Source organism: Mesorhizobium album (genome assembly GCF_033977205.1).
In the GTDB taxonomy this organism is placed as follows: Bacteria; Pseudomonadota; Alphaproteobacteria; order Rhizobiales; family Rhizobiaceae; genus Mesorhizobium; species Mesorhizobium album.
Map to the genome: position 1 here is coordinate 115,344 of NZ_JAVIIW010000003.1, position 57,476 is coordinate 172,819.

At 64.4% G+C, this 57,476-nt stretch carries 54 protein-coding genes and 1 pseudogene (2 of these 55 cut by a window edge); 32 read left to right on the forward strand and 23 right to left on the reverse strand.

Features of this window, described 5'->3' with window-relative positions; all coding sequences use genetic code 11:
* From RFN28_RS03675 to RFN28_RS03695, 5 genes are all read right to left on the reverse strand, one after another.
* Positions 1–64: the 5' end (the start) of a YciI family protein gene (locus tag RFN28_RS03675; RefSeq protein ID WP_320286011.1), read on the reverse strand. The gene continues 311 nt to the left of window position 1, outside the view; 64 of the gene's 375 nt are visible here — the first part of the coding sequence; the start codon lies at positions 62–64; the stop codon falls past the left edge of the window.
* A gap of 112 nt (positions 65–176) precedes the next feature.
* Positions 177–1,268, reverse strand: coding sequence for a DNA topoisomerase IB (locus RFN28_RS03680; protein WP_320286012.1), 1,092 nt, complete (start codon positions 1,266–1,268; stop codon positions 177–179).
* A gap of 79 nt (positions 1,269–1,347) precedes the next feature.
* Positions 1,348–2,085: a glycosyltransferase family protein gene (locus tag RFN28_RS03685; protein ID WP_320286013.1), complete on the reverse strand. Its 738-nt coding sequence runs from the start codon at positions 2,083–2,085 to the stop codon at positions 1,348–1,350.
* Complete coding sequence (locus tag RFN28_RS03690) at positions 2,082–2,954, reverse strand: glycosyltransferase family 2 protein (protein ID WP_320286014.1); 873 nt, start codon at positions 2,952–2,954, stop codon at positions 2,082–2,084. The genes RFN28_RS03685 and RFN28_RS03690 overlap by 4 nt, the downstream gene beginning before the upstream one ends.
* Entirely contained in the window at positions 2,954–3,718 is a 765-nt protein-coding gene (locus RFN28_RS03695; protein ID WP_320286015.1) for a glycosyltransferase, read from the reverse strand. The genes RFN28_RS03690 and RFN28_RS03695 overlap by 1 nt, the downstream gene beginning before the upstream one ends.
* Here RFN28_RS03695 and RFN28_RS03700 point away from each other — a divergent pair.
* Positions 3,702–3,932: a hypothetical protein gene (locus RFN28_RS03700; RefSeq protein WP_320286016.1), complete on the forward strand. Its 231-nt coding sequence runs from the start codon at positions 3,702–3,704 to the stop codon at positions 3,930–3,932. The two genes, RFN28_RS03695 and RFN28_RS03700, sit on opposite strands and share 17 nt — an antisense overlap.
* A gap of 123 nt (positions 3,933–4,055) precedes the next feature.
* Here the strand turns inward: RFN28_RS03700 and RFN28_RS03705 are convergent, their stop codons facing one another.
* The 4 genes from RFN28_RS03705 to RFN28_RS03720 form a co-directional block, all read right to left on the reverse strand.
* Positions 4,056–4,931: a transglutaminase family protein gene (locus RFN28_RS03705; RefSeq protein ID WP_320286017.1), complete on the reverse strand. Its 876-nt coding sequence runs from the start codon at positions 4,929–4,931 to the stop codon at positions 4,056–4,058.
* Between the two features lie 6 nt (positions 4,932–4,937).
* A complete protein-coding gene (locus RFN28_RS03710; RefSeq protein WP_320286018.1) occupies positions 4,938–7,349 on the reverse strand; it encodes a circularly permuted type 2 ATP-grasp protein in 2,412 nt (803 codons plus the stop codon).
* 6 nt (positions 7,350–7,355) lie between these two features.
* Positions 7,356–10,715, reverse strand: a complete 3,360-nt coding sequence (locus RFN28_RS03715) for a transglutaminase family protein (protein ID WP_320286019.1) — start codon at positions 10,713–10,715, stop codon at positions 7,356–7,358.
* A 248-nt stretch (positions 10,716–10,963) separates the two neighbouring features.
* Complete coding sequence (locus RFN28_RS03720; protein ID WP_320286020.1) at positions 10,964–12,154, reverse strand: acyl-CoA dehydrogenase; 1,191 nt, start codon at positions 12,152–12,154, stop codon at positions 10,964–10,966.
* Positions 12,155–12,260: 106 nt separating this feature from the next.
* On the opposite strand from RFN28_RS03720, the gene RFN28_RS03725 reads away from it, so the two are divergent.
* Positions 12,261–13,172, forward strand: coding sequence for a LysR family transcriptional regulator (locus RFN28_RS03725; protein ID WP_320286021.1), 912 nt, complete (start codon positions 12,261–12,263; stop codon positions 13,170–13,172).
* Here the strand turns inward: RFN28_RS03725 and RFN28_RS03730 are convergent, their stop codons facing one another.
* From RFN28_RS03730 to RFN28_RS03765, 8 genes are all read right to left on the reverse strand, one after another.
* A complete protein-coding gene (locus tag RFN28_RS03730; RefSeq protein ID WP_320286022.1) occupies positions 13,173–15,488 on the reverse strand; it encodes a Tex family protein in 2,316 nt (771 codons plus the stop codon).
* 156 nt (positions 15,489–15,644) lie between these two features.
* Positions 15,645–16,823: a serine hydrolase domain-containing protein gene (locus RFN28_RS03735; RefSeq protein ID WP_320286023.1), complete on the reverse strand. Its 1,179-nt coding sequence runs from the start codon at positions 16,821–16,823 to the stop codon at positions 15,645–15,647.
* Between the two features lie 26 nt (positions 16,824–16,849).
* Positions 16,850–18,046: a serine hydrolase domain-containing protein gene (locus RFN28_RS03740; protein ID WP_320286024.1), complete on the reverse strand. Its 1,197-nt coding sequence runs from the start codon at positions 18,044–18,046 to the stop codon at positions 16,850–16,852.
* Positions 18,047–18,198: 152 nt separating this feature from the next.
* On the reverse strand, positions 18,199–19,227 hold the full coding sequence (locus tag RFN28_RS03745; RefSeq protein ID WP_320286025.1) for an extracellular solute-binding protein: 1,029 nt from the start codon (positions 19,225–19,227) through the stop codon (positions 18,199–18,201).
* A 43-nt stretch (positions 19,228–19,270) separates the two neighbouring features.
* Positions 19,271–20,083: an ABC transporter permease gene (locus tag RFN28_RS03750; protein ID WP_320286026.1), complete on the reverse strand. Its 813-nt coding sequence runs from the start codon at positions 20,081–20,083 to the stop codon at positions 19,271–19,273.
* Positions 20,076–21,023, reverse strand: coding sequence for an ABC transporter permease (locus RFN28_RS03755; RefSeq protein ID WP_320286027.1), 948 nt, complete (start codon positions 21,021–21,023; stop codon positions 20,076–20,078). Before RFN28_RS03755 ends, RFN28_RS03750 begins: the two co-directional genes overlap by 8 nt.
* Positions 21,023–22,123 (reverse strand): ABC transporter ATP-binding protein, encoded by a 1,101-nt coding sequence (locus tag RFN28_RS03760; RefSeq protein WP_320286028.1) that lies wholly within the window; start codon positions 22,121–22,123, stop codon positions 21,023–21,025. The genes RFN28_RS03755 and RFN28_RS03760 overlap by 1 nt, the downstream gene beginning before the upstream one ends.
* A gap of 145 nt (positions 22,124–22,268) precedes the next feature.
* Complete coding sequence (locus RFN28_RS03765) at positions 22,269–23,936, reverse strand: amidohydrolase (protein WP_320286029.1); 1,668 nt, start codon at positions 23,934–23,936, stop codon at positions 22,269–22,271.
* Positions 23,937–24,189: 253 nt separating this feature from the next.
* Between RFN28_RS03765 and RFN28_RS03770 the strand changes: the two genes are divergently transcribed.
* The 4 genes from RFN28_RS03770 to RFN28_RS03785 all read left to right on the forward strand — a co-directional run bounded on the left by RFN28_RS03770 (position 24,190) and on the right by RFN28_RS03785 (position 27,828).
* Entirely contained in the window at positions 24,190–24,843 is a 654-nt protein-coding gene (locus tag RFN28_RS03770) for a TetR/AcrR family transcriptional regulator (RefSeq protein ID WP_320286030.1), read from the forward strand.
* Between the two features lie 41 nt (positions 24,844–24,884).
* Positions 24,885–25,916, forward strand: a complete 1,032-nt coding sequence (locus tag RFN28_RS03775) for a histone deacetylase family protein (RefSeq protein ID WP_320286031.1) — start codon at positions 24,885–24,887, stop codon at positions 25,914–25,916.
* A gap of 389 nt (positions 25,917–26,305) precedes the next feature.
* Entirely contained in the window at positions 26,306–27,061 is a 756-nt protein-coding gene (locus tag RFN28_RS03780; protein ID WP_502572784.1) for a helix-turn-helix transcriptional regulator, read from the forward strand.
* Entirely contained in the window at positions 27,058–27,828 is a 771-nt protein-coding gene (locus tag RFN28_RS03785) for a helix-turn-helix transcriptional regulator (protein ID WP_320286032.1), read from the forward strand. The genes RFN28_RS03780 and RFN28_RS03785 overlap by 4 nt, the downstream gene beginning before the upstream one ends.
* Positions 27,829–27,865: 37 nt before the next feature.
* Here the strand turns inward: RFN28_RS03785 and RFN28_RS03790 are convergent.
* The 6 genes and pseudogenes from RFN28_RS03790 to motA all read right to left on the reverse strand — a co-directional run.
* Positions 27,866–28,297 (reverse strand): annotated as a pseudogene (locus RFN28_RS03790) (BspJ family T4SS effector nucleomodulin); the annotation flags it as partial.
* A 20-nt stretch (positions 28,298–28,317) separates the two neighbouring features.
* On the reverse strand, positions 28,318–29,400 hold the full coding sequence (gene flhB / locus RFN28_RS03795; protein ID WP_320286034.1) for a flagellar biosynthesis protein FlhB: 1,083 nt from the start codon (positions 29,398–29,400) through the stop codon (positions 28,318–28,320).
* Between the two features lie 24 nt (positions 29,401–29,424).
* Positions 29,425–30,441: a flagellar motor switch protein FliG gene (locus RFN28_RS03800; RefSeq protein WP_320286035.1), complete on the reverse strand. Its 1,017-nt coding sequence runs from the start codon at positions 30,439–30,441 to the stop codon at positions 29,425–29,427.
* A gap of 43 nt (positions 30,442–30,484) precedes the next feature.
* Positions 30,485–30,865 carry a flagellar motor switch protein FliN gene (gene fliN / locus RFN28_RS03805; protein ID WP_320286036.1) on the reverse strand — a complete coding sequence of 127 codons (381 nt, stop codon included), beginning with the start codon at positions 30,863–30,865 and terminating at the stop codon, positions 30,485–30,487.
* 30 nt (positions 30,866–30,895) lie between these two features.
* Positions 30,896–31,831 carry a FliM/FliN family flagellar motor switch protein gene (locus RFN28_RS03810; RefSeq protein WP_320286037.1) on the reverse strand — a complete coding sequence of 312 codons (936 nt, stop codon included), beginning with the start codon at positions 31,829–31,831 and terminating at the stop codon, positions 30,896–30,898.
* A 34-nt stretch (positions 31,832–31,865) separates the two neighbouring features.
* Complete coding sequence (motA, locus tag RFN28_RS03815; protein ID WP_320286038.1) at positions 31,866–32,741, reverse strand: flagellar motor stator protein MotA; 876 nt, start codon at positions 32,739–32,741, stop codon at positions 31,866–31,868.
* 148 nt (positions 32,742–32,889) lie between these two features.
* Between motA and RFN28_RS03820 the strand changes: the two genes are divergently transcribed.
* The 26 genes from RFN28_RS03820 to RFN28_RS03945 form a co-directional block, all read left to right on the forward strand.
* Entirely contained in the window at positions 32,890–34,011 is a 1,122-nt protein-coding gene (locus RFN28_RS03820; RefSeq protein ID WP_320286039.1) for a DUF1217 domain-containing protein, read from the forward strand.
* Between the two features lie 7 nt (positions 34,012–34,018).
* A complete protein-coding gene (gene flgF, locus RFN28_RS03825; RefSeq protein WP_320286040.1) occupies positions 34,019–34,741 on the forward strand; it encodes a flagellar basal-body rod protein FlgF in 723 nt (240 codons plus the stop codon).
* Between the two features lie 4 nt (positions 34,742–34,745).
* The gene (gene fliI, locus RFN28_RS03830; protein WP_320286041.1) at positions 34,746–36,152 is read left to right on the forward strand and encodes a flagellar protein export ATPase FliI; all 1,407 of its coding nucleotides are present in this window, start codon (positions 34,746–34,748) and stop codon (positions 36,150–36,152) included.
* A complete protein-coding gene (locus RFN28_RS03835; RefSeq protein WP_320286042.1) occupies positions 36,133–36,792 on the forward strand; it encodes a hypothetical protein in 660 nt (219 codons plus the stop codon). The genes fliI and RFN28_RS03835 overlap by 20 nt, the downstream gene beginning before the upstream one ends.
* A gap of 90 nt (positions 36,793–36,882) precedes the next feature.
* Positions 36,883–37,263 carry a flagellar basal body rod protein FlgB gene (gene flgB, locus RFN28_RS03840; protein ID WP_320286043.1) on the forward strand — a complete coding sequence of 127 codons (381 nt, stop codon included), beginning with the start codon at positions 36,883–36,885 and terminating at the stop codon, positions 37,261–37,263.
* Positions 37,264–37,265: 2 nt separating this feature from the next.
* On the forward strand, positions 37,266–37,682 hold the full coding sequence (gene flgC, locus RFN28_RS03845) for a flagellar basal body rod protein FlgC (protein ID WP_320286044.1): 417 nt from the start codon (positions 37,266–37,268) through the stop codon (positions 37,680–37,682).
* Positions 37,682–38,011, forward strand: a complete 330-nt coding sequence (fliE, locus tag RFN28_RS03850; RefSeq protein WP_320286045.1) for a flagellar hook-basal body complex protein FliE — start codon at positions 37,682–37,684, stop codon at positions 38,009–38,011. Before flgC ends, fliE begins: the two co-directional genes overlap by 1 nt.
* A 9-nt stretch (positions 38,012–38,020) precedes the next feature.
* Positions 38,021–38,809 (forward strand): flagellar basal-body rod protein FlgG, encoded by a 789-nt coding sequence (flgG, locus tag RFN28_RS03855; protein WP_320286046.1) that lies wholly within the window; start codon positions 38,021–38,023, stop codon positions 38,807–38,809.
* Between the two features lie 6 nt (positions 38,810–38,815).
* Positions 38,816–39,340, forward strand: a complete 525-nt coding sequence (flgA, locus tag RFN28_RS03860) for a flagellar basal body P-ring formation chaperone FlgA (protein WP_430677235.1) — start codon at positions 38,816–38,818, stop codon at positions 39,338–39,340.
* Complete coding sequence (locus RFN28_RS03865) at positions 39,337–40,578, forward strand: flagellar basal body P-ring protein FlgI (protein ID WP_320286048.1); 1,242 nt, start codon at positions 39,337–39,339, stop codon at positions 40,576–40,578. Before flgA ends, RFN28_RS03865 begins: the two co-directional genes overlap by 4 nt.
* Positions 40,579–40,622: 44 nt before the next feature.
* Positions 40,623–41,153 (forward strand): MotE family protein, encoded by a 531-nt coding sequence (locus RFN28_RS03870; protein ID WP_320286049.1) that lies wholly within the window; start codon positions 40,623–40,625, stop codon positions 41,151–41,153.
* The gene (flgH, locus tag RFN28_RS03875; protein ID WP_320286050.1) at positions 41,150–41,854 is read left to right on the forward strand and encodes a flagellar basal body L-ring protein FlgH; all 705 of its coding nucleotides are present in this window, start codon (positions 41,150–41,152) and stop codon (positions 41,852–41,854) included. Before RFN28_RS03870 ends, flgH begins: the two co-directional genes overlap by 4 nt.
* A gap of 19 nt (positions 41,855–41,873) precedes the next feature.
* Positions 41,874–42,371: a flagellar basal body-associated FliL family protein gene (locus RFN28_RS03880; protein ID WP_320286051.1), complete on the forward strand. Its 498-nt coding sequence runs from the start codon at positions 41,874–41,876 to the stop codon at positions 42,369–42,371.
* Entirely contained in the window at positions 42,368–43,099 is a 732-nt protein-coding gene (gene fliP, locus RFN28_RS03885; RefSeq protein WP_320286052.1) for a flagellar type III secretion system pore protein FliP, read from the forward strand. Before RFN28_RS03880 ends, fliP begins: the two co-directional genes overlap by 4 nt.
* 265 nt (positions 43,100–43,364) lie before the next feature.
* The gene (locus RFN28_RS03890) at positions 43,365–44,366 is read left to right on the forward strand and encodes a flagellin N-terminal helical domain-containing protein (protein WP_320286053.1); all 1,002 of its coding nucleotides are present in this window, start codon (positions 43,365–43,367) and stop codon (positions 44,364–44,366) included.
* A 364-nt stretch (positions 44,367–44,730) separates the two neighbouring features.
* The gene (locus RFN28_RS03895) at positions 44,731–45,801 is read left to right on the forward strand and encodes a flagellin N-terminal helical domain-containing protein (RefSeq protein WP_320286054.1); all 1,071 of its coding nucleotides are present in this window, start codon (positions 44,731–44,733) and stop codon (positions 45,799–45,801) included.
* Between the two features lie 193 nt (positions 45,802–45,994).
* Entirely contained in the window at positions 45,995–47,656 is a 1,662-nt protein-coding gene (gene fliF, locus RFN28_RS03900) for a flagellar basal-body MS-ring/collar protein FliF (RefSeq protein ID WP_320286055.1), read from the forward strand.
* 3 nt (positions 47,657–47,659) lie between these two features.
* Positions 47,660–48,286: a hypothetical protein gene (locus RFN28_RS03905; protein ID WP_320286056.1), complete on the forward strand. Its 627-nt coding sequence runs from the start codon at positions 47,660–47,662 to the stop codon at positions 48,284–48,286.
* Positions 48,283–49,677 (forward strand): MotB family protein, encoded by a 1,395-nt coding sequence (locus RFN28_RS03910; protein ID WP_320286057.1) that lies wholly within the window; start codon positions 48,283–48,285, stop codon positions 49,675–49,677. The genes RFN28_RS03905 and RFN28_RS03910 overlap by 4 nt, the downstream gene beginning before the upstream one ends.
* Positions 49,674–51,074 (forward strand): MotC family chemotaxis protein, encoded by a 1,401-nt coding sequence (locus RFN28_RS03915; RefSeq protein ID WP_320286058.1) that lies wholly within the window; start codon positions 49,674–49,676, stop codon positions 51,072–51,074. Before RFN28_RS03910 ends, RFN28_RS03915 begins: the two co-directional genes overlap by 4 nt.
* Positions 51,071–52,447 (forward strand): flagellar hook-length control protein FliK, encoded by a 1,377-nt coding sequence (fliK, locus tag RFN28_RS03920; RefSeq protein ID WP_320286059.1) that lies wholly within the window; start codon positions 51,071–51,073, stop codon positions 52,445–52,447. The genes RFN28_RS03915 and fliK overlap by 4 nt, the downstream gene beginning before the upstream one ends.
* Entirely contained in the window at positions 52,377–52,967 is a 591-nt protein-coding gene (locus RFN28_RS03925) for a lytic transglycosylase domain-containing protein (RefSeq protein ID WP_320286060.1), read from the forward strand. The genes fliK and RFN28_RS03925 overlap by 71 nt, the downstream gene beginning before the upstream one ends.
* A 223-nt stretch (positions 52,968–53,190) precedes the next feature.
* Positions 53,191–53,859 carry a response regulator transcription factor gene (locus RFN28_RS03930; RefSeq protein ID WP_320286061.1) on the forward strand — a complete coding sequence of 223 codons (669 nt, stop codon included), beginning with the start codon at positions 53,191–53,193 and terminating at the stop codon, positions 53,857–53,859.
* Between the two features lie 190 nt (positions 53,860–54,049).
* Entirely contained in the window at positions 54,050–55,306 is a 1,257-nt protein-coding gene (locus RFN28_RS03935) for a flagellar hook protein FlgE (RefSeq protein ID WP_320286062.1), read from the forward strand.
* A gap of 33 nt (positions 55,307–55,339) precedes the next feature.
* Positions 55,340–56,782: a flagellar hook-associated protein FlgK gene (gene flgK, locus RFN28_RS03940; protein ID WP_320286063.1), complete on the forward strand. Its 1,443-nt coding sequence runs from the start codon at positions 55,340–55,342 to the stop codon at positions 56,780–56,782.
* Positions 56,783–56,785: 3 nt separating this feature from the next.
* Positions 56,786–57,476: the 5' portion of a flagellar hook-associated family protein gene (locus RFN28_RS03945; RefSeq protein ID WP_320286064.1), read on the forward strand. It continues 359 nt past the right edge of the window; only the first 691 of its 1,050 coding nucleotides appear in the window; its start codon is at positions 56,786–56,788; its stop codon lies beyond the right edge, outside the window.

Below are 57,476 nucleotides of genomic sequence, written 5' to 3' on the forward strand. Positions count from 1 at the left end.
CCTGTTCCTTGCTCCAGGAGCTGACGACGTCTTCGGAAGCGTAGCAGAGGATGGCGTAGAGCATGATCTCGGTCCTTTCCGTATCAAAGGACGCGACAGTAGGACCCTTCCCGACACAACGTCGATAAAAAAATAAATAGGTCGATCACGGGCTTATCCCGTGCCCTTGCGGTGCGTCAGGCGCCGCGCGCCTTGAGCCATCTGAGCACCTGCGTCTCCCGCTCGTCGAGGCCGGATATGAGACGCTTTCGCTTGTTGGCTGTCGCCATCTCGCGGAGCAACCTCCCTTCGGACCACGCCTCGAAGACCAGCGGGTGGATGTAGCATTTGCGGCAAACGACCCGCGTGTTACCCAGTCGTTCGGCGACCTCGTCTACGATACCGTTCGTCACCCTCTTTTGTTGGGTCATACTCTCTGGGAGCTCTGCCTGGGCAAACAGGGATGCGGCATGGATGGTGCCGCCCCATGTCCGAAAATGCTTGGAACTGAATTCCGCGCCGGACGCTTCGCGAATGTAGCGGTTGATGTCCTCTGAGCGCACCGGCTGGCGATTGCCGTCCTCATCGAGATACTGGAACAGCTTCTGACCCGGCAGATCCTGCGCTCCGCGCACAACTCTGGCGATGCGACGGTCGACGAGCTTCAGCTTCCATTCCTTGCCGGACTTGCCCTTGAAGGCGAAGCGCAACCTCGAACCCTCGATATCGACGTGTCGGTCGCGCAACGTGGTCAGCCCGAAACTCTTGTTGTCGCGGGCGTAAGCGGCATTGCCGACACGGATCATGGTGTTGTCGAGCAGCCAGACGACGGAGGCGACCACACGGTCCAGCGGCAGGCCGTGCCGGCGCAGGTCGGCATGGACCTGGCGCCTTAGAGCTGGAAGGCGTTCCGCGAAAGCGACCAGGCTGGAGTATTTCGCGCCATCCCGCTCCTCGATCCACTGCAGGTGATAGCGGTACTGCTTGCGTCCGCGCTGGTCCCGGCCGGTCGCCTGGACATGGCCGTTCGGGCCGGGCGAGATCCACACATCCGTCCAGGCAGGCGGAATGACGATCGCCTTAATGCGGTCGAGCGTCACCGCGCTCACCGGATTCCCGTTCGGTCCAACGTATGAAAATCCCTTGCCTTTTCTCAATCGGCGGATGCCGGGATCGGCATCGCTGACATAGTTGAGCGACGCGCGCTCGGCCGAATTTTGCACGTTGTTCCTGCGGGTTTCGTCCTCGCCCGCCGAGCGGTCGAGGGACGATCGCGATCGTTGCAGCATGATGGCTCCACGGAACTTGTCCGTAGATAAGCTGCTCAGCCGGCGGCTGGTTCCCTCCTCTCGTAGAGCCCCTTCAACCTTACCGATCGGCGGACACATCAGCCATCCAGAGCTCGCCGTCGTCTATGTGAACGGGAAAATAGTCGCGCCCGGTCGGTATCGTCTCGAGGACCGTTCCGGCCTCATCGGCCAGATAATCATAGCCGATGTCCTGGTGCCGGCGATCGGGATCGAGATGATTGTAGAGGTCGCGGCGCGCCACGCGCCGTTTCGGCTCGATCATCTTCAAATGATAAAGATTGAGGCCGCTGTCCCTGAGCTTCAGACCGAGGTCTTCGGGAAACCAGATGCCATGCAGATCCTTCGACCGGTACCGGTCCGGATGGTAGGCGCCGAAAAGCCTGTGCTGCATCTTCTGGCCCCAGGTTCCGTCGACGCGATAACTGGCCGGCGTGTACATCTCCCGGCAGCGGAATCCCCAGGCGATGCGCCTGGATCCGCGGGTCAGTTGGCCTATACGATCGGCGACCGCGATTTCCAACCTTTCGTCGGGGTCCATGGCCAGGATCCAATCGGCGCCCGCCTCATAGGCTGCGGCGACAAGCGCGCGCCGCCTCTGCGGTTCGTTGCTGAAAATCTCATTCGCGGCCCGATCGTCATAAGCGATCCAGCCATCGACGATTGCGTCGAGATTGGCGAGGAGGTCGGGCACCAGATGCGCGTCGTAGCGATAGCTGAAGACGGCGACGATCCTTTGCCGCGACCAAAGCCATCGACCGCGGCGCCGGCGCGGCGGCTTCATCTCGACGGTGATCATGGGCGCCGGCCCTCCTTGTCGCCATGCCTGGCGCCGACGGCAGCCCCCAGCGACTTGGCGAACAACGCCAGCCATACAATCGGCAGCGACAGCAGGGCGAAAGTCCTCTCTTTTCCGGAAAGCCCCGCTTTCGCCAGCTTGCCGACAATGCGCCGGTCCCGAAATACTTTCCGGAAAGGACGCGCGGGGTTTTCGCCCCCGACAGACCCAAGATAGGCGCCGTAGCGGCGGCCGCGCCGATACTGGTCGGCGAGCATTTCGAGCAGGCGTGTCTCGTTGCGATGGACGGTGAGGATTTGCGGTTCCCAGACCGGCTGCATTGCCTCAGGCAACCTGGCCATGAATTCAGTGTCTTCTCCCGACGCCAGTTGCTCGTCGAAGAGCCCATATCGATCGAACAGCTTGCGGTCGAAGGAAACGCCGTAGCGTTGCGCCTTCTCGGCGGGAAGACCCGGCAGGCGTCGCATGTACGTGATGAGATGCGCCGCGCATGCGACCGGATTGCGCGGATGGCTGTTGACGATGGCGCTCGCCACCGCCGCGGCGCCTTCCCGGTGCCGCCGCAGCCGGACTTCAGCCCACCCGGGACACGCCAGGCAATCATCCGCGAGAAAAGCGATGAAAGGCGCCTTCGTCGCCGCAATGCCGCGATTTCTCGCGGCGCCGGCAAACAGCCTGTGTTCGAATTCGATGACAGGCACGTCGAGTCCGGCGTCGGCTAGAAGCGTCCCCGCATTTCCCCCGCCGGAATTCACGACCACGATTTCGAACGGGATGTTCTGGTCGAGCACCGACCTTACGGCCGCGACCAGATTAGTCGGAGCCCGGAAACCTATCACCACGACTGCGAGTTCCGGCCCGTCGGCCATCAGACGCTTTGCAGCTGGATTCGATGGACCGGGAACCGGCGCCGCGCGGCGATTTTCAGCCGGTAGCGCATGCAGCGCCAGATGTCGGCGGGAACCCTGGGGGCGGCTTCGGCGACCGTCAGGAATTTTGCGGCCGTCTCCAAGTCGCCTCGTGCGTAGTGAACGCGCGCGATCTTGAGCGCAACCAGCCCTTCCCTCACCTTCAGCGACGATTTCGGAATGCCGCAGTCGGTCAGTTCCCGCAGCGCCAGCCGCCATTGGAGAAACCGTGACACCGGCTTGACCGTGAACCGATCGTCTGAGCGCTCCGATGAAACGAAGTAGATCATGATGGGCCGACTTGCCACCGCGAGCGAGGCTCTGCTCATCACGCGAGCCCAGAACAGCGTATCCTCGTCATAGGGCAGCCCTGTCGGGAAGCGCGTCTCACCGATGGCGCGCCGCGCAATCAGCGCGCTGCCGACGGCGATCGACCGGATCCGCCCTTCCAGATAGGCGGAAGCGTTGGTGAGCCCTGCGGCGGTGTAACCGCTCGGCATTTTGAACTGCCGATCCACACCATCGGTCCGCCGGCGATAGGCGCCAACCACCATATCGGGCATTGGCTGTATGTTGGTCTCGGCCAACAAGGCCCGCAGGCCGCCTTCGAGATGCAGATCGTCTGCATCGATCATGTAGATCCACGGAAACCGGGCCTGTTCCAGTGCCAGGTTCCTGGATCCGCCCGCGTCGCGGCAACTCGACCTGATGACGCGCAGCGGCAATCCCAGCCGCGCGGCCGCCTGCAGCGCGACAGCCGCCGTGTCGTCGGACGACGAAATCGTCGACCAGCAGAACTTCGCCGATCGCGTCGGCTTGCGACGCGATCGCAGTCAAGGTCCTGCCGACGGTCGCTGCCGCGTTGTGCGCCGGGATGACGACGCTGACTGTCATGAAAGCTCCCTGCCGCAGGAATTTAACGGAAGCACTCACCCCTGATGCTCAGGATATCGGCCGTATCGCAAGAAGCAATGCTTGCCGAAAGCGCTATCGAAACTGTGACCGCTTTAGCTCTTTGTTTTGAGGCATATCGTTCTGCCAAAGCCGCTGCGGCGACGCGCTTTAGGCAGCCACCGGAATGACGTCGACCGCCTGCTCGCCGACCTGACCGCCGGTGGTCTTGAGGACGCCGACGATCGGCGCCACGTCGGAATAGTCGCGGCCGTAGCCGACCGTGATGTGGTCGTTGCTCGCCCGCATGCCGTTGGTCGGATCGAATTCCTGCCAGCCGGCATCGCGCCCGCACCAGGCCTTGACCCAGGCATGCATGGCGTCCGCTCCCTCGAGCCGCGGCTTGCCTTTGGGCGGGATGGTGCGCAGGAAGCCGCTGACATAGCCGGCGGGAATGCCGAGGCCGCGCAGCCCGGCGATCATGATATGCGAAAAATCCTGGCAGACCCCTCGCTTCAGGGCGAAGGCGTCTCCGGCCCGCGTCTGCACGGTGGTCGCCTTGCCGTCATAGGTGAAATCGCGATGGATGCGGTTGCAGAGATCGACCGCCGTGGCGACGGTCGAGCCGGCAAGGCTTTCTCGCGCATAATCCGTTATCGCCGCATCGATGCCGGCATAGTCGCTGGCGGCCAGGAAATGATGCGGCGCGGAAGCCGACAGCGAATGCACCGCGTCGAGTTCCGCCCTCAAGCCGTGAATGTCGGGCGAGACGTCGAGGCCGGGTTCCGGTCGCGACACGGACACGCGCGCACTCATCCCGATGTCGAGTTCCTCATGCGCGTCGCGAAAGGCGATCGAGGTGACGTTGTTGCCGAAAAAATCGGAAAAATCCGCCCGCTCGGCCGGTGTCGGCTGGAAGGACAGCGAGGCCGCGATCACCCGCTGCACGCCGGCGATCGTCTGCGGCAGCACGCGCACCTGATGCCGGCCGCCGCCGGCGGCAGCAGCATAATCGTAATGCAGATGAAGCCTGATGTCGTAGAGCATCGCCGCCTATCCGAAATAGGCCTTGGCGAGGCTGTTGTAGAGATCGCCGATCTGGTTGGCGAGCTCGTCGAGCACCTTGACGGTCATATCCTGGGGTTCCATCACCGCAATTGCCGTGTTGAGCTGCAAGATTTCCTTCGCCGCCGGCGACATATGGCCCTCACCGCCAACGGAAGGCAGCATGCCGATCTCCGCCTTCAGCCGTTCGAGCTGGAACAGGATGGAACGCGGGTTGAGCGGATCGAGCGCCAGAAGGTCGATCACCGTGCGCCGCCCGGCCTGCACCGGATACTGTCGGCGGTGGGTCATGACGCTGTCGCCGATCTCTAGCATCATGTCGAGCGCGCCGTCGGGCGCGCCTGCCTTTGTCAGCCTGGCGAGCGTGCGGGCGATCTGGATGCCGCGCTCCAGCCTTCGGCCGATCTCCAGGAAACGCCAGCCGGTGAAGCGGTACATGTTCTCGTGAAGCAGGCCCGAGAACCCAGCAAGCTTGCGCAACATCACGGTCATCGCTCGCGTCGCATCGTCGCCCGGCGCCACCGTTCTGGCGAATTTATGAATGGTCTTCGACAGGTCTTTCAGCGCCAGCCATCCGTCGGGAGAGAAGCGGTCGCGGATCTGGCCGGCGCTGTAGACGGCGCTGTCCAATGTGCTGATCAATCCCATCGGGATCGCCGACTCGACCTCGATGCCGAACGGCTCAAGATAGTCCCTGATGTCGGCGAGCAGCGGCATTTCGGGATCAGAGGTCTCCGCCAGCCTGACGTGATAGGCGCGCAGCACGCGCACCGCGTCTTCCGAGCGCTCGATGTAGCGGCCGAGCCAGGTCAGGTTCTCCGCCGCGCGGCTTGGCAGGCTGCCGGGCATGGTGCGGGTGAAGCTGTCGCTCTCCTGCGGCAACAGCGTCTCGCGCTCGACTGGCCTGTCGCTCACCACCCAGACATCCGCCGCTTGGCCGCCGCGCTGCATGGCGATCGCCGTCGGGTCGAGCGAGAAGCCGACGCGGGCAAAGCCGCCGGGCATCACCGTCCAGCCTTCCGGCGTGCGTGCCAGGTAGACGCGCAGGCTTGCGGGTCTTGGCTCCAGCCGGCCGCCGACAAAGACCGGCGTCGTCGACAGCGTCACCGCTTCCTGGCCGACAAAAGCGGCGCCATCCTGTTCGATCCGCGCGACGAACTCCGCCCGTTCCCCTGCCGAAAGCGCCGAGCCGAGCCGCGTTGCGCCATCGTCCTCGAAGGCGAGGCGCGTCGACAGCGCCGAGCCGACCACCATACGGTCGATATTGGCAAGCACGTGGTTGCGCTCGGCCTCCTGCCCGCACCACCATGTCGCGACATTCGGCAGCCTCAGCTCCTCGCCGCGCAGTTCCCGCGCGATCCTTGGCAGGAAGGACAGCAGCGCCCGCGTTTGCATCAGGCCCGAGCCCAGCGCGTTGACGGCCGACACGGAGCCGCGCCGGATCGCTTCGACCAGCCCGGGCGTGCCGATCTGCGAATCCGGCCTGAGCTCGAGCGGGTCGGCAAAGGCGGCATCGAGCCGCCGCCACAAAACGCCGATCGGCATCAGCCCTGAAACGGTGCGCACCATCAGCCGGCCGTCGGAGACGGTCAGGTCCTCGCCCTCGAGCAGCATGATGCCGAGATAGCGCGCGATATAGGCGTGCTCGTAATAGGTCTCGTTCAGCGGCCCGGGCGTCAGGATGGCGACGCGGCCGCCGGACTCCCTTGCCATGCCATTGAGCGCATCGCGGAAGCGGCGGAAGAAGCCGGCCAGGCGATGCACATGCATCTCGCCATAGATGTCGGACAGCGCGCGCGTGGTGGCGACGCGGTTCTCCAGCGCGAAACCGGCGCCCGACGGTGCCTGGGTGCGATCGCCCAGCACCCACCAGTGGCCATCCGGGCCGCGGCCGAGCTCGAAGGCGACCATGTGCAGGAAATGACCGCTGGCGGGCCGGACGCCGACGACCGGGCGCAGATATTCGGGGCTGGCCGCAATCAGTCCGGCAGGCAGGATGCCCTTCTCGACCAGACGGTTCGGCCCGTAGATGTCGGCCAGGATCGCCTCGAACAGGTCGGCGCGCTGGATGAGGCCAGCGCTGATCTCGGCCCATTCCTTTTCGTCGATCAGCAGCGGGACATGCGCCAGCGGCCATTCGCGTTCGTTGGCGCCGGCCCTGTCATAGACGCGGTAGTAGACGCCGGCGTCGCGCAGATACTGGTCGGCGCGGGCAAAGCGCTGTCCGAGCGTCTCAGACCCCAACTCGTCCAGAGCTTCGATGAAGGACCGCCAGGCCGGGCGCGGACTGCCTGATGCGTCGACCATCTCGTCGACGACGCCATCGATCGGCCGGTAATGCTCCAGCAGGCTCTGCGCCCGCAGCCTTCCGCCCGCCCGTTTCTGATTCCCCTTGGCCATCGTCGATCAGAATCTCGCCGGCCGCCTGAGGTCAAGGGTCATGGGAAACTCTTCAGAGGCTTCTTCGGCGTGGGGCACATAGGTTCCCGGCGTGTGGCCGCGCGGTTCGAAGCGGGCAAGCCGGCGCGCCTCGGCCTCGTTGCCGTTGACGGGGAAGGTGTCGTAATTGCGGCCGCCCGGATGCGCGACATGGTACACGCAGCCGCCGATCGAGCGGCCTGACCAGCGGTCGTAAATATCGAAGACCAGCGGCGTGTTGACCGGCAGGGCCGGATGCAGGCCGGATGCAGGCTGCCAGGCCTTGAAGCGCACGCCCGCCACGGCGACCTCTCTGCTGTCGGTCGCCTTCATCGGCACGATCCGGCCGTTGCAGACAATGGCGTGGCGCTCTGGGTTGAGGCCTTCAGTCCTCGCCTGCAGCCGCTCGACGGAGGAATCGACGAAGCGGACCGTGCCGCCGATGGCGCCCTGCTCGCCCATTACATGCCAGGGTTCCAGCGCCTGCCTCAACTCCAGCTTGACGCCACCATGCTGCACCTCGCCGCAGAAAGGGAAGCGGAATTCGAGCTGCGCGGCGAACCATTCCGGACGGAAGTCGAAGCCGTTGAGCTTCAGATCCTCCAGCACGTCGAGGAAATCCGCCCAGACATAATGCGGCAGCATGAAGCGATCATGCAGCGAGGTGCCCCAGCGCACGAAGCGTCCGTCGAGCGGATCCTTCCAGGCCCTGGCGATGATGGCGCGGACCAGCAATTGCTGTGCGAGCGACATGCGCGCATTGGGGGGCATCTCGAAACCGCGGAACTCGACCAGCCCGAGCCTGCCGGTCGGACCGTCCGGCGAGAACAATTTGTCGATGCAGATTTCAGAGCGATGGGTATTACCGGTGACATCGGTCAACAGATTGCGAAACAGCCGGTCGACCAGCCACGGCAAGGGCGCCTCGCCCTTGTCGGGATGCGGCACCTGCGCCAACGCGATCTCGAGCTCATAGAGCGAATCGTGGCGCGCCTCGTCGATGCGCGGCGCCTGGCTGGTCGGGCCGATGAACAAGCCGGAAAACAGATAGGACAGCGACGGGTGCCGCTGCCACTGCAGCACCAGGCTCTTCAACAGGTCCGGCCGGCGCAGGAACGGGCTGTCGTTGGGCGTCGCGCCGCCGACCACGACATGGTTGCCGCCGCCGGTGCCGGTATGGCGCCCGTCGATCATGAATTTGTCGGTGCCGAGGCGCGACTGCCTGGCCTCCTCGTAGATCGCTGTGGTCGTGGCGACGCATTCCTGCCAGTTGGCGGCCGGATGGATGTTCACCTCGATGACGCCGGGATCGGGCGCGACGCGGATGACGTTGAGGCGCGGATCGTGCGGCGGAGCATAGCCTTCGAGATGCACCGGCAGGCCGATCACCTTGGCCGCGTTCTCAGCCGCCGCCACCAGTTCGAGATAATCTTCCAGTGCCTCGACCGGTGGCATGAACACGCAGAGCCGGCCGTCGCGCGGCTCGACGGTGAGCGCCGTGCGCACGGCGCCGCCGATCTCGGTGATCTCCTGTTCGACGCGGTCCTGCTGGCCGGTCGCAGCCGTGAACGAGACCGCTTGCTGGCGGCGCGCCATTTCGTCGGCGCCTTCAAGCTCTGCCGGGGCGGCTCCAGGCAAGATAGCTTCGCGCACCGGCAACGGACCGCGCGGTACCGACGGATCGACCGGCACTATGTAAGGGAATTGCGCCGGCGGCACGTAAGGCAGCGTGCCCAGCGGCAAGCGGTAGCCGACCGGAGAGTCGCCCGGGACAAGGAACAGCCGGCCGCGCCGCGTCTTCCACTTCTCAGAGCGCCAGCGCTGCCCGGCCGCCTGGCTGTTCCAGCGCTGCACCGGCAGCACATAGCCGGACGGCTTGGTCAGGCCGCGCTCGAAGACGCGCGCCATGCGGCTGCGCTCTTCCGGGTCCTCGAGCTTCGAATTGGACGGATCGACATTGTCCGGCAGCTTGCCTTCCTTGAGCAGCCATTCAGCCGGATCCTCATAGGCCTCGCTGACCATCGACTTCTCGATGCCGAGCTCGCCGGCAATCGCCTTGAGCAGCTTTTCGGCCTGTTCGGGCCCGACATCGACGTTGCCCTTCTCCCGCGCGATCAGCGACGGGTCGCGCCAGACCGGCTCGCCGTCGGTGCGCCAGTAGAGCGAGAAGGTCCAACGCGGCAGGCTCTCGCCCGGATACCATTTGCCCTGGCCGTAATGCAGGAAGCCGCCCGGCGCGAAGCGTTCGCGCAGCCGGCGGATCAGCTGATCTGCCTTATCGCGCTTGGTCGGGCCGACGGCGGCCGTGTTCCATTCTGCGGATTCGAAATCGTCGATCGACACAAAAGTCGGCTCGCCGCCCATGGTGAGCCGCACATCCTGCTCGTGCAAAATGGCGTCGACCTTGTTGCCCAGCGCATCGAGCGCCTCCCAGCTCTCATCCGAGAACGGTTTGGTGATGCGCGGGTGCTCGGCGATGCGGTCGACCCGCATGTCGAAGTTGAAATCGACATTGGCGAAGCTTGCCATGCCGGAGATCGGCGCGGCATTGCGGAAATGCGGCGTCGCCGCCAGCGGCACATGGCTCTCGCCGGTTAGCAAACCGGAAGTCGGGTCGAAGCCGATCCAGCCGGCGCCCGGAATATAGACTTCGCACCAGGCATGCAGATCGGTGAAATCGACCGAAGTTCCAGGCGGTCCGTCGAGCGAGACGAGGTCGGGTTTGAGCTGAATCAGGTAGCCGGAAACGAAGCGCGCGGCGATGCCGAGGTTGCGCAGGATCTGCACCAGCAGCCAGCTTGAATCCCGGCAGGAGCCCTTGGCCGCGGCCAGCGTCTCCTCCGGCGAGTAGACGCCTGTCTCCATGCGCACGATATAGGCGATCTCGCGCTGCAGCCGCGCATTGAGGCCGACGAGAAAATTGACCGTGTTCCCCGGGCTGCGATCAATGCTTTCGAGGAATTTGGACAGGAGCGGCCCGGCCGGCTCCGGCGTGCGGTAGATGGCGAGGTCTTGCCTGATCTCTTCCGGATAGTCGAACGGGAAGTTTTCCGCTGTCTCCTCGACGAAGAAGTCGAACGGATTGTAGACCGTCATGTCGGCGACGAGGTCGACCTCGATCTTCAGTTCCGTAACCGGCTCGGGAAAGACGAAGCGGGCGAGGAAGTTGCCGTAAGGGTCCTGCTGCAAGTTGACGAAATGGTTCTTCGGCTCGACCTTCAGCGAGTGGCTGAGCACCTTGGTGCGCGAATGCGGCGCCGGCTGCAGCCTGATCACCTGGGGGCCGAGGACCACCGGCCGATCGTATTTATAATGGGTCAGGTGGTGGACGGCTGCCAGTATTGCCATGGTGCCCCGGGTTTCGGCGTTTCAGTCGCCAAACCCTGACACAAGTAATGGTCATTCTCCAAGCAGAGATGTTGCGCTGCACCTAATTTAAGCACCGTTGCCGGCTTAAGGTGTGTCGGGATTCAGGTCAGGCCGAGCCGAAAATGGCGGCTTCTGAGAACCGGAGCGGAGCGTACTAAAGTACGTGAGCACCGGAAGCGCAGGAAGCCGCCGTTTGCAGGCCGGCCTCACCTGAATATCGATACACCTCAGAAAAACGCTTGAATGCCCGTCTGCGCCCGCCCGAGGATCAGGGCATGCACGTCATGCGTGCCTTCATAGGTGTTGACCGTCTCCAGGTTCTGGGCGTGGCGCATCACGTGGTAGCCGATCTGGATGCCGTTGCCGCCATGCATGTCGCGGGCCTGGCGGGCGATGTCGAGCGCCTTGCCGCAATTGTTGCGCTTGACGATGGAGATCATCTCCGGCGCCATCTTGCCTTCGTCCATCAACCGGCCGACACGCAGCGAGCCCTGCAGGCCGAGCGCGATCTCGGTCTGCATGTCGGCGAGCTTCTTCTGGAAGAGCTGCATGCCGGCGAGCGGTTTGCCGAACTGCTTGCGGTCGAGGCCGTACTGCCGCGCCCGGTGCCAACAATCCTCGGCCGCGCCCATGGCGCCCCAGGAGATGCCGTAGCGCGCCCGGTTGAGGCAGCCGAACGGGCCCTTCAGGCCCGAGACATTGGGCAACAGCGCCTCCTCGCTGACTTCGACGCCTTCCATCACCACCTCGCCGGTGATCGACGCGCGCAGCGACAGCTTGCCGCCGATCTTCGGCGCCGAAAGCCCCTTCATGCCTTTTTCCAGCACGAAACCGCGGATCTGGTTGTCGTGTGCCGCAGACTTCGCCCAGACGACGAAGACGTCGGCGATCGGCGCGTTGGAGATCCACATCTTGGAGCCGGAAAGCCTGTAGCCGTTCGCCGTCTTTTCGGCGCGCGTCTTCATGCCGCCCGGATCGGAGCCGGCATCCGGCTCGGTGAGGCCGAAGCAGCCGATCCATTCGCCGGAGGCGAGCTTCGGCAGGTACTTCTTGCGCTGCTCTTCCGAGCCATAGGCATGGATCGGATACATGACCAGCGACGACTGCACGCTCATCATCGAGCGGTAGCCGGAATCGATGCGCTCCACTTCGCGCGCCACCAGACCATAGGTCACATAGTTGGCGCCGAGCCCGCCATATTGCTCCGGAATGGTGATGCCGAGCAGGCCAGCCTCGCCCATCTCGCGGAAGATCGTCGGATCGGTCTTTTCCTCGACATAGGCTTCCTCGATGCGGGGCGCGAGCTTGTCGGCGGCGAACGCAGCCGCGCCGTCGCGCACCATGCGCTCGTCCTCGGAAAGCTGGTCCTCGATCAGGAAAGGATCGTTCCAGACGAAAGCGTTCTTCTCGGCGGCCATGGCCTCACTCTCCCGGCAATATTTTGAGGTGCCCGGCTTATCCGCCTCCGCTCGGAAAAAATCAAACAAAATTGCATCGCGGATCAATGAGCGTTAGTAATAGATCATGAACGCCCAGCGCCGCCTTTTGCCGAACACCGCCACGCTTGCCGCCTTCGAGGCGGTGGCACGTCTTGGCTCCTTCACCGCCGCCGCCCGCGAGCTCGATCTGACGCAGGGCGCCGTGAGTCGACAGGTCAATCTTTTGGAAGAGCAGTTCGGCCGTCGCCTGTTTGAGCGCGACAGCCGCAATGTCAGGCTGTCGACGGCGGGCGAGATCTATGCCGAAGCAGTGCGTTCAGCGCTCGGCCAATTGCGCGATGCCGCCCTCGGATTGATGAGCAATCGGCATAGTGGCGTTCTCAACCTCGCCATCCTGCCGACCTTCGGCACACGCTGGCTGATGCCGCTGATCCCGGATTTCGTCGCCCGCCATCCCGACATCACCATCAACTTCGCCACCCGCATCGGCCGCTTCGACTTTGCTCGCGAGCGCCTCGACGCCGCGATCCACCACGGCATGCCTGACTGGCCCGGCGCTGACTGCACGCTTTTGATGCGCGAGACGGTGATGCCCGTCGTTTCGCCCGAATTCATGGCCAGCCGCGACATCGCCACGCCGGCCGATATCGGCCGCCTGCCGCTGCTGCACATGGCGACGCGCCCCGGCGCCTGGAGCGAATGGTTCGAAGAGCAGGGTCTCAGCGCACCGATCGGGCCAGGCATGCAGTTCGAGCAGTTCGGCACCGTTGCCCAGGCCTGCATGGCCGGCCTCGGCGTGGCGCTGCTGCCGGAAATCCTGATTGCCGGAGAATTGCAGCGCGGCCAACTGGTGCCGGCCCCCGGCCTGCCGATGCAAAGCCGCAGTGCCTATTACCTCGTCGTGCCGCAGGACAAGCGAGGTCATCCGCCGGTCGCCAGTTTTCGCGATTGGCTGCTGGGCCAGGTCGAGAAGGAACCGGCTGTTCTGGCCTGGTAGCTATTTCCGCTTCATCGCCTCAGCGAGCGCCGCGCCAAACGCGCCCTGCGCCGGCCGCTCCTGTTGCCGATGCGGAGCCGGAGAGCGCGGCGCAGGCTTGCCCCCCTGATCTCGCTGGCCGCCGCGGGGAGCGCCTTCACCGCCATCCTTGCGCATCGAAAGCCCAATGCGGTTGCGCTTGATGTCGACATCGACGACCCGCACCTTCACCACATCGCCCGCCTTCACTACCTCATGCGCGTCCTTGATGAAGCGGTCGGCCAATTGCGAGACATGCACCAGCCCGTCCTGATGGACGCCGATGTCGACGAAGGCGCCGAAGGCCGCGACATTGGTCACCGTGCCTTCGAGCAGCATGCCGGGCTTCAGGTCCTTGATGTCGTCGACGCCCTCGGCAAAGGTCGCCGTCTTGAAACCGGGACGCGGATCGCGGCCCGGCTTTTCCAGCTCGGCGATGATGTCGCGCACCGTCGGCAGGCCAAAACGCTCGTCGACGAAGACACGCGGATCGAGCGCCTTCAGCGCAGCACTGTCGCCCATCAGCGAGCGGACGTCGCGCCCGCAGCCTGCGACGATTTTCTTCGCCACCCCATAGGCTTCCGGGTGGACGGCTGAAGCGTCGAGCGGTTCCGTGCCGTTCGGGATGCGCAGGAAGCCGGCGCATTGCTCGAACGCGCGAGGTCCAAGCCGCGCCACGTTCAACAGGTCGCGACGGGTGGCAAATGGACCACCGGCATCGCGATGCGCGACGATCGCCTCGGCAAGCGATGGCCCCAGCCCCGAAACGCGCGCCAGCAGCGGCGCCGACGCCGTGTTGAGGTCGACGCCGACGGCATTCACCGCATCCTCCACCACCGCTTCCAGCGAGCGGCCGAGCCGGTACTGGTCGACATCGTGCTGGTACTGGCCGACGCCGATCGACTTCGGCTCGATCTTGACCAGCTCGGCAAGCGGATCCTGGAGGCGCCTAGCGATGGACACAGCACCGCGCAGCGACACGTCGAGTTCGGGAAACTCCGCCGCCGCTGTCGCCGAGGCCGAATAGACCGAGGCGCCGGCTTCGCTGACGATCACCTTGATCGGCTTCGGTCCGCCATCCGAAGGCAGGCTGGCGAGCATATCGGCCACCAGCTTCTCCGTCTCGCGGCTGCCGGTGCCGTTGCCGATCGAGATCAGCTCGACCTTGTGCTGGCGGATGAGTTTCGCAAGTTCCGCCTGGGTGCCGCGCACATCGTTCTTCGGCGGAAAAGGATAGACCGTCGTCGTCGCTACCAGCTTGCCGGTGCCGTCGACCACTGCCACCTTGACGCCGGTGCGGATGCCCGGATCGAGCCCCATGGTCGGTCGCGAGCCGGCAGGAGCGGCAAGCAAAAGGTCCTTCAGGTTGCGGGCAAAGACGTGGATCGCCTCTTCCTCCGCCCGCTCGCGCAGGTCGCGCATCAGGTCGAGGCTCAGGTGCAGCGACAGCTTGATCCGCCAGGTCCAGCCGGCCACCTCCATCAGCCAGCGGTCGCCCGGCAGGCTGGCGCCGATCGCATAGGCACTGGCGATCAAGCGTTCGACCGGCTTCACCGGCGATTGATCGTCAGCATCGACCTCGATGTCGAGCGACAGCACCTCCTCGTTGCGGCCGCGCAGCATGGCCAAGGCGCGGTGGCTGGGCACGCCGGCCCAGCGCTCGACATGGTCGAAATAGTCGGAGAATTTGGCGCCCGCTTCCTGCTTGCCGTCGACCACCCTGGCGCGCAGGAAGGCGCGTTCCTTCATACAGGCGCGCAACTTGCCGACCAGATCGGCATTCTCGGCGAACTGCTCCGAGAGGATGTCGCGCGCCCCTTCCAGTGCGGCCTTGGCGTCGGGAACGTCTTCGGTGACATAGGCGAGCGCCAGTTCGACCGGCAACGCCGCACGGTCGACAAGGATCGCCTCGGCCAGCGGCCCAAGCCCGCGCTCCCTGGCGATCTCAGCCTTGGTGCGGCGCTTCGGCTTATAGGGCAGGTAGATGTCCTCGAGCTCGGCCTTGGTACCAGCCGCCGCGATCTTGGCCTCGAGTTCCTCGGTCAGCTTGCCCTGCTCGCGAATGGAGCCGAGGATCGTCTCGCGGCGCGCATCGAGCTCGCGAAGATAGGCGAGCCGCTCGGCAAGGTCGCGCAGCTGCGTGTCGTCGAGCCCACCGGTGACTTCCTTGCGGTAGCGCGCCACGAAAGGCACGGTTGCGCCCTCGTCAAGTAGCCCGATGGCCGCCGCGGCCTGCTCCGGCCGCGAACCGATCTCGGCCGCGATGATTGCTGCGATGCGCTTGATATCCGATGCCATGCTGGTCCCTGTCGAAAAGAGCGGCGACCATAGGCCGGGATGCCCGTTCCGCCAACCGCGCTGTTTTCAGCTGGGAAAGAGGTCCACAGGAAAGCGTGTTGCTGCGCGGGGATGACTGCTGCTGGAGGTCGGCAATCGGACACACGATTGCCCCTCTCAGACCATCCGGCTCAGCGCCTCGAAAAACACTACGATATCGAGGTCAAGCACATCGTCCACCGGCTCCGGCTGCGACGACATCTTGGCGATCACCACCTCGTCCCTGGGGTTGACGTAAATCCATTGGCCGTGGATGCCGATGCCGCAGAAGGCGCCGCTTGCCGTGCCCATCTGGTACCATTTGTTGCGGTAGCGGCCTTTGGGGAAAAGGAATGCCATCGTGCCGCGCTGCCAGGCTTCATGGCTGCCGCCGGCGGCCACCGTGTCGCGCACCCAGGCTTCCGGCACGATGCGGCGGCCATTGGCCACCCCGCCCTGCCGCATCATCTCGCCGATGCGGGCAAGGTCGCGCGGCGTCATCGACATGCCGCCGGCGGTGCGCGCCGTGCCTTCCATGTCGACCGTCACCGACATTTCGCTCGCAGCACCCAGCGGCAGCCACAGTTTTTCGCTGAGCAAGTCGCCGACGCACTTTCGCGATGCCCGTTCGAGCAGGATGCCCAGCATGTCCGAATTTGGCGAGCGATAACGATAGGTCTGGCCATGCGGCTCGGCGAGACGCTGCAGCGTCAACAGAAACGCTGCAAGGCTTTCCGAGCCGCCGCCCGGATTCCACAGCGTCGCGCGGCGATAGCGGGCGAAAGCGCTTTCTGGATCGAGATAGGCCTCTTCGAAATCGAGGCTGACGGTCATGTCGAGCACGTTGCGCACGCTCGCATTGCCATAGGCCGAGGCCTTGGCCTCCGGGATATATTGAATTACCGGCGCCTCGGGATCGAACACCCCCTCGCCTTCCAGTATGCCGGCGAGGATTGCCGTTACCGACTTGCTGATCGAAAAGATGATGTGGCGCGCCCCGAACGCCATATGTGGTGCCGACCAGTCGCCGACCAGCCTGCCGCCCTTGAGGATCGTCAGCCCGTCTGTGTCTGAACGCCTGAGGAAGGCCTCGACGGTTTCGGGCCCGCCGGCGAGCGTGACCTTCTCATCGAGCAATGCACCGAGAAGCTTCGCCTGGTCCTCGCCGCCCGGCGCGGCCGCAACCTGCACGCTCGGCACCAACTCGCCGACATTCTGGAACGACCATTGGCTGAACGGCCTCAGCCGCCAATTGTCGAGCCGCACATCCTTGCGGGCAAAGCCATACCTGGTCTCGAACGCGGTCTTGCCGGTCACGATTTTCTCCCGGATTTTCTCGTAAGTCAGCGAAGCGCCGCCGCTATGGCGTGCACGGCCTTCAGCGTCGCCACCGAATAGGCGGCGTTGATGAAATCCGGATAGGTCGAGAGCTTCACCACGACCATTCTGTGCTCCCAGCTGATATGGATCATCTGTCCGAACACGCCTCGGCACATCAGCGCCCGCGACCGAGGATCCTCGATCCAGAACTGGTTGCGATAGCTGCCGTCCGGTAAGCTCGGGCTGAAATCCGGTCCATGCCTGCCGGTGCGCGTCGCCTCGATCCACTTGGCCGGGATCACCCCGCCGCCATTGTCGAGGATGAGCTGGCCGAAGCGGCCATAGTCGCGCAGCGTCGCGTTGAAGCCGCCTTCGGCCAGCGCATAGCCGGCGCTGTCGACGGCGAAGCAGGCGCTCTCGTCGGCGCCGAGCTTTTGCCACAGCTCTTCGGAGACCAGCTGCGCCAGCCGCCTGCCGGTCACCCGCTGCATGATGAAGGCAAGCACGTCGGTCTCAATCGAGCGGTATTCGAAAGCCTCGCCATGCCCACGCACCTTGTCCTTCAGCCGCAGGATCAGCTCGAACATGTGAGAAGGCCATTGGAAGTCGGGATCGCTGCCGGGCGGGATCGGCTTCCAGCCGCTGGCGACGTCGACCTGGCCGATCTCGGAATAGCGATCGATGTATTCTTCGGAAAAGCGCACGCCCGTGGTCATGTCGAGCACTTGCTGCACGGTGGCTCCGGCCCAGGCGGTCACGCCAAGCTCCGGGAGATAATCGGTTACCAGCCTGGCCGGGTCGATCAAGCCGCGTCCGACCAGGATGCCGAAAACAGAGCCGGTGACAGACTTCGCCATCGACTGCGACAGATGCAGCGTGCGTTCGTCCATGCCGTTGAAGTAGCGCTCATAGGCGACCTTGCCGTCTTTCAGCACCAGGAAGCCGTCCGTGTAGGTCTCGTCGAGCAGGCCGGCGAGCGTTGTCGCAGCACCCGTGCTGTCCACCATCGGCAGATCGTCGAGGTCGACCTCGGTACGGTCGAGGCGGCGACGATGGCCGTGACCGCGCCAGACCTCGACGGTCGGCAGGACCTCGCGGATGTTTTGGAAGGCCCAGCGGTTCCAGGGACCCCTGTCCCAATCGAGCTTCGGAGGGATCAGCTTCGGCGGCGAGCCCTGCATGATCGGCGGCCGCGGATCGGAATTGCGGTAGGATGTCACGGAACCCTCCCAATGCATGTCACCCAAAGCGCGCAGCGGTTTTGGGAAAAATGACATGCATAAAACAGAGACCTGAAGCGCGTCTCGGCGACGCGCTTTGGCCACAAGAAAGGGAGGCGTGCGCCTCCCTTTCGCAATGATTTCGAGCGGACCTATTTGCGCAGGTTGGTCCAGATCTTGTTGTAGATCTCCACCACTTCCGGCGGGCATGGCGGCACGAATTCCGGCGTCGGCGAGCCGGCCGGCGGGCTGATCTCCGGCGAGTTGGCGAACTCCGGCGGCAGGAATTTGTGGCTGCCGGCGATGCCGTTGTCGTAGCCGGCGAACTCCGAGATCAGCGCCGCGTTCTCAGGCGCCATGACGAAGTCCTGGAACAGTTTGGCATTCTCGAGGTTCTTGGCGCCCTTCAGCACCGCGACATTGTCCATCCAGCCTTCGACGCCTTCCTTCGGATAAGCATATTTGATCGCCGGGATCTTCTGGCGCGAGCGGTAGGCCGCGCCATTCCACTGTTCTGTCACGACCACGTCGCCGGAGGTGATCTTGGTGATCGTGTCGTAGCTGAAGGTCTTCCATGACGGCTTGGCGGCCGTCAGTATCTCATTGATCTTTTTCAAGTTGGCCTTGTCGGCACCGCAGCGCGGCACGCCGGCGTAGCGCTCGGCCGCGTGCATGACTGAGTTGACGTCATCGAGCACGTTGATCTGCCCCTTCAGCGCGTCCGGCGGATTGAACAGGATCGCCAGCGTGTCGATGTCGCCCTTGAACTTGTCCATGTTGACGGAGAACGTCGTCGTGCCGAACTGCCACGGCGCGGTGTAGTGGCGACCCTTGTCCCAATAGACGTCGACGAAGCGCGGATCGATGTTCTTGCCGTTCGGCATCGCGTTGGGCTCGGTCTTTTCGAGCAGGCCCTCTTCGACCATGATCTTCACGGTGTAGTCGGACGGCACCACGATGTCGTAGCCGGAATTGCCGGCGCGCACCTTGGACAGCATGGTTTCGTTGGAGTCATAGTCGTCCAGCGTCACCTTGACATTGTACTGCTTCTCGAACTTCTCGATCAGCTTCGGGTTGGTGTAGTCGCCCCAGTTGTAGATGTGCAGTTCGCCGTCGGCGAGCGCCGGCACGGCCGACAAAAGCACGGCCGCGGAAACGGCCGCCATCAGTTTTCCAGACATTTATGTTCTCCTTGCCTTCCCATTGTTGTGTTGGAGCTCGCGGTTATTTCGCGCGCCGGCGCGCGATCAGGAATGAGACCGAGACGAACAGGATCGATACCAAAAGCAGGATGGTGGAGATCGCATTGATCTCCGGCGTCATCGGCCTCCGGATCTGGTTCCAGATGTAAAGAGGCAGCGTCGTCTGGCCGGGGCCGGCGACGAGCTGCGTGATGGTGAAATCGTCGAAGGAGACGATGAAGGCGAGCGCCGCGCCCGACATGATGCCGGGGACCAGCAGCGGCAGCGTGATGCGCTTGAACGCATTCCACGGCGTCGCGTAGAGGTCGGCGGCGGCATATTCCAGCGTCAGGTCCATGTCCTCAAGCCGCGCCCGAATCGGCATATAGGCGAAGGGGATGCAGAACACGGTGTGGGCGAAGATCAGATTGCCGATGCCGAAATTGAGCCCGAACGTGCCGGCGATCAGCGCGAAGAAGGAGAGCGTCGCCACCGCGGTGATGATCTCCGGCACCATCAGCGGCAGGTTGATCACCATGAAGGCCGCTGCAAGGCCGCGCCACGGCTTCACCCTTGTCATGCCGATCGCCGCCAGCGTCGCGCAGATGGTCGAGACGATCGTCGCGGTGACCGAGATGATCATCGTATTGCGGGCCGCGCTATGGAACTCCTCGTTGAGGAATGCGCTGCCGTACCAGTTGAGCGTGACGCCTTCCCAATGCGTGACCAGCGAGCCGCTGTTCAGCGAGAAGATCATCAGGATCAGCACGGGCACGTAGAGCACCAGCAGACAAATGATGGCGATCGAGCGGAAACCGGGCTGGTCCTTGATGTCGATGGTGCTGGGCTCAGCCATGCTGCACCTTGCCCGACGTGTTGCGGACGTAGAAATAGAGGGCGACCAGCACTGCGGCCATCAGGATCAGCGCCTGCGCGCAGCCGAGCGGCCAGTTGCGGCCCGAGCCGAATTGCTGGGCAATGAGGTCGCCGATCATCAGATGGACGCCGCCGCCCAGGATCAGCGGCGTCACATAGGCGCCGAGCGCCGGAATGAAGACCAGCAGGCAGCCGGCGATGATGCCGGGCTTGGACAGCGGGATGATCACCCGCCACAGCACCTGCCGGCGCGTTGCATAGAGATCGTAGGCCGCTTCGATCAGCCGGAAGTCGAGCTTCTCGAGGCTGGAATAGAGCGGCAGCACCATGAACGGCAGGAAGGCATAGAGCAGGCCGAGTTGGATGGCGAAGTTGGTGTAGAGCATGGTGATCGGCTTATCGATCACGCCAAGCGCCAACAGCGCGTCGTTGATCAGTCCCTCGTCGCGGATGATGAACATGATCGCCAGCGTGCGCACCAAGAGGTTCGACCAGAACGGAATGGTGATCAGAAGCACCCACCAATTGCGTTGCGCCGGCGGCCGCGTCGCCATGAAATAGGCGGTCGGGAAGCCGAGCAGCAGGCAGATGATCGTCGTCACCACCGCGAACAGGAACGATCGCAGGTAGATGATCAGGAAGTCCGGCGTGAATTGCAGCGTGTCGTCGAAAATATCGCGCTGGAACAGGAAATTCAGATAGGCGTCGGTCGAGAACTGCCATTGCACGCCGCCATAGGGCGCGGCGGCGAGGAACGAATAGACGCAGATGATCAAAAGCGGAAGCACGCCGAAGATGCCGATGATGATCAGCGCCGGCAGCGACAGCAGCCGGTTGCGCCGCGCGCTTGTCTTCACCGCCTGGGCTTCGAATAACGCGGCTTTGGAAAGCGTGATTGGGGAGAGCGCGGCTGTCGTCATCAGTCTTTCAGGACGCGCGCCGCGTCCTCCTCGAACTGGATCCCGACCTTGGCGCCGGTCTCGTAGGTGACCGGGCTCGAGCGACTGTTCTGATGGCGCACGATGAAGTTTTCGCCGCCGTCGAGCTTCACGTGATAGTGCGTGTCGGTGCCGAAATAGACGATGTTGGAGAGCGTTCCGGCGATCGTGCCCTTGGCCGGATCGGGCACGAGGTCCGCATGCTCGGGGCGCACCACCAGCGTGACTTCTCCTGACGGCTCGAAGCCGTCCGGATAACCGGCGGCGATCGTCGCATTGCTCGCGAATTTGACCATCGCCACGCCGGGCTTCTTCGACACCACCGTGCCGGCCAAGAAATTCGTCTCGCCGATGAAGTCGGCGACGAAGCGTTCCGCCGGCCGGTCGTAAATGTCGCGCGGCGCGCCGACCTGCAGGATCTTGCCGGCCGACATCACCGCGATGCGGTCGGACATGGTCAGCGCTTCTTCCTGGTCGTGGGTGACGAAGATGAAGGTGATGCCGGTCTCGTGCTGCAGCCGCTTCAGCTCGATCTGCATTTCCTTGCGCAGCTTGTAGTCAAGCGCCGACAGCGGCTCGTCGAGCAAGAGCACCTTAGGCTGCGGCGCGAGCGCCCGGGCCAGCGCCACGCGCTGCTGCTGGCCGCCAGAAATCTGGCTGGTGCGGCGCGCCTTGAGCGCCTCCATCTTGACCAGCTTCAGCATCTGGGCGACGCGTGCTTCGATCTCCGCCTTCGGCTTGCCGAGCATCTCCAGCCCGAAGCCGATATTCTCTGCCACCGTCATATGCGGGAACAGCGCGTAACTCTGGAAGACGGTGTTGACCGGGCGCCTGAAGGGCGGCAGCGGCGCAATATCCTGGCCGTGCAGCAGGATCTCGCCGGCGCTTGGGAAATCGAAGCCGGCAATCAATCTCAGCAGCGTCGTCTTTCCGCATCCGGACGGGCCGAGCAGTGTGAAGAATTCATTCTCGCGGATCGACACCGACACCGCGTCGAGAGCGGCTACCTGATTTTCAGCGGTTCCAAATACCTTGCGTACACCGCGAACTTCGATCGCGTTCTTACCCGGCTGTTCCGGCACGATTACCCCATTGAGAGAGCCTGCTCTTGGCGGCAGGTGTGTTCCTGTTTGATTGTCACCATAAGCCGGCTGCCTTGGCAACTGCGGAGCTGCTATTCGACTTTTAGACGCAATTCCCATGCCACAACCTCAGGTTTGGTCATGCTTAGGCTTGGTAGGTGACCTTTCCGCCGCAGATCGTGGTCACTGGCCGCACCGTGTGCAGCGCTTCCGGCGCCGTCGCCTCGATATCGGCCGACAAAACGACGATATCGGCGAGATATCCGGTCTTCAGCCGACCCTTGCAATGTTCCATGAACTCGGCATAGGCGCCCTCGACCGTGTAGCCGGCAATCGATTCATGGAGCGAGAAGCTCTGGTCCGGCAGGCCTTCCGCCCAAGGTTTGCGCATCACCGCCGCCTGGATGCCCAGGATCGGATCAACCGGCGATACAGGCCAGTCGGAGGCGAAGACGACCCGCGCGCCGGCATTCTTCAGCGTGCGCCAGGCGTAGCTCAATGGCCACTTGTCGCGGCCGATGCGCGAGATCGTCGGCTCCAGCGGGAAATTCATGGCGCCCGGCGGATGCGGCGGCTGCATCGACGCGATGACGCCAAGCTCGGCAAACCTCGGCACGTCGGACGGCGTTGTCACCTCGATATGCTCGATACGGTGGCGGCTGTCGCGCCTGCCGTTCTTCTTCGCCGCCGCCTGATAGCCGTCGAGCACGGCGCGCACGGCGCCGTCGCCGATCGAATGCACGGCGATCTGCAGGCAGCGCCTGTCGGCCTCGACCGCCACTTCGGCGAAATGCTCGGGCGAAAAAAGCGGCTCGCCGCGCCAGCCCGGCCGGTCGGGATAGTCGTCGACCATCACCGCGGTCCAGGAGTCGAGCACGCCGTCATAGAAGACCTTGACCATGCCCGACGACAGCCACTCGGAATTGTAGGCCGCCGCCATGCGCGAGGCTTTTTCGAGCATGTCCAGCGTCATGAAATTCTTGAAGTGGAACGGGATCTTGGTGCGGCACAGCAGCCGCCCCTCCTCTTGCAGGCCGGCAAGCAGCTGAAGCTGATAGAGATTGCCGTCCATGTTCTGGATCGAGGTGATGCCGTGCTTAGCGCACCAATGAAGTCCGCGATGCATGAGGTCGCGGTCGGCAGCCAGTTCTTCGGCTGACGGATAAGGTTCCGGCTCCAGGCCCGTCAGGCCGAGCCGGGTCCGGTTTGCGCCAAAATGCTCCAGGATCGGGCCGAACGCTTCACCCTCGCGCAGCTCGCCAGCGGCAAGCCCGTCCTTGCCCATGACGATTTCGTTGCCTGGCCCTACCTGCTTACCATGCAGCAGACCGGCCTCTTCGAGCGCCTTGGTGTTCGCCCACATCGTATGATGGTCGGAGGCCGACATGGCGAAGGGACGGTCGGGGATGATGCGGTCGAGATGATGGCGCGTCACCGGCTCCGGCAGGATCGCATAATCGACGCCGGCGCCGATCAGCAGCCTGGCGTTCGGGCGCTTCGCGGCGAAGGTCTGGATTGCATCGCGCAGCGCGTCGAAGCCATGCACGCCCGCCAGATGCAGGTTGTCGAGCTCGGCCGCGCCGCCGAACAGATGCATATGCGCTTCGATGAAACCGGGCAGGACGGAACCGCCCTGGGCATCGATGACCTTGGTGGCGGGTCGCTTGAGCTCTTCAATGGAAGCGCGGCTGCCAATGGCAATGATGGCGCCGTCCTTGACGGCAATAGCTTCAGCAGTGGGATTGTCATCGTCCATGGTCAGCACATGGCCGTTGACGACCATCAGATCCGCACCACCACCCGCAACCGACATCGCGACTCCACATTTTGCTGGGGGACCGACAGCGCCAAGTCCAGCGAGCTGCCGCTCCACCAGGGGCGGCGCCGTGGAACAAGAGTCGATGCCGATGCGCCATCTTCGAAATTCCCCTTGTTATCGTGGAAGACAGCGTGGATAAAGAATGCGACTGATTATTCGCGTTTGTCAACACACCGAGTTTAGAATGTATTGTGGATAGCACCGCGCGCCGATGGTGAGGCCGTGCGGGGAACGGGGGCAACAAGCAGTGAAGCGCAGTCTCGACCGCAAGACCAGAATAGCGCTCGAACCGCGCAAGCAGCCGCGGCAGCAACGGTCAAGCAAGGTGGTCGACAGAATTCTCGACGCGGCGCTGATCCTGACGCGGGAACAGGGAACCAGGACACCGACGACGCTCGCCATCGCGCAGCGCGCGGGCCTGTCGGTCGGTTCGGTTTATCAGTACTTTCCCAACAAGGAAGCCATTCTTCTGGATCTGGCCCGGCGCTGGCTGTCGTCTTTTCCCGAGGTCATCCAGAAGCGCATCAACGCCCCCCGGCCAACCAACCGTGACGAGTTTCGGCGTGAAGTGCGCAAGCTCTTCATCGACACGTCGAGGCTGTATCTGGACAACGTCACGCTGATGCCGGTGATCGAGGCCATATCCGGCAACGCCGACCTCAGGCCGATCCAGGACGAATATGACAAAGAGATCATCGCCCTCTACGCAGCCTGGTTGCAGCATGTGAACCCGGCCCTTGAAGAAAAGACCGCCAAGCGGTTGGGCCTGGTGATGATGGAGGTCGGGCACGCCTGCAGGCTGGTCGGACTGAAGAGAGACCGCAAGACATTCGACCTCATCGAGAACGATGTGGAAAGCATGTGGCTCGCCCTTGTGACCCCCTATCTCAACCTCGACTGATTTCGCATTTCCAACTGATTTCGCACTTCGAGAGGAATTTTATGAAGACTGTCTATTCGCCGCTTCACGCTGGTCATGCCGGGCAGATGGAACTGGTCACCTCGGCGATCGTGCCGGGTTTCGAGAAACCGTCGCGGGCCGAATTCATCAAGGCAAGGGTAGAGAGCGAGAAGCTGGGGCCGATCATCGGGCCGGTCGAGCATGATCTCGCCGCCGCCAAGCGCGTGCACGAAGCGCACTATGTCGATTTCCTGCCGACCGTGTGGCCGGAATGGGTCGCCGCCGGCTTCAAAGGCTCGGCCATGGGCTTCACCTGGCCGACGCGCGGGTTGCGCGGCGACGTGCCGCCGAAGCGCATCGACGCCCTGCTCGGCTATTATTCCTTCGATGCCGGCGCCACCTTCGTCGAAGGCACCTGGGCGGCGATCAAGTCGTCCTACGATGTCGCGCTAACGGCGGCCGGCCTGATCAAGGGCGGCGAGCGGACCGCCTTCGCGCTCTGCCGTCCGCCCGGCCACCACGCGGGCGCCGCCTTCATGGGCGGCTACTGCTTCATCAACAACGCCGCCGTCGTCGCGCAATGGTTCCGCGACCAGGGCGCAAGCCGCGTCTCCATCCTCGATGTCGACTATCACCACGGCAACGGCACGCAGGAGATCTTCTATCGTCGCGGCGACATCCAGGTGCTCAACCTGCATGGCGACCCGATGGTCGAGTACCCCTTTTTCCTCGGCCATGCCGACGAGCGCGGCCAGGGCGAAGGCGAAGGCTTCAACGTTAACTATCCGATGCCCTTCGGCACCACCTGGGACGGCTGGAACGCCTCGCTGGAGGATGCCTGCGCCAAGCTCGCCGCCTACGCTCCGGACGTCGTCGTGGTATCGCTCGGCGTCGATACCTTCGAGAGGGATCCGATCAGCCAGTTCAAGCTGAAGAGCGAGGACTACCCGAAGATCGGCCGTCGCATCGCCAAGCTCGGCCTGCCGACGCTGTTCGTCATGGAAGGCGGCTACGCCGTGGAAGAGATCGGCATCAACGCCGTCGGCGTGCTGACCGGATTCGAGGACCGCTGAAATCACATCCGCTCGTAAGGACAACGCCCTCGGATGCAGCCGAGGGCGAATCTTCCTGCGCCCCTGCCGGGGAACCATCGGCTCAATTCAACCTTGAAACTACCGCCAGGCTACGCGAAACGTGGCCGCTGAGTCGCGATGCGAGTCCTTGAGATTCGATTTTGTCAAATCGCGTTTGATGTCGGATTCATCTGCGGGTAGATTAGACCCGAATCAGCCGGTCCACGGGGGGCGCGGCGACCACCCAAGGTCTCAAGTTCCGGCATCCGGCCGGCACCAGACGCGGACGGCTTCGCGTTCCCTGAAAGGATTCGGCTCGGTTGGGCGCTGTGCGCGCCCGTGAGTGTGTCTTCGTGAACGTGACGCGTTTCGGGTCCGGACGCCGGCTGATGCCGGCACCGGGCACAGGGATCGATTCCGGCCAGAACATCAATATGAGCAGTCTCGCCGCGCCTCTTCAATCCGACGCTTCAGGCCCGCGCCTGTCGTCCCGCGGCGATCTTACCAGCTTCTTCATGCAGCTTGCCGCCGACATCGGCGCCGACAGCTACATGCTGGTCGCCATCGTGCACGACCAGGATCGCAACGACGCGCGCATCGTGTCGTCGAACTGGATCTTTGACGCCATCGAGCTGATCGGCAAAAGGCTGATCGCCAACCTTGCGCTGGGGCCGCTGACGGCCCCACCCGGCGTGCGCCCCAAGCCATTGGTCGCGGCGCACGCGCCCGACGCCGGCGCACTGTTGACCGGCGAGGAAGCCAAGCTGCTCGACGTGCTCGGCCACGCCGAAATCTATTCGCTGAGGCTGAATGTCGGCCGCCAGCGCCTGTTCGTGCTGTTTTCCGCCGCCGAGCCCGGCAAGATCGACCTTGCGGCCTTGATGAGGGCGCAGCTGAAATGCTGCTACGCGCTGTCCGGCATCCCTCAACTGATCGCGGCTGCCTCCATGCAGGACCCGCTGTCGGACCGCGAGCGCGAATGCCTGTTTTGGGTGTCGGAAGGCAAGACCACAGACGAGGTGGCGCTCATCCTTGGCGTCTCGTCGAACACCGTCAACAGCTACATCACGCACGCCATACAGAAATTCGCGGCCAGCAACCGCGCGATGGCGATCGCGACCGCGATCAGGAGCGGCATCATTTGAAGCACGTGCAAGTCAAAGAGGCTGCGGCCGCCCTTTTCAACGATCAGCGCAATCCGTTCGGCGCCTTCTCGCTCGGATCGGAGACGCATCAAGCGGTGACCATTCCGGACGCCGTGCGCCGCTGCCGCTGGATCGCCGTCGACATCAACGCTTCCGGCTTCGGGCTGTTCTTCGTCAGCCCTTCGCTGGAGCGCGCGCGCCTCGTCGCCTGCTTCGATTCCGACTATCCGTCGACCGCTGTCGCAACCAAATTCATCTCGGGCGCCAGCGGCGAGGAGATGGTGCGCCACAGCCGCAGCTCGACGACGCCGCGCTGGTGGGCCGATGACAGCATCGCCGGCTCACGTCGGACCCTCGAGAGCCTGACATGGTCCGAACCGACAACACCGCTCGCGCCCGGCACCAACGGCATCGCCTTCCCGGTGCATGCGGATCGCGGCCAATGCGGGCTGGTGGTCTTCCTGGGATCGGACATCACGCTGTCGGACGACACGCTCTGTGAAATCCACGCGCGCTGCTTTGCCCTGTTCGCCGCTGTCGCCCGCATCCGTCCGGGCGAGACCGGCAGGATGCGCGCCATCTCCAAGCGCGAGCTCGAATGCCTGAAGCTGACCGCCAACGGCAACACCAGCGAAGAGATCGCGAAGCTCCTGAAACTGTCGGTGCACACCGCCAACCAGTACCTGACCCAGTCGACGCAGAAGCTCAACGCGGTCAACCGCAACCAGGCGGTCGCCAAGGCGCTGCGTCTCGGCCTGATCGAGTAGCTCGCCCAGACCGGGCGTCTTCAATCCATCGCCAGGGAAAGGCGAGCGGCTCGGTCCTCCGGATCCGGGCCGCATCGATCGCGTCCTCGAGCAGGGCGGTGTTGTGCTCCGGCGTCTCGCCCGGCTTCTCGAACGACACGTAGTTGACGACCACGGACGCCCCCTGCCCCGTCAGCGTCAGCTGGAAATAGACGGTGACGCCGCGCGGCCTGAGCTCGAGATCCAGTACGATGCGCGGGCTGCCGCTCCAGTCGACATGCGCCTCGCCGCCATGGCCGAGCCTGAGCGTGCCCGGCTGGAAGTAGAGTTCCGCGGCCGAATCCACCAGGTCCGACAGGCAGGCGAAATGCTCCAGCCGGATGAAGGCGATGTAGTCGGCGACCTCGATCAGGCGCAGCTCGCCGACCACGTCTTCGATGGCATGGGCGACGATCAGCTCGCGTGAATTGGCGTGTGGTTGCCGGTTCATGGATTACAAGCAGCGTCCGTTCATTGGGTTACTTTTCGCTCGGCCTTCTTCGAGTAGACGATCCGCACCAGCTCGGCGACGGCCTGGTAGAATTGCGACGGGATCACGCTATCAACCGAAACTTGCTTGTACATGGAGCGGGCAAGCGCCACGTCCTCGAAGATCGGGATGTCGTGCTCCCTGGCGATCTCGCGGATCTTGAGCGCCACCAGATCCTGGCCCTTGGCGAGTACGACCGGAGCCGAATCCTCCTCGCGAACATATTTCAGCGCGATGGAATAGTGCGTCGGGTTGGCGATGACGAGCGTCGCGCGCGGCACAGCCGTCATCATGCGCCGCCGCGCCCGGTCGCGCGCCAGCGAACGCAGGCGCGACTTCGCGATCGGGTCGCCTTCCGACTGCTTCATCTCGTCCTTCACTTCCTGCTTAGTCATGCGCAAGTCGCGCCGCCAGTGAAAGCGCGACCAGACGATGTCAACGATCGCGATCAACCCCATGACGAAGACGATTGCCACCAATATGTCGACGGCGATGCCGCGGATCACCAGGCCGAAAGCGACCGGGTTGGTGATCATGCCGGCGAGCAGCCTGCGGTGATCTTCCGAAAGCGTGAAGGTCAGCACCGCGATGGCAAAGGCAAGCTTAGCCAGCGACTTCAGGAATTCGACCCACCCCTGCACGCCGAACATCCGGCTCCAGCCCTTCGCGATCGAAATGCGCGACAGTTGCGGCCTGATCCGCTCGCCGACGAATTGCGGCATGTTCTGAAACACGGAAGCGCCGATGCCGGCGACCACCAGGAGCACCAGCAGGCTGACGACGGCGCGGCCGATCTCGACCAGTACTTGCTGGTAGAGCGTGATGACATCGGTCTCGGTGTCCATCGGCCAGGCTTCGGGCTTTTCCAGGAACGTCGACAGGAACATGCCGAGATCGACGATGGCGTCCTTGGCGTAGAAGACGGTGAACACCAGTATGGCAAGGAAGGAGGCAAAGATCGCGGTCTCGCGCGAATGGGGCAGCTTGCCCTGCTCGATCGTGTCGCGGATCTTCTTTTCGGTGGCTTCCTCGGTTTTGGAATCCTTGTCGACCGCCTCAGCCATGGTGACCCGACCGGACTGCCATCGTCAGGCCGCTTCGGCGGCGTTCTGCGTCGAAGGAAGCTCGAACGCTCCTTGCCGCGACAGGCGGATCGTCGCCACGGCGATCGTCTTGCGGGCCGCCATGATGTCGGCGAGCGCGATGCCTTCCGATCCCTGCCCGAGTTCGGATTCGATCATGCGGCGCGAGCGTGCGCCGATCGCCGACAGCACGGATTCAGTGAGGTCAGCCGGCGCGCCGCGCAGCGCCAGCGTGACGAGCTCGGTCGACAGCCCGTCGAACAGAAGCACGCGCGCCTTCTGGGTGAGCAGCGGCAGGTCGTCGAAGGCAAACAGCCGCGATCTGACGCCGGCGAGATCGGGCGTCCCGGCCTCTTCCAGGTCCTGCATGAGCTCGTCGAGCTCGGGCTTGGCCATCTCGTTGAGCACGCTGGCGACGCGCTCCTGCCCGGCCGACGTATCCCGGGTCGCCTTTTGCGAAAGCACGCTGACGCGCAGCTGGTTCTCGACGATCCTTGTTGCCGCGTCCGGAATGTTGGCCATCGTCACCATGCGCTTGATGATCTGGCTGCGTATCGGCTTTTCCATCGTCAGCAGCACATTGGCAGCAGCCTGCGGCGCAAGCTTCGACAGCACCATTGCCGATGTCTGCGGGTGTTCGCCGGCGAGAAAGGTGCCGAGGCGAGCAGGCTCGAGCTGTTCGAGATCCGGCCAGATCGGCGGCGGCCCCTCAGGCGCCGGCTCGAATTTCCTTTCGCCCATGATGGCGCTCATTTCCTCGGGCGACAACGATTCGTTGAGGATCGTGTCCATCCGGTCGGCCGAATCGAGCAGGCCGGCGCCTTCGGTGAATTCGGCCTCGAATTCGGCCACGATGCGTTCCAGGTCGGCTTGCGGGATGGTGCGCAGCAGGCGGGCGCCTTCGATCAGCGCCTTCAGCTCTTCCTGCTTGAAGAATTTGAGCAGCCGACTGGCCGAGGGCTTGCCCATCGCCACCAGTATGGCGGCTGCCTTTTGCGGGCGCGTCAGCGTCAACGATGTCATTGTGCCTGGCTCCGCTGCCGGTGAAAGCTCCCGCTATCCATGCTCAGGCGCTCTTCGTCGCGGCGATGATCTCGGTGAGCCTGATGCCGAAGCGCGACGGCTCGTTTTCGAGCACGGTTATCTCGCCGCGCGCGATCCTGCGGCCGTTGACCACCACGTCGACCGGCTCGCCGATGCGGCGGTTAAGCGCCACGGTCGAGCCTTTCTGCAGCGCCATCAGCTCCGACACCGGCATTTCGGTGCTGCCGAGGATGATCTGCACATCGACCGGGATCGTCATGATGATCGAGGAATTGCCGCCGGCCTGGAAGGCGGCGTCCGGACGCTTCTCCTCTTCCCGGAGCACGCCGCGCAATTCCTCGATGGCGCGGTCGAGCTGCTCGTCCGGTTGATCGGGTTCGGCTTCCACCTTGGTCCTTGCCATGCCTCGTCTCCAATAATCCCAAGCCCGGCCTCAGCCAGGCATAACTCCGTCGATAAATTCCTGCCCGGCATCGTGCGGATGCCGGACGCGGACCGTGTAATTCTGTCCGAGCTTGCCGAACTCGCAGACAAACAGCGTCTTGTCGCGCGCGCTGAGCTTGGCCTGCAGCTGCGCGTTCTCCTCGAGCTCGATCACCTGCCCGGGCTGGAAGGCCGCTACGTCGCCAAGCGTCAATCGGGCGAGCGGCATCGTGGCTTCGAGCCGCACGGTCGAGCGCATCACCTCTTCCGAGAAGCGGGCCCGCCAGTCGAGCTCCGTCGTGTGGTCGTCACCTTGACCGGCGGTGCCGCCGCGCGTCGCCAAAAGGATGCGCTGCGGGATCATCACCGTGATCGTGCCGGAATCGGTTGGCGTCGAGATGCCGTAGACGATGCGGACCGCTGCGCCATCGCGCAGCACGCGCCGTCTCGCCTCGTTGCCGGACATCGCCCTCGGGACCGGCATGCGCAGCTCGAGCGAGCGGCGGCCAGATCCGTTCAGTACCACTGCGACCTCCTGGAAGACCGTGGTCGCGACATCCATCTCGATCTGCGACAGGTCGCGCTCGATCGGCGCCACCGGCTGGTCCGGATCGCCGCCGAACAGCGCTGAGACCATGACGGCGATCGCCGGCGCGTCCATGACGAGCGTCATGGCGTCCGCCGAGGTCGGCGAGGAAATAATGGTCATGGCGAAGGTTTCGCCGGCACGGGAGCGTGCCTCTGGAACGCGGCCGACTTCGACCGCTTGCAGATCGACTGTCACCGGCGCGCCGAGCCCACCGGCAAGCGCCTTCTGCAACAGCGGCAGCGCGCGCTCCGCCATGCCGCGGCCAGCGCCGATCACCTGCGCGGCCTCGCCGCTGTCGCCGACGAGACGCTCGATGATGAGGGCCCGGGTTTGCGACGGACTGCCCGGACTGGTCATGACGGCAAGCGGCCCTGGCTTGAATTCTGCATGCTCAGGCCGCCTTCTTCTCGGCGCTGCCCGTGTTCATCGTGCTCTGCTCGACGGCATCGATCGTCGGGCGCTCATAGGAGGAGATGGTCTTGCGGCCGAACTCGATCGCGACCTGCGGCAAGGCGCCGTTCATATAGGCAAGCAGTGTCTGCTTGACGATGATGTAGAGGCGGTTCTTCTTCTCGCGCACCGTCTTGATCTTGGTGGCGACCGGACCGACCACGGCATAGGAAAGGAAGATGCCGAGGAAGGTTCCGACGAGCGCAGCGCCGATCAGGCCGCCGAGGATTTCCGGCGACTGGTCGAGCGCGCCCATCGCCTTCACAACGCCGAGCACCGCGGCGACGATGCCGAGCGCCGGCAGGCCGTCGCCCACCGCGACCATCGCGTGATAGGCCTTCAGCTTGTCGGTGCGGATCGTCTGGATTTCTTCGTCCATCAGCGCCTCGATCTCGTGCGAGCGCGCATTGCCGATGATGATGATGCGGCAATAGTCGCAGATGAAATGCGTCAGGTCGTGGTTCTTCAAGACGGTCGGGAACGCCTGGAAGATCGCGGACTCTTCCGGATTGTCGATATGCCCCTCGACCTCGCTGCGCGACTTCGAGCGCAGCTCGCGCATCAGGCTGTGCAGCACGCCCAGCGTTTCGAGGTAATCGCGCTCCTTCGGCACAGCCTGCTTGAAGGCTTCGAGAATGCCCTTGCCGGTGTCCTTGACCGTCTTCATCGGATTGGCGACGAGGAAGGTACCGAGCGCCGCGCCGCAGATGACCACCGCTTCCCACGGCTGCAGCAGCACGTGCAGATGGCCGCCCATGGCCATGAAGCCGCCGAGAACGCAGCCGAGCGTCACCACAAGTCCGATCAGAATCCCCACGACAGGTCCTTCCGCATGTCACGTCGTGGATCAGGGATAGTCCCCGTGCCTTGTGTGAGGCTTGAATCGGAACCGCAGGACGCGATTCAGCTTCGCGCAAGGAAGTGAGCTTATCGTGCCGGGATAGCTTCGGCCGGAGGCGTGTCCTTTGCTCAATACCTACACCAGCTACCAGTTGATCGTGAAAGACATCAACAAGTCGATCGACCGTATCGAGCAACAGCCGACAGTCGATCGCGACACCCAATATTATCTGGCCAACATCACCAAGGTGAAATCGATCGACGATTTCGTCAACAATGACCGCTTGTTCAAATATGCCATGAAGGCCTACGGGCTGGAGGACATGGACTATGCCAAGGCCTTCATGGTCAAGGCGCTCAAGGAAGGCGTTTCCGATTCAAACAGCTTCGCCAACAAGCTGACCGACAAGCGCTACGCGGAGTTTGTCAGCGCCTTCAACTTCGCCGCCAATGGCGCCGATGCGACCGTCTACAACAAGGCGCAGCAGCTGGTGACGAAGAACTATGCCATACAGGCGCAGATCGCCGGTCTCGATCCGAACTCGGACTATGTGAAGGGTGAGACGACCTATTACCTCGCCAACATCACCAAGGTGAAGTCCGTCGACGATCTGATGGGCAACAGCCGGCTCTACACCTACGCTCTGGCCGCGTTCGGTCTCGATTCGGCGACCGAGGACAAGGACCTCATCAAGCAGGTCCTGCAAGGCGGTGTGCGCAATCCCGACAGCGTCGCCAACAAGCAGACGAATCCGGCGTATGCTGCCCTCGCCTCGGCCTTCAACTTCGAGCAGTACGGCGAGAACGCCACCACCTATGTCCCGGCGCAGCAGCCCACCGTCGACAAGTATATGCGCCAGACGCTGGAGGAGGACGCCGGCAAGACCAATGAGGGCGTCCGGCTCGCGCTTTATTTCCAGCGCAAGGCGCCGGACATCACCAGCTGGTACGACGTGCTTGCCGACACCGCGCTTGCCAGCGTGGTCCGCACCGCGCTCGGCCTGCCCGATTCCTTCGCCACCGCCGACATCGACAAGCAGGCGCAGCTGTTCGAACAGAAGCTCGACATCTCGGATTTCACCGACCCCGAGAAGCTCGGCAAGTTCCTGACCCGCTTCACCAGCATGTACGAGATCAACAATCCGACCTCGACCGCCGTTTCGTCGGTCAGCGTCCTCTTCGCGCAGCCGCTCACCGTGGGCATTTCCACCGACCTGATGATGGCCATGCAGAAGCTGAAGTTCTGAGAATACCATGCAGGACAGTCTCTACGTCGCCCTCTCCTCGCAGATCGCGCTCGAGCGCCGCTTGGACACCATCGCCGACAATGTCGCCAATGCCTCGACCATCGGCTTTCGTGCCACCGGCGTGAAATTCGAGGATATGGTCTCCGGCACCGGGCCGAAGTCGGTTTCCTTTGCTTCCTCCGGCAAGACCTATCTTTCCACGGCGCACGGCTCGCTGACCGAAACCGGCAATCCCTTCGACTTCGCCATTCAGGGCGACGCCTGGTTCGCCATCGATACGCCGGCGGGCACGGTGATGACCCGCGACGGCCGCTTTTCCATGAACGAGAACGGCGAGCTGATGTCGATCGAAGGCTATCCGGTGCTGGACAGCGGCGGCGCGCCGATCCAGCTCGATCCGCGCAATGGCCCGCCAAAAGCCGGCGCCGACGGTTCGCTCAGACAGAACGATCAGCTTGTCGGTGCCATCGGCGTCTTCCAATTCGACCCCGGCGAGAATTTTGTCCGCTACGGCAATTCGGGCATCGTTCCCGCCCGCACGCCGGAACCGGTCACCGACCGTTCTGACGTCGGCGTCGCCCAGGGGTTTCTGGAAGAATCCAACGTCAATCCGGTGCTGGAGATGACACGGCTGATCCAGGTGCAGCGTGCCTTCGAGAACACGGCAGCGCTGATCCGGCAGAGCGCTTCCTCCACCGACGACGCGATCAAGACGCTCGGCTCGAAGTAGCGGCATGGCGACCGGCTCGTCCCTTCTCCGCGCGCCCGAGAGGCTTGACGAAGCCGGTCCAGTGGATCGGCTGGCCGCGTTCGAACGCATCTGCCGGCGGTTCGATAATCCCGAGACGTTGCTCAGCCGCGGCGGCCGCGTCGCCGAGATTTCGCCCACCCACTACAAGGTGCATGGACTTTCCGACATCGCCAGGCTCGGCGACATCGTCGAGCAGCGCAGCAAGGCCGGCACGCGCCGCGGCGAGATCGTCAGAATAGGCCGCGACGAGGTCGTGGTCGCGCCATTCGAGCGCAGCGCCGATGCCGGCATCGGCGATGCAGTGTTCCGGCGCGGTCCGCTCGCGGTCGCGCCGCACGCCTCCTGGCGCGGGCGCGCCATCGACGCTTTGACTCGCGTCATCGACGGCGGCCCGCCGCTGATCAGGCCGAACGCCGCGGATGCCGTGGCCGGGGCGACGCCTGGCGCCATGTCCCGCCAGCGTGTAGGCACCGGCTTCCTGACCGGGGTGCGGGTGATCGACATCTTCACTCCGCTCTGCTTCGGCCAGCGGCTCGGCATCTTCGCCGGCTCCGGAGTCGGCAAATCGACGCTGCTTGCCATGCTCGCCGGCGCCGAAGCCTTCGACACGGTGGTCGTCGCGCTGATCGGCGAGCGCGGCCGCGAGGTGCGCGAATTCCTCGAGGACACGATCGGCGCCGACAGCATGGCCAAGACCGTCGCTGTCGTCGCCACCAGCGACGAGAGCGCCATGATGCGCCGCCGCGCGCCCGACACCGCCATGTGCGTGGCCGAGCATTTCCGAGACCAGGGCCATCGCGTGCTCCTGGTATTGGATTCGATCACCCGCTTTGCCCATGCGTTGCGCGAGGTGGCGACCGGAACCGGCGAGCCGCCGGTCGCGCGCGGCTACCCCGCCTCGGTCTTCACCGATTTGCCGAAGCTGCTCGAAAGGGCGGGTCCGGGAGCCGAGGGCAAGGGGTCGATCACCGCCATCATCTCGGTGCTGGTCGACGGCGACGACCACAACGATCCGGTGGCCGATTCGGTGCGCGGCATTCTTGACGGCCATGTCGTGCTCGACCGCGCGATTGCCGAGCAGGGACGCTACCCACCGGTCAATCCGCTGTCGTCGATCTCGCGCCTCGCGGACAAGGCCTGGAGCGCCGAACAGCGCCTGCTGGTGACCAGGCTGAAGTCGATGATCGCGCGCTTCGAGGACACGCGCGACATCCGCCTGCTCGGCGCCTATCAAGGCGGCGCCGACGCCGAGCTCGACATGGCCGTGCGCCAGGTGCCGCTGATCTACGAGGCGCTGACCCAATCGCCGAGGGATCGCGCTTCGGCCGATCCGTTCGCCGACCTCGCCCGCCATCTCAAGGGGAAGCAGAATGGCGACCAAGGAGACTGAGCTGCAGCAGACCGAGCGCGTGCTGCGCGAGATGATCGCCGAGGCCAAGGCCGCCGAGGAGGCCGAAGCCAGCCGCGACTCGCTCATCAACGGCCTGTTCCCCAAGGTGGAGTGGCCGGCGCCGCCGCCGGCCCAGTTCCCGCGCCTGGCCGACAGGAAAGCCGATCGGCGCAGCGATTTCGTCGTTGCCGCGCTCGGCATCACGCTCGGGCTGATCTGCGCGCTGTTTCCCTGGTACATCTTCTTCAACCAGGAGCAGTTCGGCGTGCAGGCCATCAAGTTCGGCGGCAGCGGCAGCAATTCCGGACGCGCAGGCGGCGGCGTTTCGGCCGATCGCAGCACGCCGCTGACGGCCAGGGACGTTCCCAGTGCCGACATCGACCTGCTTGCCACCGGAACGGTGCAGGACGACCCTGCCCCCGCGCCGGCGCCCGGCGAGCAGCCCTTTCCGGCCGCGTCGGCGTTCAAGATGGTGCATGTCGCCAACGGCCGCGCCATGATCGAGGACGATACCGGTCTGTGGATTGTTCAGCGCGGCTCGATCCTGCCCGATTCCAGCCGCGTCGCCTCGATCGAGCAGCGCGCCGGCAAATGGGTGATCGTCACCGACGCCAACAAGGTGATCGAGCTTTCCAGGTGACGGCGCCGCGGCGGGCTGCCGAGCCTGCTCCGCGCAAGGTCCGCGCAAGACTGGCGGCCTAGTCTTGTGCGTACTCGCCCGGAGAGTCCCATGGAACCTGTCAACCTCTTTGATCTCGCCACCCGGCAGTCGCAATGGCTGGCTGTGCGCCAATCGGCGATCGCTTCCAACATCGCCAACGCGAACACGCCGGGCTACACGGCAAACGACGTCGAGCCGTTCGAAAAGGTTCTCGACCGCACCGCGGTGACGCTGGCGGCTACCCAGGCCGGTCATCTCGGCACTGAGACGGCCAATGCGGGCTTCAACGTCAAGCCGGAGGAGGCCACCGGCTCGATCATGCCGTCGAAGAACACGGTGGTGCTCGAAGACGAGCTGATGAAGGCCGGCGAGGTGCGCCGCTCCTTCGAGCTCAACACGGCGATCGTGAAAGCCTTCCATTCGATGATGACGATGGTGGTGAAGAGCTGACCATGGACGCGCTGACCGCAGCCCTGAAAGTCGCGGCATCCGGCCTTGGCGCCCAGTCGGAGCGCTTGCGCGTGGTGTCGGAGAACCTCGCCAATGCGCAATCGACGGGCAACACGCCCGGCGCCGATCCATATCGGCGCAAGACGATCACCTTCCAGTCCGAGCTCGACCGCGCGAGCGGCGGTTCGCTGGTCGAGGTGAGCTCGATCGCGCACGACCCGTCGGACTTCCCGATCGAGTTCCAGCCCGGCAACGAAGCCGCCGACGAAAAAGGCTACGTGAAGATGCCCAACGTCAACGTTTTGGTCGAAATGGCGGACATGAGCGAGGCGAACCGCTCCTATGAGGCCAACCTGCAGGTCATCAAGCAGGCGCGCGACCTGATTTCCATGACCATCGACCTGATGAGGAACCAGTAATGATCGGCGGTATCGGGGCACTCCAGTTCAAACCGGCAATCGATGGCGCGGAGGCCGCCTCGCCAGGCCTGCTTCAGGGCGGCGTCGGAACCCAGGAAGCCGAAAGCGTCGGCAGCAGCTTCGCTGACATGCTCGACAAGGCCGCGACGAAGACGGTCAACACGCTGCAGAACGCCGAGCAGATGTCGATCCAGGCGCTCAAGGGCGACGCCGACACCCGCCAGGTGGCCGATGCGGTGATGAGCGCCCAGCAGGCCCTGCAGACCACCATCGCCATCCGCGACAAGGTCGTCTCGGCCTATCTCGAAATCAGTCGCATGAATATCTAGGACCGCGTCATGAAAGCCCTTGCCATCGCCGCGACCGGCATGAATGCCCAGCAGACCAATCTGGAAGTCATCGCCAACAACATCGCCAACATCAACACCACCGGCTACAAGCGGGCGCGAGCCGAATTCTCGGACCTGCTCTATCAGGTCGACCGCACTCAAGGGGTGCCCAACCGCTCCAACACCTCGCTGGTGCCGGAAGGCGTCTCGATCGGCCTCGGCGTCAAGACGACGGCCGTGCGCAACGTCCACACGCAGGGCGAGCTGACCAGCACCGGCAACAGCTTCGACCTGGCGCTGACCGGCCGGGGCTGGTTCCAGATCGAGGGCGCCGACGGCGGCACGCTCTACTCCCGCGCCGGCGCCTTCAACACCAATGCCACTGGACAACTGGTCACCGTCGACGGCGCCAACGTCATTCCGGCGATCACCGTGCCGACCAACGCGGTCGAGGTGATCGTCAACAAGACCGGCCAGGTCTTTGCCCGCATCGACGGCCAGACCAACCTCCAGCTTCTAGGCCAGCTCCAGATCGCCAACTTCGCCAATGAGGCGGGCCTGGCGCCGCTCGGCGACAATCTGTTCCAGGAGACGGCCGCTTCCGGTCCAGCCAATGTCGGCGTTCCAGGCGATCCGGGCTTCGCCACCATCCAGCAAGGCTATCTGGAATCTTCCAACGTCGATCCGGTCAAGGAAATCACCGAGCTGATCTCGGCGCAGCGCGCCTATGAAATGAACTCCAAGGTCATCCAGGCCGCCGACGACATGGCCTCGGTGGTCTCCAAGAACATCAGGTAACGGACGATCGCTATGCCGGCCTCCTGCTCCACGTTCCGCCGCGCCCTACTGGCCCTCGCGCTGGTGGCCTGCGGCATGCCGGCGCTTGCGCAGGAGACGGCTGGCCAGTCGGCCAACCAGATCGCCGCCGGTCAGGCGGTCGGCGAGGCCGTGCTGATCCCCAACCGGGTCATCTATCCCGGCGAGACCATCGAGCTCGCGGCGCTGAAGCAGGTGACGCTGGTTTCCGGCAAGCACAAGCCGGACGGCATGGCGACGCGCTCCGACGAATTGCAGGGCAAGGTCGCCAAGCGCACGCTCGTGCCCGGCCGCTATATCCCGGCTGCAGCCATCCGCGATGCCTGGCTGGTCGAACAGGGCGCTTCCGTGCAGGTCTATTTCACCGCGGGCGCGCTGACCATCTCGGCCGCCGGCGTCACCTTGCAGCCGGGCGCCGCCGGCGACCAGATCAAGATCCGCAATGTCGACAGCGGCAAGATCATTTCCGGCACGGTGATGGCCGACGGCACCATTCGGGTCGGCGCATCGTGATGCGCGCATTCGCCCTTCTGCTGAGCGCCGCCATCGGTCTTCAGCCCGCATTGGCCGACGGGCTCACGCCCAAGGCCAAGCGCGAGCTCGCCCAGAAGAATGGCGGCGTCTACGACGACCCCGAATACGATCCGGCCACCACCACGCGCATGTTCCGCGTGTCGTCGGGGCCGAGCACGCTGCCGCCCGGCCAGGTCGCCGCGCGCATCAAGGATATTGCCCAGCTACAGAGCGCGCGCGACAACCAGCTCGTCGGCTACGGCCTGGTCATCGGCCTGGCGGGAACCGGCGACAGCCTGCGCAACTCGCCCTTCACCGAACAGTCGATCCGCGCCATGCTGGAGAACCTCGGCATCGCCACCGAGGGCGGCAGCGCGCGCGCCAAGAACGTCGCTGCCGTCATCGTCACCGCCAATATGCCGCCCTTCGTCCAGTCGGGCGCCCGCATCGACATCGACGTCTCCTCGATGGGCGATGCGAGCTCGCTCGCCGGCGGCACGCTCGTGATGACGCCTCTGAAAGCGGCGGACGGCGAAATCTATGCCGTTGGGCAAGGCTCGGTGATCGTGGGCGGCTTCACCGCCAAGGGCCAGGCCGAGCAGCTGACGCAAGGCGTGCCCACTGCCGGCCGTGTGCCGAATGGCGCCATCGTCGAGCGTTCGGTGCCGGCCGAGTTCGACGACCAGGGTGTGCTGACGCTGCAGTTGCGCAATCCCGACTTTTCGACCGCCATCCGCATCGCCGACGCCGTCAACGACTACACCTCGCAGCGCTTCGGCATGCGCGTCGCCGCCGAACGCGATGCCCGCACCGTGCAGATCAGGCGGCCGAAGAACGTCTCCGCGGCGCGCTTCTATGCCGAGATCGAGAACCTGGTCGTCGAGTCGGATGCGCCGGCCCGCGTCGTTATCGACGAGCGCACCGGCACCATCGTCATCGGCAACAACGTCAAGATCTCGCGCGTGGCGATCAGCCACGGCACGCTCACCGTGCGCATCACCGAAGCGCCGAAGGTGGTTCAGCCGGAACCCTTCTCCAGGGGCGTCACCGCAGTCGAACCCTTCACCGCTATCGAAGCCACGCGACCCGACGCGCGCGTTGCCGTGCTCGACGGCCCTGACCTGGAAACGCTTGTCTCCGGCCTCAACCGCCTGGGTGTGAAACCCGACGGCATCATCGCCATCCTGCAAGGCATCAAGTCGGCCGGCGCCCTGCAGGCCGATCTGGTTCTCCAATAGGCACGCCGATGATCGAGCTCCTCTCTTCAAGACCGCATCCTGGAATGAGCCTGCTCGCAGCTGCCGCGATCGTTGCACTGCTGGGCGGCACCGCCCGCGCGGACGAAGTGCGCCAGGTGCTGCCCGGCGGACAGGCGCCGGCCCAGCCGACCCAGCTCGCGCGCGTGAAGGCGCCGGACGAAAGCGAGATCCAGCGCTTCTGCTCCAACATCGCCGATGCCGCGCGCGACCGCCGCTACGCCCTGCAAGCCGAGGAGTTGAAGCAGCTGCAGGCCGGTATCGACGAGCGCATGAAGGCGCTGGAGGCAAAGCGCACCGAATACGAGGAATGGCTGAAGCGCCGCGAAGTGTTCCTGGCGCGCGCCGAGGACAGCGTGGTCAAGATCTATGCCGGCATGAAGCCCGACGCCGCGGCCGAGCGGCTGGCGATGGTCAATGCCGAGCTCGCGGCCGCCATCCTGATGAAGCTCGATTCGCGCAAGGCCGGCGTCATCCTCAACGAAATGGACCAGAAGGCGGCGGCGACGCTCACCGGCATCATGGCCAGCGCGGCGCGAAGGGTTGATCCGTCATGAAGTTGAAGTTGCTCGTTCTTGTAGCGGTTGCGGCGCTGTCCGGCTGCGGCACCGACCTCAAGGAGGTCGGCCGGGAGCCGGCATTGTCGCCCGTCGGCTCCGGCATCGGCAATGGCGGCGCGGCTCCCTACTCCTATCCCGAACCGCCGGCGACGCCGGTGAAGAAATTCTCGCTGTGGGACGACCGGCAGAGCAGGCTCTTCACCGATCCGCGGGCGCTGCGGGAAGGCGACATCCTGACCGTCAACATCAAGCTCAACGACAAGGCCAATTTCAAGAACCAGAACGACCGCAGCCGTACAGCGGCGCGGAAGCTCGGCTATGACGTCACTCTTGGATGGGACGGCAAGAGCACCAGCGGCAAGGGCGATGCGGGCTTAAGCTCCAGCACCGAGACCAACGCCGACGGCGAGATCAAGCGCTCGGAGAACCTCGAGCTCAATGTCGCAGCCGTCGTCACCGAAGTGCTGCCCAACGGCAATCTGATGATCAGGGGCTCGCAGGAGGTGCGCGTCAACTACGAGCTTCGGGTCCTCACCATCGCCGGCATGGTGCGTCCCTCCGACATCGGCGCGGAAAATACGATCCCCTACGAGCGCATCGCCGAGGCACGCATCTCCTATGGCGGCCGCGGCCGTGTGATGGAGGTCCAGCAGCCGGCCTACGGTCAGCAGATCCTCGACCAGGTTCTTCCTTTCTAGGCCGGGGAGGTCGCTGTCCATGGCAAATGTCGAGCAGGCGCAGCCCAAGAAAGGACCATCGCTGGTGGTCCAGCTCGCCATGCTGCTGGTCATGACGGGCGCGGCCATCGGCTTGGGCTGGGTCTCGGGCGGTTATCTCAAGCAGGGAGAGGCCCCGGCGCCGGTGCCTGCCGCACCTGAGAACGCCGGCACACCCGAGAAGCCGGCCGACGCCGGTAAACCTGGCGCTGCCGGACCGACGCTGGTTCAGCTGGCGCCGATCACCACCAACATCGCTTCGCCGAGCGAGGTCTGGATCAGGCTGGAGGCATCGGTGCTCTACGACGCGCCGCAACCGCCGGAGATGACCGAGCAGATCCACCAGGATCTGCTCGCATTCGTGCGCACGCTGAAGATGCACCAGATCGAGGGCGCCAGCGGTTACCAGCACCTAAAGGCCGATCTCGACGAGCGGGCAGCGCTGCGCAGCGGCGGCCATGCCAAACAGGTACTCATCAGGACGATGCTGCTCGAATGAGAAAATTGCTTATCGCCACCGCGCTCATCGTCGTCACCACCTCTGTCGCCGCGGCCCAGCAACTCGATCTCGGCGGCATCGGCAAGGCCGACGGTACCACGGTCGGCTACCTCATCCAGATGTTCGGCCTGCTTACCGTGCTTTCGGTGGCGCCGGGCCTGCTGATCATGGTGACCAGCTTCACCCGTTTCGTCATTGCCTTCTCGATCCTGCGCGCCGGCATCGGCCTGCAGTCGACGCCCGCCAATCTGATCCTTATCTCGCTGTCGCTGTTCATGACCTTCTATGTCATGGCCCCGACCTTCGACCAGGCCTGGAACACAGGCGTCAAGCCGTTGATGGACAACCAGATCACCCAGGCCGAAGCCTTCGACAAGATCTCGGATCCGTTCCGCACCTTCATGCTGCACAATGTGCGCGACAAGGATTTCGACCTCTTCGCCGATCTCGCTCGCGAGCGCGGGCAGACCGTCTCGCGCGACACCGTCGACCTGCGCATCCTGGTGCCGGCCTTCATGATCTCCGAGATCAGGCGCGGCTTCGAGATCGGCTTCCTGATCGTGCTGCCATTCCTCGTCATCGATCTCATCGTCGCCACCGTCACCATGGCCATGGGCATGATGATGCTGCCGCCGACGGTGGTCTCCCTGCCGTTCAAAATCATGTTTTTCGTGCTGATCGACGGCTGGAACCTTCTGGTCGGCAGCCTGGTGAGGTCCTTTACCTGACCGGCCCTGCCGGGAAGTTCCCAAGACGGCGCTCATTGGGCTGACGGCTTGGGTGCTGGAGGTTTGGGCTGCGGAAGCCGGCGTGAATTTCCGCGAATTATTTTCGATTAACTGTCCGATTTAGTCCTTTGGTAGGGACTTGCCGCCATAGTCGCTCGCAGATGGCGGGTGACCGGTCGCAACGGTCATGGGCATGATGCCGCACCGTCATACCGGACATACCGGTATGTCAAAAAAATCCGTGTAAAATCAAGGTACGAGTATCATGGCCAGTATCATGACCAATGCCTCGGCGCTGACCGCGCTGCAGAGCTTGAACGCCACCCAGAAGAACCTCGACACCACCCAGGCCCGCATCTCGACGGGTTATCGCGTCTCGCAGGCTTCGGACAACGCCGCCTACTGGTCGATCGCCACCACGATGCGCTCCGACAACCAGGCGATGTCCACCGTTTCGGACGCGCTCGGCCTCGGCGCCTCGAAGGTCGACACCGCCTATACCGGCATGAGCAGCGCGATTACCACCATCAACCAGATCCAGCAGAAGCTGACCGCATCCTACGGCCAGACGGATGCCTCCAAGGAGAAGACCCAGACCGAAATCAAGGCGCTTCAGGATCAGTTGAAGGCTTACGCCGACGGCGCCACCTTCTCCGGCACCAACATGCTGTCGGTGAACAGCGGCACGGCCACCGCCGCTGCCGACGTGAAGATCGTTTCGGCCTTCAACCGCAGCGCCGCCGGCGCGGTTTCGATCTCGACGATCGACGTCAACGTCGAAAGCATCAAGCTCTATGAAGCCGGCACCACGGCGGGAACAGTGAAGGGTATCCTCGACGCCGACCGCGTCGGCTCGACCGGTGCCATCACCGCCACGGCCTCGAACCCGACCCTGGGCAATGCTGCGGTAGCGGGCACCGACACCTACTCGGTCGCCAGCCTGAAGATCTTTGACTCGGCAACGAGCAAGGGGGCCAGCGACAGCCAGATCGCGGAGATGATGAATGTCGTCGACACCGCGCTCAAGGCCATGACGACCGCCGCCACCAAGCTCGGCGCCGCCAAGAGCTCGATCGACCTGCAGAAGACCTTCACGCAGAGCCTGATGGACTCCATCGACCGCGGCGTCGGCCAGCTCGTCGATGCCGACATGAACAAGGAATCGACCCGCCTCCAGGCCCTGCAGGTTCAGCAGCAGCTCGGCGTCCAGGCGCTGTCGATCGCCAACAGCTCCTCGCAGTCGATCCTGTCGCTCTTCCGCGGCTGATCGCGCTAGAACCGCCCAGGCAACACGATCGGGCCGCGCCAAAAGCGCGGCCCGATTTGCGTTTGCTGATGCATGTTGCCCAAGTGTGCGCAGCGGTTTTGGAGCAGCCACATGCATCAAAACGAAAACTTGAAGCGCGTCGCCTGAATCCATTTCGACACGACGCGCTCAAGGCTCGCGCAACCCTCGTTCCTTAACCTCTCAAAAGCTGACTTTTAACAACGCGTTAACCATATCGAGCTAGTTATGGCTAACCGTTAGCTTACGACAGGTTGTCGAATCGGCCCGACCGGCGCGATCGCAGCCGATGGGCAGGCCGATACGGCCGGTGTGGCATGCCGGCTTTAGAGAAGGAGCGAGTTTCTTGGCGAGCATCATGACGAACGCTGCGGCGTTGACTGCACTTCAAAGCCTCAACGCCACCAACAAATCGCTCGAACAGACCCAGGCCCGGATCTCGACCGGCTACAGGGTCTCCGAAGCCTCCGACAATGCCGCCTATTGGTCGATCGCCACCACGATGCGCTCCGACAACGCGGCGCTCTCGACGGTGCAGGACGCGCTCGGCCTCGGCGCCTCGAAGGTCGACACTGCCTACACCGGCATGAACAACGTCCTTTCGACGATCGGTCAGATCAAGACCAAGCTGCTTGCAAGCGTCGGCCAGTCGGACGCCAACAAGGCAAAGACGCAGACCGAAATCACCGCGCTTCAGGCACAGATGAAGTCCTTTGCCGATGCCGCCACCTTCTCCGGCTCGAATTTCCTTTCGGTGACATCCAAGCAGGTCGCCGCCGCCAATGACGGCGTCCAGCCCGACGCCAAGATCGTCTCCTCGTTCAACCGCTCCTCATCCGGCGCCATCTCGCTCGGAACCATCGACATCGATGTCGAGAGCACCAAGCTGTTCGATTCCGGTCTCGCCACCGACGTCAAGAACTACGGCATTCTCGACCGCCAGACCTCGATCTACTCCACGGCTGCGGACCAATCCGCGTACGACGCCGCCTATGCCGCCGCGATCGCCGGCGGCGCCACCGACATCGCCGCCAATACCGCGGGCCAGTCCGCTGTATCCGGCACGCCCACCAAGATCGACAACGTCTCCGCCTACAATCTCGACATCACGGCGGCGGGCGTGACCGACGACATCATCACGCAGATGATCACCAAGATCGACAACGTCATGAGTCAGCTCACCGACTCCGCCACCATCCTCGGCGCGGCCAAGAGCAGCATCGATCTGCAGAAGACCTTCACGCAGAGCCTGATGGACTCTATCGACCGCGGCGTCGGCCAGCTCGTCGATGCCGACATGAACAAGGAATCGACCCGCCTCCAGGCCCTGCAGGTGCAGCAGCAGCTCGGCATCCAGTCGCTCTCGATCGCCAACAGCTCCTCGCAGTCGATCCTGTCGCTGTTCAAGAACGGCTAAGCCGCTTGATCCTCCCGACGCCCTGATCTTCCTGATCGATACAAAGGCCGCGCCTGAGGCGCGGCCTTTGTAGTTCGAGGTAAGGTCCTTGAGGTTGCGGCCTAGCCGGCATTTCGACGGCTGCCCTATCATCCTCGCACAAGCTTCGCGGTCTAGTCTTCCGGCGGACAGTCATGCTGGGAGCGGTTGAATCGTGCCGGAACAGATCCAGAGCCTCATCGCGAACCTTCGCGGATTCGGCGTCAGGCGTCTCGCTCTCATGGGCGGCATCGCCGCGCTGGTCATGGCCGTCATCGGCGTCGCCTCGGTCTACCTCAACCGTCCGGCCTACGAGACGCTCTATGTCGGGCTCGACCGCAACGATGTGAATCAGATTGGCCTGGTGTTGGGCGAGGCCGGCATCGGCTTCGATGTCGGCGCCGACGGAACATCCGTGCTAGTGCCGGCCGGTACCACCGCGCAGGCGCGCATGCTGCTTGCTGAAAAGGGCCTGCCGACCAGCGCCAACGCCGGCTACGAGCTGTTCGACAATGTCGGCTCGCTTGGCCTGACATCGTTCATGCAGCAGATCACCCGCGTGCGCGCGCTGGAAGGCGAGATCGCGCGCACCATCCAGTCGATCGCCGGCGTCAAGGCGGCGCGCGTCCACATCGTCATGTCCGAGCGCGCCAATTTCCGCCGCGACGAGCAGCAGCCTTCGGCTTCGGTGGTCATCCGCTACGCCGGCGCCGATGCCGAGAAGAGCGCGCAGTCGATCCGCCACCTGGTCGCCGCCGCCGTTCCCGGCCTTTCGGCCGATAAGGTCACAGTGCTCGATTCCAACGGCAACCTGCTCGCCGCCGGTGACGATCCCTCCAATACCAGCGCTGCCCGCACGCTCGGCGTCGAGCAGACGGTCGAGGCGCAGATCGGCGACAACATCCGCCGCGCGCTCACCCCCTATCTCGGTCCCGACAATTTCCGCGCCAGCGTCAAGGCCGATGTCAACACCGACACCCGCCAGACCGAGGAGACGATCTTCGATCCGGAATCCCGCGTCGAGCGCTCAGTGCAGTCGGTGCGCACCAACGAGGCCAGCAACCAGAAACAGGCCTCGACCCCGACCAGCGTCGAGCAGAACCTTCCCGAGACGCAGACGACCGCCACCGAGGGACCGCAGTCCTCCTCGCAGAACGACCGCAAGGAAGAAATCACCAATTACGAGATCAACTCCAAGAAGATCGCCACCGTCTCCAATGGCTATTCGGTGACCAAGATGTCGATTGCCGTCGTCGTCAACCAGGATCGGCTCAAGACCATTCTCGGCAAGGACGCCACCCCCGAGCAGATCGCCAAGCGCGTCGCCGATATCCAGAAGATGGTGGCCTCCGCCACCGGCTTCGATGAGAAGCGCGGCGATGTCATCGACGTCTCGTCGGTCGAGTTCATCGACGGGCTGGACGGCGAGCCGGTCGATCAGCCGGGCATGCTCGCCTCGATCGGCACGCATGCCGGCACGCTCATCAATGCCGGTGCCTTCATCGTCGTCGTGTTCCTGGTCGCCTTCTTCGGCTTGTGGCCGATGGCGACGGCGCTGACGGCATCATCGGCGAAGCCCGCAGCCATCGCCGGCCCGAGCTTCGACGATGTCCAGCGCTCGCTGCCGACGCCTGACGCACCGGTGGCCGCGATCGCTTCCGACACACCGGCCGGCGCCTTGCCGGGCGCCCGCCCCGGCTCCACCCCGCTCGACGATCTGCGCCAGAAGATCCGGCCGGCGCCGCAGGAACGGCTGGCCCGCATGGTCGACCTCAATGAAGAACGCACTGCCCAGATCCTGCGCAAATGGGCGGCCGCCCCGGAAGCAGCGGGTTAAGCCATGGCTTCGGCAGCCCTCTTCGACCTCCTGCCCGATTTCGGATCCCGCGCCTCGAAACCCAGCCAGGCGCCGGCAGCACCTGACAACGAGCGCACACCGGATACGGCCCCGCCGCAGGCCGACATCGGCGCACTGATCGCCGAGGCCGTGGCCGATGCGGAAGCAGCGCTCGAGGCCCGCCTCGCGGCCGCCCATCAGGCGGCGCTCGAGGCCGAACGCCGGGCCAATGACGATGCGGCGAATGCGTTCCTCGAAAGCTTCGGCGGCGATCTCGGCGCGGCGATCACGACGCGCATCGATGCCATGGAGGCGCGTGTTGCCGAGCTCACCGCCGCCGCCGTCGCCCGCATCATCGGCGGCATCGTTAGCGACGATCTGCAAAAGCGCTCGCTCGAAGCTCTTGCCTGCGCCATCAGCGCCGCGATTGGCGACAGTGAGGCCGTGCGCATCGGCGTGCGCGGGCCGCTGTCGCTGTTCGAGCCGCTGAAGGCGGCGCTTGGGCTCCGCGCGGCCAATCTCGATTTTACCGAAGCCCCAGGCTTCGACCTGACCGTGATCATCGACGAAACCGTGTTCGAGACGCGCATCGCCGAGTGGTCGGCTTCCCTGTCCGAGGTCCTGTCATGAGCGATGTCGGCCACGGCGAAGCCGCCCACGAGATCATCATCGTCAAGCGCAACCACGACGGCCACGACGACGGCCATCATGGCGGCGTCTGGAAGATCGCCTTCGCCGATTTCATGACCGCGATGATGTGCTTCTTCCTCGTCATGTGGCTGATCAACGCCGCCAACGAGCAGACCAAGGCGGCGGTCGCCAGCTACTTCAATCCGGTCGAGCTGATCGACCGCAACTCCAGCCGCAAAGGCCTCGAAGATCTCGGCGACGGTCCGAGCAAGGTTGGCCTCACCGCCGACAACCCGCAGGACGGCGCAAGCAAGGCCGGCGAGAACGGCAAGGGCGGTGCCGGCTCTTCCGACAGGCGACAGACCAAGGAAGCGTCGCAGAAGTCATCCGACCTATCCGACGAGCATCTGTTTGCCGATCCCTATGCCGTGCTGTCTGAGATCGCCACCGACACCGGCGTGATGCAGAATGTCAGCGCCAAGGGCGAAGGCGGGGCGCAGAACGCCGGTCCGGCGACCGGCGCTTCCGGCGGCGAATCCTATCGCGATCCTTTCGCGCCGGATTTCTGGTCGCAGCAGGTGGCGACGCCTGGCGCCGAAGCAAGTGCTGAACGGAGCAAGATCGAAGGCGACCCGGCCAAGCCCGGCGAAAAGGTCGCCGAAACCGAAGTGCCGAAGGTCAAGGCCGTTCCGCCCGCGCCGCAGCTGGATGCTCCGCTCGAGCCGTTGGCCGCGCCCGAAAAACCCGAGACCACGACGGCTGCGGCCGAAGCCGAGAAGCCTGCGGTCAAGGAGATCAAGGGCGAGAAAGCTCAAGGCGAAAAGGCCGAGGCGGAAGCGGTCAAGGCAGCCGAAGCCGCGAAGGCCGAAGAGGCAAAGGCCGAGGCGACGCAAGCGTCCGACAAAGGCGAGAAAGCCCCGAGCAGGGCCGCGCTCAAGGCCGCGGCAGAGATCAAGCAGGAACTGGCCAAGGCCTTCGCGCCGGGTGAAAAGCTGGCGCAGGGCGTCTCCGTCGAGGCCACCGACAAGGGCGTCGTTATCTCGATCACCGACCAGCTCGACTTCGGTATGTTCGAGATCGGCTCGGCCGTGCCGCGCCGCGAATTGGTGCTGGCGATGGAGAAGATCGGCCACATCGTCAACGAGAAGAAGGGCCCGATCACCATCAGCGGCCATACCGACGCGCGGCCGTTCCGCAGCGATACCTACGACAACTGGCGGCTGTCCACCGCCCGCGCCCATTCCGCCTACTACATGCTCGTGCGCGGCGGCGTCGAGGAACGCCGCATCACCGAGGTCGCCGGCTTCGCGGACCGCCAGCCCAAGATCCCGTCCGATCCGCTGGCGGCCGCGAACCGTCGCATCGAGATCCTGATGGCGACCGGCGGATGAGAGGCAGGACCGTCATCGGCCGCGCCGTCGGGCTGCTGCTGCTCGCTGCAGGATCACCGGCTGCGGCTTTCGCACAGGATGATGGCTTGCAGCCTTATCAGCTGGTGCGCTCGCTGCAGCTGATCCAGGACCGCATCGCCGGCGGCGACCATGCTGCGCTGCCGATGCAGGCCAAGCTTCTCGAAATGACCGATGCCAGGCTTCGCACCGCCGATGCCGAGGATTTCAAGGATCCGAAGAACTTTCGTGCGCTTCTCGTCTACGGCATGAGCGGCGGCAATCCGGTCACGGTCGAGGCGGCGGCTTCGCGTGCGACGACCGACCCGCAGAGCCTTGCCATCGCCAAGGGTGTCGTCGCCTACCTGAACGGGCGGCCGGCCGCCGCAATCGAAATCCTGAAGCCGATCGATCCGATGAGCGTGCCGCCCGACCTCGGCGCCTTCCTGGCGCTGGTCAAAGGGTCGCTGCTTGCGACCGACGAGCCCGCCGCGGCGCTCACCTTGCTGGACGAGGCCCGCCTGCTCAGCCCCGGCACGCTGGTCGAGGAAGCGGCGTTGCGCCGCTCGGTCGGCCTCGCCGCGGCACAGGGTGACGCCGCCCGCTTCGCGCTCGCCTCGACCCAGTATGTCGCGAGCTATCTCTACTCCCCCTATGCCAGCCAGTTCGCCGATTCCTTCGTCTCCGGCGTCATTCAACTCCACATGTCGATCAGCCAGGACAAGCTCGCCGACATCACCTCGATGATGGACCCCGAGCGCGAAAAGGTGATCTACCTGCGCATTGCCCGCCGCGCCGCCATCGACGGGCTGGCCGACCTTTCCGCCTTCGCCTCGGCCCGGGCCGAGCAGGGTCGCAACGGCCAGGGCAATCAGGACGACCCGCGCACCGTGCTTTATTCGAGCCTTTCCACGGTGACATCGGCCACGATCGACAATGTGCGCGCCAGGCTCGGCAAGATCGATCGCGGCAAGCTTTCGGAGAGCGACCGCGCCTTGCTCGATGCGGCGCAGGCCGTTGCCGGCGAGGTCGTCGCTCCTGTCCCGGCGGCCATCAAGGACAATCCTGCGAAGAGCGATGCGACGAAACCCGCGGCCGAAGCCGAGGCTGCTAACCAGGCCGACGCCGAAGCCTTGCCGCCGGTGGAAGGCGCGATGACCGAGCAGCCGGCCGTTGCGGCCGCGGCTCCGGCGCCGCCGGCCCCGCCAGCGACGGCTCAGTCCGCGGACGCGTCGCCCGCGGCGGCGCCGGCGCAAGCCGAAATGCCGCCTGTGTTGCCTGCGTCGGGGCCTGCGGCCAATTCGGGACTTGATCCGCACGATCCCACCGACGCCGCGATGCTCAACGCGCGTCGTCAGCTCGACCAGATTGACCAATTGCTCGGAGCCGCTCCCAAATGACCAGTGTCAGCCAGACCTTGACGGTACCAGGCTCCGTCCACGCCCAGTCGCGGCAGAATACCGCTGATGGGAAGGAGCAAGGTTCGGATTTCGGCAAGATGGTGCATGGCACCGACAAGCCGGCTCAGCACGGCAAACAGTCGGCCGAGCCATTGTCCTCGGACGCGCATCCGGCGAGGCGCGTTTTCGCCGACCCGGCCAGGGCGCAGCCCGACCAGGATGGACAGAACAAGACCGCTTCGCAAAAGCCGGCGGCTGGAAAAGCCACGAGGAACAACGCCGATGCCGATAATGAGGTCGCCGACGACGCCGGCGCCGAGGCGCGATCGTCCAACGCCGCTCCGTTTCAGGATCGCCTGCCCTTGCTGATGGCGCTGAGCGACATCCGCCATTTCACTGCGTCGCCGAACGTCGATCGCGGCGCATCCGCGGAGGGAGAGGCAGAGATCCCGTCCTCCGTCGACCGGTCCGCATCTGCGCAGCCAGCGATCCGCCAGGGCAGACGCGCACCGGCCGACAACGCCGAGGCGCCCGCGCCGTTGCCGCGCCCCGGCCGCGCGTCGACGGCGGCCGAGAAATCCGGACCCGACTTCGGACAGAAACCAACCAGCGTCAGTCCGGCCGCGGACGCATTGGTCCGCAAAGATGACATCCTGCCTGGAACGCAAGAAACCGAGACCAGCGCCGCAGCCCCGCAAGGCTGGCGGCCGGCAGCCGCCCAGAAGACCGCGCAGACGGCGCAATCCGTCGCGTCGATCAATCAGGCCAAGCCATCCTCCGCCGCCGGGCGCATGGACATCGTCGGTCAGCAGAGCTTCCCGGCGCCGGCACAAAATCCGATAAGCCAGACGGCATCGGCGCTCGTTGAGGCGATCGCCTCGGACAATGGCGTCCAGCAGGCCTTTTCCAGCGCCTCGATCGCCTCGCAAACGGCGAATTCTGTTGCCGTTCCGACACATGTCCTGAAGATCGAGCTGCACCCTTCGGAACTCGGCATGGTCACCGCCAGCCTGCGGCTTTCGGGAGAGCAGCTCTCGATTGAGATGAAGCCGGAGACGCATGAGGCGTACCGTCGTCTGTCCGCCGACAGCGACGCGATCGTCAAGTCCATGCGCGATCTTGGTTTCGCGGTCGATCAGGTCACCATCCTGCAACCCTCGATAGCAGTTCATTCGGCCGCGCGCGCCGACGCAAACAGCGCCCTGCCGATGTCGGCGGGCCGCGACCAGCCTTCGTTCCAGCCGGGGAATTCGGGCGGCAACAGCGCCGGCGGCGATCGGCAACCGGGAAGGAACGACGGCAATGGCGCACAGGAATTCGGCCGCGCTGCTTCGCCTCTTCGCGAGCGCGCTGGCGACGATATGTATATCTAGCCTGACCGCCGGCGCAGCCAAAGCAGCCGCCAATCCCTGCGAGCCGGAGATCCTGCGTGCCGCCGATCGCTACGGCGTGCCGGCGGGCATCCTTTATGCGGTCGGCCTGACCGAGACGGGAAAGAAAGGCAGCCTCCAGCCCAACGCGTTGAATATAGAAGGAAAAGCAGTCTTCCCGCAGAGCCGCGGCGAGGCGCTGGCGGCATTCGAGAATGCCCGCCGCGAGGGCAAGACGCTGATCGACCTCGGCTGCATGCAGATCAACCACCGCTATCACGGCGATCATTTCCGCAGCGTCGAGGACATGCTCGACCCGCACCAGAATGTCGACTACGCGGCGCGCTTCCTGGCGAGCCTCCATGCCCGCCATATGACCTGGTCGATGGCCGTCGCGCGCTATCACGCCGGCCCCGACAACGACCCGGCGCAGAAGATCTATGTCTGCCGCGTCATCGCCAATATGGTCGCCACCGGTTTCGGCAAATGGACGCCGAACGCCAGCGCATTCTGCAAGCAATAGTTGTTACGCCAGTGACTCGTGGGCAGGTCGCCTTCGAGGCGCCGAGCGGCTGCAGTATCGTCTCCAATCCGCCGCCGCGAACGCGCCTTTGCGACCGCCTTTATTACGGGCGCCAAAAAACTCCCAAGAAAATAGCTACAAGAAATGACGGTTTTTCAGGATTCAAGGCAACGGGTACGCCTTTCGGCACGGGGCAGATGAGCTGATTCGGAGGGGTGGTCCGATGATCGTGATCGTTGATGAGCGCGAGCTCGTAACTGAGGGTTATAGCTCACTTTTCGATCGCGAAGGCGTTGCCACCGCGGGCTTCGCGCCGAACGAGTTCGGCGAGTGGGTAAGCTCCGCCGCCGACACCGATCTCAGATCCGTCAGGGCCTTCCTCATCGGCGACTGCCGCGAGGGCGCCATCTCGCCGCGCCAGATCCGCGACCGCACAGGCGCGCCGGTCATCGCGCTCAGCGAGCAGCATTCGCTGGAACACACGCTGCGGCTCTTCGAGAGCGGCGTCGACGATGTCGTCCGCAAGCCCGTCCACATCCGCGAGATTCTCGCCCGCATCACTGCCATTCGCCGCCGCGCCCACGAAGAGGCCGCCTACACCGAGGTCGGCTCGATGCGCATCTTCATGGACGGACGCGATCCGGAGATCGATGGCGAGCCGCTGCCGCTGCCGCGCCGCGAGCGGCGCATCCTCGAATACCTGGCCAGCAATCGCGGCCGGCGCGTGACCAAGACGCAGGTCTTCAACGCCATCTACGGCATCTTCGACGAAGAGGTCGAGGAAAACGTGGTCGAAAGCCACATCTCGAAGCTGCGCAAGAAGCTGCGCGAGAGGCTCGGCCACGACCCGATCGATTCCAAGCGGTTCCTCGGCTACCGGCTGGTGTTCTGATGGCCGCCGCCGGCGTTGCCCGCGCCAGCCTCGCACAAGACAGGAGGCATACCCTTACGGCCTCTGACCCAATGCATGCCGCCCAAAAGTGCGCAGTGGTGTTGGGACATGCATCGAAACAAAGACCTGAAGCGCGTCGCCTTCAATCCGTTTCGCCGCGACGCGCTTCAGGCATCGAGGAGATGTTTTTATGAGCCTCTACGGAATGATGCGGACCGGCGTTTCCGGTATGAACGCGCAGGCCAACCGCTTATCCACGGTGGCCGACAACATCGCCAACTCCGACACCACCGGCTACAAGCGCTCCTCCGCCGAATTCTCGACGCTGATCATGCCCAGCGCCGGCGGCGCCTACAATTCGGGCGGGGTCACGACAGCGATCCGCTCCGCCATCAGCTCGCAAGGCGTCCTGCAGTACACGACTTCAGTGTCCGACCTTGCCGTCAACGGCGACGGCTTCTTCGTCGTGCAGGATCCGAGCGGCACACCCTATCTGACCCGCGCCGGCGCCTTCGTTCCGGATGCTCAAGGGCGTCTGGTCAATGCCGCGGGCTACCAGCTCATGGCCTACAGCTACGCCAATGGCGATCCGGCCGCGACCGCCAACGGCTTCGAGGGCCTGGTGCCGGTGCAGATCTCCGACCAGGAGATGACAGCAACGCCCAGCACCGAAGGAAGCTTCACCGGCAACCTGCCGGCAGGCGCCACTCCGGTCGCAGCCAGCAGCCTGCCCTCCACCAACAGCGCTTCGGCGCAGTACACGTCGAAATCCTCACTGGTCGCCTACGACAATCTCGGCAACAAGGTGCTGCTCGACGTCTATTTCACCAACACCGGCTCAGGCACCTGGGAGGTCTCGGTCTTCGACCAGTCGAAGGCGACTCCAGGCACGTCCTTTCCCTATACCGGCGGCGCGCTGGGCAGCGCCAATCTCACCTTCGACACCACCACCGGCAAGCTCTCCGGCGCGACCACAGGCATCTCCTTCACGGTGCCGAACGGTTCGACTCTCAACCTCGATCTTTCCAAGCTGACGCAGCTCGGCACCGGCTTCACGGTCTCGGACGCCAAGGTCAACGGCAATGCGCCGAGCACGATCGAGAAGATCCAGATCAGCCAGGATGGCGTCATCTACGCGCAATACCAGGACGGCACCACCAAGCCGCTCTACAAGATACCGCTGGCCGACGTTCAGAGCCCCGATAACCTCACTGCGATGCCGGGCAACGTCTATGTCCAGAGCGCCGACTCCGGCGCCGTTCGCATTGGCTTTGCCAACGAAGGGAAACTTGGTTCGGTCGTCTCCGGCGCGCTCGAGAATTCCAACGTCGATATCGCCGAGGAACTGACCAACATGATCGCGGCGCAGCGCAGCTACACCGCCAATTCGAAGGTCTTCCAGACCGGTTCCGACCTCATGGATGTCCTGGTCAATCTGAAGAGATAACCCCATCGGGCGCCAGCCCGTGAAAGACCCCGCATGTCGCTTTCCACCGCATTAAGCATCGCCCAGTCGGCGCTTCTGGCCACATCCAAGCAAACCAGCGTCGTGTCGCGCAATGTGGCCGACGCCTCCAACACGGATTACGCCCGACGCGTCGCCGTCGTCACCAGCACGACGCCCGGCGCGCGATCGGTGGAAATACAGCGCGCCGCGAATGACCTTCTGTTTCGCCAGAACCTGTCCGCGCTGTCGGCATGGAGCGGCCAGAGCGCGCTTTATAGCGGCATGGATCAGCTCGACCTCTCGGTCAACGGGGTCGACAACGCGTCGTCTCCATCGACCGCGATCGCCAATCTGCAGCAGGCGCTGCAGCTCTACGCCACGACGCCGTCGAACCAGAACCTAGGCACCAGCGTCATCGATGCGGCCAAGCAGGTGGTGAACTCGCTGAACGGCGGCACCACGGCGATCCAGGACTTCCGCACCCAGACCGACGGCCAGATCGCGACCGCGGTCGACGACCTCAACTCGCTGCTCAGCCAGTTCCAGGATGCCAACAAGGCCGTCATCACCGGCACGCGCTCGGGCAGCGACGTGTCCGACGCGCTCGACCAGCGCGACGCCATTTTGAAGAAGATCGCGGAATATGTCCCCGTCTCGACTTTCACGCGCGGCGACAACGACATGGTCATCACCACCAAGGACGGCACGACGCTGTTCGAAACGGTGCCACGATCGGTGACCTTCACGCCCTCGGCCGGCACGCCCGGCAACACGATCTACATCGACAATGTGCCGCTTTCGTCGGGCACCGGCGACAATACAAGCGCCGACGGCAAGCTGGCCGGCATGCTCAAGCTCCGCGACGATGTCGCCGCGACCATGCAGAGCCAGCTCGACGAGATCGCGCGCGGCCTGATCACGGCATTTGCCGAGACCTCGTCGTCGCAGCCCAATGCGACGGGCCTGTTCACCTGGTCCGGCGCGCCGGCCATTCCTGCTGCCGGCACACTGGTCAACGGCCTCGCCGGCTCGATCAGCGTCAACGCGGCCATGGATCCCAGCGCCGGCGGCAGCCCCTCGCTCCTGCGCGACGGCGGCGCCAACGGCGCGGCCTATGTCGCCAACACCGGCGGCGGCGCTTCCTACTCGGACCTTTTGATCGCCTACGGCAACAGGCTCGATCAGCCGATGGCCTTCGACACCTCCGCCGGCATTACCGTCAGCTCCGGCGTCTCTGATTATGCGGCCAATGCTATCGGCTGGTTCGAAGGCGTACGCCAGCAGGCCTCGACCAACGCCGAGGCGAAGGAGGCGCTGGCCACGCGCACAGCGGAAGCGCTGTCAAACGAAACCGGCGTCAATGTCGACCAGGAAATGTCCCTGCTTCTCGATCTCGAGCACACCTATCAGGCGTCGGCGCGGATGATGAAGACCGTCAGCGACATGCTGGATTCCCTGTTGAGCGCGGTGGGATAAGCCATGAAAGCGACAGCCGTTTCCTCGGCCTCCATCTCCAACGCCTTGCGCTACCAGCAGATGCGCATGCAGGCCGACCTCGTCAAAGCGACGACGGAATCCCAGACCGGCAAGGTCGCGGATGTCGGTCTGGCGCTTGGCGGACGCACGACCCAGGCCGTCACCTTCCAGCGCGACCTCGACAGGCTGAACGGCATCATCGATTCCAATGCGCTGGTTGCCGCGCGCCTGACATCGACCCAGGATTCGCTTGGCCAGCTCTCCGATGTCGCGCAGAGCTTCCTGTCCGCGCTGACCAGCGGCGTGTCGGGCGACTCCTCGACCAGCATCATGCAGACCGCCGGCGCCTCGGCGTTGCAGCAGATGACGGGCCTGCTCAACACCAGCGTCAACGGCGAATATTTGTTTGCCGGCACCAACACCGACGTCAAGCCGATCGATGATTTCAGCGCCTCCGGCTCGCCGGCCAAGGCGGCGTTCGACGCCGCCTTCACCAGTTATTTCGGCTTCACCCAGAACGATCCGGCAGCCGCCAACATCACCGCCGCCCAGATGAACGACTTCATTACCACCGAGGTCGAGCCGCAATTCCTGGGCTCCGGCTGGCAGACCAACTGGTCGAGCGCCACCGACAGTCAGATCACCAGCCGCATTTCGCTGAACGAGACCACCCAGACCTCGGTCAGCGCCAACC

Coding starts and splice junctions, on each gene's coding strand:
- RFN28_RS03680 (WP_320286012.1), bottom strand. CDS start 1,268: ATGCTGCAACGATCGCGATCGTCCCTCGACCGCTCGGCGGGCGAGGAC.
- RFN28_RS03685 (WP_320286013.1), bottom strand. CDS start 2,085: ATGATCACCGTCGAGATGAAGCCGCCGCGCCGGCGCCGCGGTCGATGG.
- RFN28_RS03690 (WP_320286014.1), bottom strand. CDS start 2,954: ATGGCCGACGGGCCGGAACTCGCAGTCGTGGTGATAGGTTTCCGGGCT.
- RFN28_RS03700 (WP_320286016.1), top strand. CDS start 3,702: ATGACGCGCAGCGGCAATCCCAGCCGCGCGGCCGCCTGCAGCGCGACA.
- RFN28_RS03705 (WP_320286017.1), bottom strand. CDS start 4,931: ATGCTCTACGACATCAGGCTTCATCTGCATTACGATTATGCTGCTGCC.
- RFN28_RS03710 (WP_320286018.1), bottom strand. CDS start 7,349: ATGGCCAAGGGGAATCAGAAACGGGCGGGCGGAAGGCTGCGGGCGCAG.
- RFN28_RS03715 (WP_320286019.1), bottom strand. CDS start 10,715: ATGGCAATACTGGCAGCCGTCCACCACCTGACCCATTATAAATACGAT.
- RFN28_RS03720 (WP_320286020.1), bottom strand. CDS start 12,154: ATGGCCGCCGAGAAGAACGCTTTCGTCTGGAACGATCCTTTCCTGATC.
- RFN28_RS03725 (WP_320286021.1), top strand. CDS start 12,261: ATGAACGCCCAGCGCCGCCTTTTGCCGAACACCGCCACGCTTGCCGCC.
- RFN28_RS03730 (WP_320286022.1), bottom strand. CDS start 15,488: ATGGCATCGGATATCAAGCGCATCGCAGCAATCATCGCGGCCGAGATC.
- RFN28_RS03745 (WP_320286025.1), bottom strand. CDS start 19,227: ATGTCTGGAAAACTGATGGCGGCCGTTTCCGCGGCCGTGCTTTTGTCG.
- RFN28_RS03750 (WP_320286026.1), bottom strand. CDS start 20,083: ATGGCTGAGCCCAGCACCATCGACATCAAGGACCAGCCCGGTTTCCGC.
- RFN28_RS03755 (WP_320286027.1), bottom strand. CDS start 21,023: ATGACGACAGCCGCGCTCTCCCCAATCACGCTTTCCAAAGCCGCGTTA.
- RFN28_RS03765 (WP_320286029.1), bottom strand. CDS start 23,936: ATGTCGGTTGCGGGTGGTGGTGCGGATCTGATGGTCGTCAACGGCCAT.
- RFN28_RS03775 (WP_320286031.1), top strand. CDS start 24,885: ATGAAGACTGTCTATTCGCCGCTTCACGCTGGTCATGCCGGGCAGATG.
- RFN28_RS03780 (WP_502572784.1), top strand. CDS start 26,306: ATGCCGGCACCGGGCACAGGGATCGATTCCGGCCAGAACATCAATATG.
- flhB (WP_320286034.1), bottom strand. CDS start 29,400: ATGGCTGAGGCGGTCGACAAGGATTCCAAAACCGAGGAAGCCACCGAA.
- RFN28_RS03800 (WP_320286035.1), bottom strand. CDS start 30,441: ATGACATCGTTGACGCTGACGCGCCCGCAAAAGGCAGCCGCCATACTG.
- fliN (WP_320286036.1), bottom strand. CDS start 30,865: ATGGCAAGGACCAAGGTGGAAGCCGAACCCGATCAACCGGACGAGCAG.
- RFN28_RS03810 (WP_320286037.1), bottom strand. CDS start 31,831: ATGACCAGTCCGGGCAGTCCGTCGCAAACCCGGGCCCTCATCATCGAG.
- flgF (WP_320286040.1), top strand. CDS start 34,019: ATGCAGGACAGTCTCTACGTCGCCCTCTCCTCGCAGATCGCGCTCGAG.
- fliI (WP_320286041.1), top strand. CDS start 34,746: ATGGCGACCGGCTCGTCCCTTCTCCGCGCGCCCGAGAGGCTTGACGAA.
- RFN28_RS03835 (WP_320286042.1), top strand. CDS start 36,133: ATGGCGACCAAGGAGACTGAGCTGCAGCAGACCGAGCGCGTGCTGCGC.
- flgB (WP_320286043.1), top strand. CDS start 36,883: ATGGAACCTGTCAACCTCTTTGATCTCGCCACCCGGCAGTCGCAATGG.
- flgC (WP_320286044.1), top strand. CDS start 37,266: ATGGACGCGCTGACCGCAGCCCTGAAAGTCGCGGCATCCGGCCTTGGC.
- fliE (WP_320286045.1), top strand. CDS start 37,682: ATGATCGGCGGTATCGGGGCACTCCAGTTCAAACCGGCAATCGATGGC.
- flgG (WP_320286046.1), top strand. CDS start 38,021: ATGAAAGCCCTTGCCATCGCCGCGACCGGCATGAATGCCCAGCAGACC.
- RFN28_RS03870 (WP_320286049.1), top strand. CDS start 40,623: ATGAGCCTGCTCGCAGCTGCCGCGATCGTTGCACTGCTGGGCGGCACC.
- flgH (WP_320286050.1), top strand. CDS start 41,150: ATGAAGTTGAAGTTGCTCGTTCTTGTAGCGGTTGCGGCGCTGTCCGGC.
- RFN28_RS03880 (WP_320286051.1), top strand. CDS start 41,874: ATGGCAAATGTCGAGCAGGCGCAGCCCAAGAAAGGACCATCGCTGGTG.
- fliP (WP_320286052.1), top strand. CDS start 42,368: ATGAGAAAATTGCTTATCGCCACCGCGCTCATCGTCGTCACCACCTCT.
- RFN28_RS03890 (WP_320286053.1), top strand. CDS start 43,365: ATGGCCAGTATCATGACCAATGCCTCGGCGCTGACCGCGCTGCAGAGC.
- RFN28_RS03905 (WP_320286056.1), top strand. CDS start 47,660: ATGGCTTCGGCAGCCCTCTTCGACCTCCTGCCCGATTTCGGATCCCGC.
- RFN28_RS03910 (WP_320286057.1), top strand. CDS start 48,283: ATGAGCGATGTCGGCCACGGCGAAGCCGCCCACGAGATCATCATCGTC.
- RFN28_RS03915 (WP_320286058.1), top strand. CDS start 49,674: ATGAGAGGCAGGACCGTCATCGGCCGCGCCGTCGGGCTGCTGCTGCTC.
- fliK (WP_320286059.1), top strand. CDS start 51,071: ATGACCAGTGTCAGCCAGACCTTGACGGTACCAGGCTCCGTCCACGCC.
- RFN28_RS03925 (WP_320286060.1), top strand. CDS start 52,377: ATGGCGCACAGGAATTCGGCCGCGCTGCTTCGCCTCTTCGCGAGCGCG.
- RFN28_RS03930 (WP_320286061.1), top strand. CDS start 53,191: ATGATCGTGATCGTTGATGAGCGCGAGCTCGTAACTGAGGGTTATAGC.
- RFN28_RS03935 (WP_320286062.1), top strand. CDS start 54,050: ATGAGCCTCTACGGAATGATGCGGACCGGCGTTTCCGGTATGAACGCG.
- flgK (WP_320286063.1), top strand. CDS start 55,340: ATGTCGCTTTCCACCGCATTAAGCATCGCCCAGTCGGCGCTTCTGGCC.